This window comes from Curtobacterium sp. Csp1, assembly GCF_013347185.1.
The window spans coordinates 3,579,766-3,636,969 of sequence record NZ_CP054594.1 but is presented as its reverse complement, the minus strand read 5'-3'; the positions used below and the strand labels follow the sequence as shown (position 1 = coordinate 3,636,969).

General features: G+C 72.5%; 60 protein-coding genes, 1 tRNA gene and 1 pseudogene (1 of these 62 only partly in view). 48 read left to right on the top strand and 14 right to left on the bottom strand.

Annotated features, from left to right (window positions below; translation table 11 throughout):
- Positions 1–242 carry the 5' portion of a transcriptional repressor LexA gene (gene lexA, locus HUN58_RS17505; RefSeq protein ID WP_058742957.1) on the bottom strand. The gene continues 403 nt to the left of window position 1, outside the view, so the window shows 242 of its 645 coding nt (coding positions 1–242); the start codon lies at positions 240–242; its stop codon lies beyond the left edge, outside the window.
- A 235-nt stretch (positions 243–477) separates the two neighbouring features.
- Between lexA and HUN58_RS17500 the strand changes: the two genes are divergently transcribed.
- The 9 genes from HUN58_RS17500 to scpB all read left to right on the top strand — a co-directional run bounded on the left by HUN58_RS17500 (position 478) and on the right by scpB (position 7,428).
- Entirely contained in the window at positions 478–855 is a 378-nt protein-coding gene (locus tag HUN58_RS17500; protein WP_114849122.1) for a LysM peptidoglycan-binding domain-containing protein, read from the top strand.
- A gap of 76 nt (positions 856–931) precedes the next feature.
- Positions 932–2,038, top strand: a complete 1,107-nt coding sequence (locus HUN58_RS17495) for a histidinol-phosphate transaminase (protein ID WP_180225477.1) — start codon at positions 932–934, stop codon at positions 2,036–2,038.
- Positions 2,035–2,637, top strand: coding sequence for an imidazoleglycerol-phosphate dehydratase HisB (gene hisB / locus HUN58_RS17490; RefSeq protein ID WP_058742959.1), 603 nt, complete (start codon positions 2,035–2,037; stop codon positions 2,635–2,637). The genes HUN58_RS17495 and hisB overlap by 4 nt, the downstream gene beginning before the upstream one ends.
- Complete coding sequence (hisH, locus tag HUN58_RS17485) at positions 2,634–3,332, top strand: imidazole glycerol phosphate synthase subunit HisH (protein ID WP_180225476.1); 699 nt, start codon at positions 2,634–2,636, stop codon at positions 3,330–3,332. The genes hisB and hisH overlap by 4 nt, the downstream gene beginning before the upstream one ends.
- Before the next feature lie 69 nt (positions 3,333–3,401).
- Complete coding sequence (gene priA, locus HUN58_RS17480; protein WP_208745631.1) at positions 3,402–4,148, top strand: bifunctional 1-(5-phosphoribosyl)-5-((5-phosphoribosylamino)methylideneamino)imidazole-4-carboxamide isomerase/phosphoribosylanthranilate isomerase PriA; 747 nt, start codon at positions 3,402–3,404, stop codon at positions 4,146–4,148.
- 6 nt (positions 4,149–4,154) lie between these two features.
- Positions 4,155–4,976 (top strand): SseB family protein, encoded by an 822-nt coding sequence (locus tag HUN58_RS17475; protein WP_180225475.1) that lies wholly within the window; start codon positions 4,155–4,157, stop codon positions 4,974–4,976.
- Positions 4,977–5,062: 86 nt separating this feature from the next.
- Positions 5,063–5,941, top strand: coding sequence for a ParA family protein (locus HUN58_RS17470; RefSeq protein WP_058742961.1), 879 nt, complete (start codon positions 5,063–5,065; stop codon positions 5,939–5,941).
- Complete coding sequence (locus HUN58_RS17465; RefSeq protein WP_114849126.1) at positions 5,925–6,740, top strand: ScpA family protein; 816 nt, start codon at positions 5,925–5,927, stop codon at positions 6,738–6,740. Before HUN58_RS17470 ends, HUN58_RS17465 begins: the two co-directional genes overlap by 17 nt.
- Positions 6,730–7,428 (top strand): SMC-Scp complex subunit ScpB, encoded by a 699-nt coding sequence (gene scpB / locus HUN58_RS17460; protein ID WP_180225474.1) that lies wholly within the window; start codon positions 6,730–6,732, stop codon positions 7,426–7,428. Before HUN58_RS17465 ends, scpB begins: the two co-directional genes overlap by 11 nt.
- 67 nt (positions 7,429–7,495) lie before the next feature.
- Here scpB and HUN58_RS20660 read toward each other — a convergent pair whose 3' ends face one another.
- Positions 7,496–8,356 (bottom strand): hypothetical protein, encoded by an 861-nt coding sequence (locus HUN58_RS20660; RefSeq protein ID WP_208745630.1) that lies wholly within the window; start codon positions 8,354–8,356, stop codon positions 7,496–7,498.
- 240 nt (positions 8,357–8,596) lie between these two features.
- On the opposite strand from HUN58_RS20660, the gene HUN58_RS20655 reads away from it, so the two are divergent.
- The 14 genes and pseudogenes from HUN58_RS20655 (at position 8,597) to HUN58_RS17385 (ending at position 23,450) form a co-directional block, all read left to right on the top strand.
- Positions 8,597–9,397 (top strand): pseudouridine synthase, encoded by an 801-nt coding sequence (locus tag HUN58_RS20655; RefSeq protein WP_208745629.1) that lies wholly within the window; start codon positions 8,597–8,599, stop codon positions 9,395–9,397.
- Between the two features lie 19 nt (positions 9,398–9,416).
- Positions 9,417–10,541, top strand: coding sequence for a prephenate dehydrogenase (locus tag HUN58_RS17445; RefSeq protein WP_180225472.1), 1,125 nt, complete (start codon positions 9,417–9,419; stop codon positions 10,539–10,541).
- A 209-nt stretch (positions 10,542–10,750) separates the two neighbouring features.
- The gene (gene cmk / locus HUN58_RS17440; RefSeq protein WP_180226031.1) at positions 10,751–11,404 is read left to right on the top strand and encodes a (d)CMP kinase; all 654 of its coding nucleotides are present in this window, start codon (positions 10,751–10,753) and stop codon (positions 11,402–11,404) included.
- Positions 11,405–11,506: 102 nt separating this feature from the next.
- Positions 11,507–13,030: a ribosome biogenesis GTPase Der gene (der, locus tag HUN58_RS17435; protein ID WP_058743357.1), complete on the top strand. Its 1,524-nt coding sequence runs from the start codon at positions 11,507–11,509 to the stop codon at positions 13,028–13,030.
- Between the two features lie 238 nt (positions 13,031–13,268).
- Positions 13,269–13,673: a hypothetical protein gene (locus tag HUN58_RS17430; RefSeq protein WP_180225471.1), complete on the top strand. Its 405-nt coding sequence runs from the start codon at positions 13,269–13,271 to the stop codon at positions 13,671–13,673.
- A gap of 143 nt (positions 13,674–13,816) precedes the next feature.
- Positions 13,817–14,347, top strand: coding sequence for a hypothetical protein (locus HUN58_RS17425; protein ID WP_229666830.1), 531 nt, complete (start codon positions 13,817–13,819; stop codon positions 14,345–14,347).
- A 58-nt stretch (positions 14,348–14,405) separates the two neighbouring features.
- A pseudogene (locus tag HUN58_RS21095) lies at positions 14,406–14,957 on the top strand (FHA domain-containing protein); the annotation flags it as partial.
- 79 nt (positions 14,958–15,036) lie between these two features.
- Positions 15,037–18,876 carry an FtsK/SpoIIIE domain-containing protein gene (locus HUN58_RS17415; RefSeq protein ID WP_180225470.1) on the top strand — a complete coding sequence of 1,280 codons (3,840 nt, stop codon included), beginning with the start codon at positions 15,037–15,039 and terminating at the stop codon, positions 18,874–18,876.
- A 128-nt stretch (positions 18,877–19,004) separates the two neighbouring features.
- Positions 19,005–19,301 carry a WXG100 family type VII secretion target gene (locus HUN58_RS17410; RefSeq protein WP_180225469.1) on the top strand — a complete coding sequence of 99 codons (297 nt, stop codon included), beginning with the start codon at positions 19,005–19,007 and terminating at the stop codon, positions 19,299–19,301.
- An 81-nt stretch (positions 19,302–19,382) separates the two neighbouring features.
- A complete protein-coding gene (locus HUN58_RS17405) occupies positions 19,383–19,934 on the top strand; it encodes a hypothetical protein (protein ID WP_180225468.1) in 552 nt (183 codons plus the stop codon).
- Positions 19,931–20,785: a hypothetical protein gene (locus HUN58_RS17400; protein ID WP_141860859.1), complete on the top strand. Its 855-nt coding sequence runs from the start codon at positions 19,931–19,933 to the stop codon at positions 20,783–20,785. The genes HUN58_RS17405 and HUN58_RS17400 overlap by 4 nt, the downstream gene beginning before the upstream one ends.
- Complete coding sequence (locus HUN58_RS17395) at positions 20,778–22,310, top strand: hypothetical protein (protein WP_141860861.1); 1,533 nt, start codon at positions 20,778–20,780, stop codon at positions 22,308–22,310. Before HUN58_RS17400 ends, HUN58_RS17395 begins: the two co-directional genes overlap by 8 nt.
- Positions 22,311–22,405: 95 nt before the next feature.
- The gene (locus tag HUN58_RS17390; protein WP_141860864.1) at positions 22,406–22,828 is read left to right on the top strand and encodes a hypothetical protein; all 423 of its coding nucleotides are present in this window, start codon (positions 22,406–22,408) and stop codon (positions 22,826–22,828) included.
- A gap of 148 nt (positions 22,829–22,976) precedes the next feature.
- Positions 22,977–23,450, top strand: coding sequence for a hypothetical protein (locus HUN58_RS17385; protein WP_141860866.1), 474 nt, complete (start codon positions 22,977–22,979; stop codon positions 23,448–23,450).
- Between the two features lie 44 nt (positions 23,451–23,494).
- Here HUN58_RS17385 and HUN58_RS17380 read toward each other — a convergent pair whose 3' ends face one another.
- Positions 23,495–24,346 carry a helix-turn-helix domain-containing protein gene (locus tag HUN58_RS17380; protein ID WP_141860868.1) on the bottom strand — a complete coding sequence of 284 codons (852 nt, stop codon included), beginning with the start codon at positions 24,344–24,346 and terminating at the stop codon, positions 23,495–23,497.
- Positions 24,347–24,447: 101 nt separating this feature from the next.
- On the opposite strand from HUN58_RS17380, the gene HUN58_RS17375 reads away from it, so the two are divergent.
- Positions 24,448–25,335 carry an oxidoreductase gene (locus tag HUN58_RS17375; RefSeq protein ID WP_141860870.1) on the top strand — a complete coding sequence of 296 codons (888 nt, stop codon included), beginning with the start codon at positions 24,448–24,450 and terminating at the stop codon, positions 25,333–25,335.
- Between the two features lie 112 nt (positions 25,336–25,447).
- The gene (locus HUN58_RS17370) at positions 25,448–26,317 is read left to right on the top strand and encodes an oxidoreductase (RefSeq protein ID WP_180225466.1); all 870 of its coding nucleotides are present in this window, start codon (positions 25,448–25,450) and stop codon (positions 26,315–26,317) included.
- A gap of 72 nt (positions 26,318–26,389) precedes the next feature.
- On the opposite strand, the gene HUN58_RS17365 is transcribed toward HUN58_RS17370, so the two are convergent.
- The 3 genes from HUN58_RS17365 to HUN58_RS17355 all read right to left on the bottom strand — a co-directional run bounded on the left by HUN58_RS17365 (position 26,390) and on the right by HUN58_RS17355 (position 30,923).
- Entirely contained in the window at positions 26,390–28,522 is a 2,133-nt protein-coding gene (locus HUN58_RS17365) for an ATP-dependent DNA helicase RecQ (RefSeq protein WP_180225465.1), read from the bottom strand.
- 77 nt (positions 28,523–28,599) lie between these two features.
- Entirely contained in the window at positions 28,600–30,126 is a 1,527-nt protein-coding gene (locus HUN58_RS17360; protein ID WP_180225464.1) for a hypothetical protein, read from the bottom strand.
- Between the two features lie 56 nt (positions 30,127–30,182).
- Positions 30,183–30,923 (bottom strand): SGNH/GDSL hydrolase family protein, encoded by a 741-nt coding sequence (locus HUN58_RS17355; RefSeq protein WP_180225463.1) that lies wholly within the window; start codon positions 30,921–30,923, stop codon positions 30,183–30,185.
- A gap of 127 nt (positions 30,924–31,050) precedes the next feature.
- Between HUN58_RS17355 and HUN58_RS17350 the strand changes: the two genes are divergently transcribed.
- The 5 genes from HUN58_RS17350 (at position 31,051) to HUN58_RS17330 (ending at position 33,352) form a co-directional block, all read left to right on the top strand.
- Positions 31,051–31,881, top strand: a complete 831-nt coding sequence (locus tag HUN58_RS17350; RefSeq protein WP_208745628.1) for an endonuclease/exonuclease/phosphatase family protein — start codon at positions 31,051–31,053, stop codon at positions 31,879–31,881.
- A complete protein-coding gene (locus HUN58_RS17345; RefSeq protein ID WP_144801990.1) occupies positions 31,869–32,459 on the top strand; it encodes a hypothetical protein in 591 nt (196 codons plus the stop codon). The genes HUN58_RS17350 and HUN58_RS17345 overlap by 13 nt, the downstream gene beginning before the upstream one ends.
- A 169-nt stretch (positions 32,460–32,628) precedes the next feature.
- Positions 32,629–32,702: transfer RNA gene (locus HUN58_RS17340), tRNA-Pro, on the top strand.
- A 116-nt stretch (positions 32,703–32,818) separates the two neighbouring features.
- Positions 32,819–33,118, top strand: coding sequence for a hypothetical protein (locus HUN58_RS17335; RefSeq protein ID WP_208745627.1), 300 nt, complete (start codon positions 32,819–32,821; stop codon positions 33,116–33,118).
- 9 nt (positions 33,119–33,127) lie between these two features.
- The gene (locus tag HUN58_RS17330) at positions 33,128–33,352 is read left to right on the top strand and encodes a cold-shock protein (RefSeq protein WP_144801984.1); all 225 of its coding nucleotides are present in this window, start codon (positions 33,128–33,130) and stop codon (positions 33,350–33,352) included.
- Between the two features lie 128 nt (positions 33,353–33,480).
- Here the strand turns inward: HUN58_RS17330 and HUN58_RS17325 are convergent, their stop codons facing one another.
- A complete protein-coding gene (locus HUN58_RS17325; protein ID WP_208745626.1) occupies positions 33,481–33,924 on the bottom strand; it encodes a hypothetical protein in 444 nt (147 codons plus the stop codon).
- Between the two features lie 70 nt (positions 33,925–33,994).
- On the opposite strand from HUN58_RS17325, the gene HUN58_RS17320 reads away from it, so the two are divergent.
- From HUN58_RS17320 to HUN58_RS17290, 7 genes are all read left to right on the top strand, one after another.
- Positions 33,995–34,357: a metalloregulator ArsR/SmtB family transcription factor gene (locus tag HUN58_RS17320; protein WP_254631534.1), complete on the top strand. Its 363-nt coding sequence runs from the start codon at positions 33,995–33,997 to the stop codon at positions 34,355–34,357.
- Positions 34,354–35,385, top strand: coding sequence for a cation diffusion facilitator family transporter (locus tag HUN58_RS17315; RefSeq protein WP_208745625.1), 1,032 nt, complete (start codon positions 34,354–34,356; stop codon positions 35,383–35,385). Before HUN58_RS17320 ends, HUN58_RS17315 begins: the two co-directional genes overlap by 4 nt.
- Positions 35,386–35,469: 84 nt before the next feature.
- Positions 35,470–35,925 (top strand): hypothetical protein, encoded by a 456-nt coding sequence (locus HUN58_RS17310; RefSeq protein ID WP_208745624.1) that lies wholly within the window; start codon positions 35,470–35,472, stop codon positions 35,923–35,925.
- Between the two features lie 105 nt (positions 35,926–36,030).
- A complete protein-coding gene (locus HUN58_RS17305; protein ID WP_141860893.1) occupies positions 36,031–36,630 on the top strand; it encodes a DUF305 domain-containing protein in 600 nt (199 codons plus the stop codon).
- A 256-nt stretch (positions 36,631–36,886) separates the two neighbouring features.
- Complete coding sequence (locus HUN58_RS17300; protein WP_208745623.1) at positions 36,887–38,521, top strand: FAD-dependent oxidoreductase; 1,635 nt, start codon at positions 36,887–36,889, stop codon at positions 38,519–38,521.
- Between the two features lie 42 nt (positions 38,522–38,563).
- Complete coding sequence (locus HUN58_RS17295) at positions 38,564–38,863, top strand: rhodanese-like domain-containing protein (RefSeq protein ID WP_141860897.1); 300 nt, start codon at positions 38,564–38,566, stop codon at positions 38,861–38,863.
- Entirely contained in the window at positions 38,860–39,159 is a 300-nt protein-coding gene (locus HUN58_RS17290) for a metal-sensitive transcriptional regulator (protein ID WP_058741446.1), read from the top strand. Before HUN58_RS17295 ends, HUN58_RS17290 begins: the two co-directional genes overlap by 4 nt.
- A 149-nt stretch (positions 39,160–39,308) precedes the next feature.
- Here HUN58_RS17290 and HUN58_RS17285 read toward each other — a convergent pair whose 3' ends face one another.
- On the bottom strand, positions 39,309–39,698 hold the full coding sequence (locus tag HUN58_RS17285) for a MerR family transcriptional regulator (protein WP_058741445.1): 390 nt from the start codon (positions 39,696–39,698) through the stop codon (positions 39,309–39,311).
- A gap of 236 nt (positions 39,699–39,934) precedes the next feature.
- On the opposite strand from HUN58_RS17285, the gene HUN58_RS17280 reads away from it, so the two are divergent.
- From HUN58_RS17280 to HUN58_RS17265, 4 genes are all read left to right on the top strand, one after another.
- Positions 39,935–41,455 (top strand): SulP family inorganic anion transporter, encoded by a 1,521-nt coding sequence (locus tag HUN58_RS17280; protein WP_208745622.1) that lies wholly within the window; start codon positions 39,935–39,937, stop codon positions 41,453–41,455.
- 150 nt (positions 41,456–41,605) lie between these two features.
- Positions 41,606–41,884, top strand: a complete 279-nt coding sequence (locus HUN58_RS21090) for a LacI family DNA-binding transcriptional regulator (RefSeq protein WP_114851506.1) — start codon at positions 41,606–41,608, stop codon at positions 41,882–41,884.
- A 117-nt stretch (positions 41,885–42,001) separates the two neighbouring features.
- Entirely contained in the window at positions 42,002–42,157 is a 156-nt protein-coding gene (locus HUN58_RS17270) for a hypothetical protein (protein WP_058741442.1), read from the top strand.
- An 81-nt stretch (positions 42,158–42,238) separates the two neighbouring features.
- The gene (locus HUN58_RS17265) at positions 42,239–42,541 is read left to right on the top strand and encodes a helix-turn-helix transcriptional regulator (protein ID WP_229666829.1); all 303 of its coding nucleotides are present in this window, start codon (positions 42,239–42,241) and stop codon (positions 42,539–42,541) included.
- A 98-nt stretch (positions 42,542–42,639) separates the two neighbouring features.
- On the opposite strand, the gene HUN58_RS17260 is transcribed toward HUN58_RS17265, so the two are convergent.
- The 6 genes from HUN58_RS17260 to HUN58_RS17235 form a co-directional block, all read right to left on the bottom strand.
- Positions 42,640–44,718 (bottom strand): hypothetical protein, encoded by a 2,079-nt coding sequence (locus HUN58_RS17260; protein ID WP_208745621.1) that lies wholly within the window; start codon positions 44,716–44,718, stop codon positions 42,640–42,642.
- 5 nt (positions 44,719–44,723) lie between these two features.
- Positions 44,724–46,508, bottom strand: a complete 1,785-nt coding sequence (locus HUN58_RS17255; RefSeq protein ID WP_208745620.1) for a S8 family serine peptidase — start codon at positions 46,506–46,508, stop codon at positions 44,724–44,726.
- A gap of 142 nt (positions 46,509–46,650) precedes the next feature.
- Positions 46,651–47,076, bottom strand: coding sequence for a hypothetical protein (locus HUN58_RS17250; protein WP_229666828.1), 426 nt, complete (start codon positions 47,074–47,076; stop codon positions 46,651–46,653).
- Positions 47,077–47,288: 212 nt separating this feature from the next.
- Positions 47,289–48,260 (bottom strand): alpha/beta hydrolase, encoded by a 972-nt coding sequence (locus tag HUN58_RS17245; RefSeq protein ID WP_208745619.1) that lies wholly within the window; start codon positions 48,258–48,260, stop codon positions 47,289–47,291.
- Positions 48,253–49,851 carry an MFS transporter gene (locus HUN58_RS17240; RefSeq protein WP_302694652.1) on the bottom strand — a complete coding sequence of 533 codons (1,599 nt, stop codon included), beginning with the start codon at positions 49,849–49,851 and terminating at the stop codon, positions 48,253–48,255. The genes HUN58_RS17245 and HUN58_RS17240 overlap by 8 nt, the downstream gene beginning before the upstream one ends.
- A gap of 199 nt (positions 49,852–50,050) precedes the next feature.
- Positions 50,051–51,103, bottom strand: a complete 1,053-nt coding sequence (locus HUN58_RS17235; RefSeq protein WP_175325066.1) for a LacI family DNA-binding transcriptional regulator — start codon at positions 51,101–51,103, stop codon at positions 50,051–50,053.
- A gap of 176 nt (positions 51,104–51,279) precedes the next feature.
- On the opposite strand from HUN58_RS17235, the gene HUN58_RS17230 reads away from it, so the two are divergent.
- From HUN58_RS17230 to HUN58_RS17200, 7 genes are all read left to right on the top strand, one after another.
- Positions 51,280–52,182 (top strand): polysaccharide deacetylase, encoded by a 903-nt coding sequence (locus HUN58_RS17230; protein WP_114851511.1) that lies wholly within the window; start codon positions 51,280–51,282, stop codon positions 52,180–52,182.
- A gap of 26 nt (positions 52,183–52,208) precedes the next feature.
- A complete protein-coding gene (locus HUN58_RS17225; protein ID WP_208745618.1) occupies positions 52,209–52,559 on the top strand; it encodes a hypothetical protein in 351 nt (116 codons plus the stop codon).
- A 5-nt stretch (positions 52,560–52,564) separates the two neighbouring features.
- Complete coding sequence (locus tag HUN58_RS17220; RefSeq protein WP_208745617.1) at positions 52,565–53,596, top strand: asparaginase; 1,032 nt, start codon at positions 52,565–52,567, stop codon at positions 53,594–53,596.
- Between the two features lie 148 nt (positions 53,597–53,744).
- On the top strand, positions 53,745–55,094 hold the full coding sequence (locus HUN58_RS17215; protein ID WP_208745616.1) for an MFS transporter: 1,350 nt from the start codon (positions 53,745–53,747) through the stop codon (positions 55,092–55,094).
- The gene (locus HUN58_RS17210) at positions 55,091–55,903 is read left to right on the top strand and encodes an SDR family NAD(P)-dependent oxidoreductase (RefSeq protein WP_208745615.1); all 813 of its coding nucleotides are present in this window, start codon (positions 55,091–55,093) and stop codon (positions 55,901–55,903) included. Before HUN58_RS17215 ends, HUN58_RS17210 begins: the two co-directional genes overlap by 4 nt.
- A complete protein-coding gene (locus HUN58_RS17205) occupies positions 55,903–56,646 on the top strand; it encodes an SDR family NAD(P)-dependent oxidoreductase (RefSeq protein WP_208745614.1) in 744 nt (247 codons plus the stop codon). Before HUN58_RS17210 ends, HUN58_RS17205 begins: the two co-directional genes overlap by 1 nt.
- Positions 56,647–56,726: 80 nt before the next feature.
- The coding region (locus HUN58_RS17200; protein ID WP_368075752.1) for an AmiS/UreI family transporter at positions 56,727–57,204 on the top strand (478 nt) is incomplete at its 3' end.

Sequence of the window (57,204 nt, the reverse complement as noted above, 5' to 3'; positions counted from 1 at the left end):
TTCGGCTCGTCGACCAGGACCTCGAGCGCTCGGGGACGGTTCGGGTCGCGACGGATCCAGCCGCCGAGCTCGAGTTGACCGAGCTGGTGGGAGACGCTCGACAGGGACGACAGGCCGGCGGCGTCGCCGATCTCCCGCATGCTCGGCGGGTAGCCGCGGCTGGCGATGGACGCGCGGATCGCGTCGAGGATCGCCTGCTGCTTCGCCGTCAGCGGCTTCTGGCTCCGCAGTTCGTCCGCCACGTCGGGCCGCCCTTCGTCGGTGTCTGGACGTGATCGCCGCGGATGTCGGTGGTACCCGCTTGACTCGTCCCAGTCGATCGAAACAGTATCCGACCGTCCCACGCCGGACAAACACCTGTTCGAGCGTGTCGGCAAGAAATCCCGCAGAAATCCCTCCCTGGGACTTGTGCGGCCTCCGGTTCGAAAGTATGTTCGGTACACGACTTCGGTTCACCGAACGGGAAGGCAGAACGACATGAGCACCATCGCCATCGCTGACACCCAGCGCACCGCGACGCCCGCCGTCCGGACGCGCCTGCGCCTCACGCGCCGTGGACGGGTCGTCCTCACGACGCTCGCCGCGCTCCCGGTCGCTGTCGGCATCCTCCTCGCTGTGATCAACGGCGGCCAGGCCTCCGCCGGTGACGCCTCGCGCGCCGGGGCTCCCGTCCACTTCGAGACCGTCACGGTGCAGCCGGGCGAGACCCTGTGGTCGCTCGCCGAGCAGACCGCGCCCGACGCCGACCCGCGCGACTTCGTGCAGGACGTCGTCAGCCTCAACGCGCTCGACAGCTCGACGCTCCAGGCGGGCGAGCAGATCGCGATCCCGGCGAAGTACTCCGCGGGCAACTGACCTGCCGATCGTCCACGTGGCCGAGACCGTCCGGACGGCCGGTCGTCCGCACGGCAGCGCGGCCTACGATGGATCGGTGGCAACCACGCTCGACGACCTCCCGATCCGCGACGACCTCCGTGGGCAGAGCCCCTACGGTGCCCCGCAGAAGCACGTGCGGGTGCAGCTCAACGTCAACGAGAACACGCATCCGGTGCCGCAGGACGTCGCCGACGACATCGTGGAGTCGATCCGTCAGGCGCTGAGGACGGTGAACCGCTACCCCGACCGGGAGTTCACCGAGCTGCGCCAGTCGCTCGCCGCGTACCTCGGGCACGGTCTGACCGCCGAGCAGCTCTGGGCGGCGAACGGGTCGAACGAGGTCCTGCAGCAGCTCCTCCAGGCGTTCGGTGGCCCGGGCCGGAGCGTGCTCGGGTTCCCGCCCACCTACTCGATGCACTCGATCCTGGCGTCCGGCACCGGCACGACGTGGATCCCCGCGCAGCGCGACGACGAGTTCCGCATCTCGCCCGAGACCGTCGTGGCCGCCATCCGCGAGCACCAGCCCGACATCGTCTTCCTGTGCGGGCCGAACAACCCGACCGGGACGCCCCTGTCGATCGACACCGTCCGCGCCGCGTACGACGCGACCGACGGCATCGTGATGGTCGACGAGGCCTACGCGGAGTTCATGCCCGCCGACGTGCCGAGCGCCGTCTCGCTGCTCCCGGGGCGTGAGCGGCTCGTGGTGTCGCGCACGATGAGCAAGGCGTTCGCGTTCGCGGGCGCCCGGGTCGGGTACCTCGCGGCCGACCCGGCCGTCATCGATGCGATCCGGCTCGTCCGGCTGCCGTACCACCTGTCCGCGCTGACGCAGGCGGCCGCCGTCGCGGCGCTCCGCCACGCGCCGGAGATGCTGGCGATGGTCGACGACATCAAGGAACAGCGCGACCGCATGGTCACCGAGCTCGGCGCGATGGGGTACCGCACGTACGAGACCTGGTCGAACTTCGTCCTGTTCGGCGGCGTCGCGGACCCGAACGCCGCGTTCGAGGCCCTGCTCGACCAGGACGTGATCGTCCGCGACCTCGGCATCCCGAACCACCTCCGGGTGAGCGCGGGGACCGAGGAGGAGACCACCGCGTTCCTCGACGCGATGCGCCGCGTGGCCGCCGTCCAGCCCCCGGTTAGGCTGGACGCATGACCGCCCGTACCGCCTCCGTCAGCAGGAGCACGAGCGAGTCGAGCATCGAGCTCTCGCTCGACCTGGACGGCACCGGCTCGTCCGACGTCTCGACGAGCGTGCCGTTCTTCGACCACATGCTGACCGCGTTCAGCAAGCACTCGCTCATCGACCTGCGGGTGCGCTCGACGGGCGACACCGAGATCGACGTGCACCACACGGTCGAGGACACCGGCATCGTGCTCGGGCAGGCGCTCAAGCAGGCCCTGGGAGACCGGTCCGGCATCGGCCGGTACGGCGACGCCCTCGTGCCCCTCGACGAGGCGCTGGCACAGGCGGTCGTCGACGTCTCCGGCCGTCCGTTCCTCGTGCACTCGGGGGAGCCCGCCGGCTTCGAGTTCCACCGCATCGGCGGGCACTTCACCGGGTCGATGGTCCGCCACGTGTTCGAGGCCATCACGTTCAACGCCGGCATCACCGTGCACGTCCGTGTGCTCGAGGGCCGGGACCCGCACCACATCGCCGAGGCCGAGTTCAAGGCCTTCGCCCGGGCGATGCGCAAGGCGGTCGAGCTCGACCCGCGCGTCGACGGCATCCCGTCGACCAAGGGCGCCCTGTGACCGGCACCGACCGACCCGGCACCGACCGGCCTGCGTCCGGCAGTCCCGAGACCGAGCCGTCGGGCGCGCGGCCGAACGTCGTCGTCCTCGACTACGGCTCCGGCAACGTGCACTCCGCCGCGAAGGCCCTCGAGCGCGCCGGGGCGGACGTGACGCTGAGCGCCGACAAGCAGACCGCGCTGCGCGCCGACGGGCTGCTCGTCCCGGGCGTGGGTGCGTTCGCTGCAGTCGTCGACCAGCTCGAGGGCGTGCACGGCGGCGAGATCGTCGACCACCGCCTGGCCGGCGGGCGTCCGGTGCTCGGCATCTGCGTCGGCATGCAGGTCATGTTCGCGCGTGGGGCCGAACGCGGCGCCGACGTCGAGGGTCTGGCACAGTGGCCCGGGACGGTCGAGCCGCTCGAGGCCGACGTCCTGCCCCACATGGGCTGGAACACCGTCCAGGCGCCCGAGGACTCGGTCCTGTTCGACGGGCTGCACGACGAGCGCTTCTACTTCGTGCACTCCTACGGCGTCACCGACTTCCCGCTCGACGCATACGGCCCGTTCCGCGCGCCCCGGCTGACCTGGGCCGAGCACGGCCAGCGGTTCGTCGCCGCGGTCGAGAACGGGCCGCTGACCGCCACCCAGTTCCACCCCGAGAAGTCCGGCGAGCCGGGCATCCAGCTCCTCCGGAACTGGGTCCGCTCACTCTGAGTGACCAGCGACCAGCGGCCAGCGACAGCCCCGGCCCACGCCCACGCCCGCACGACCCCCGACAGGACCATGACCGACCTCACCTCCGCCCCGCCCCTCGTCCTGCTCCCCGCCGTCGACGTGGTCGACGGCCAGGCCGTCCGCCTCACCCAGGGCGAGGCCGGCAGCGAGACCTCGTACGGCGACCCCGTCACCGCCGCCCGCACGTGGCGGGAGCAGGGCGCCGAGTGGATCCACCTCGTCGACCTCGACGCGGCGTTCGGTCGCGGCGACAACCGACAGGTGATCGCCCGCGCGATCGACGAGGTCGAGGGGGTCTCCGTCGAGCTCTCCGGCGGCATCCGCGACGACGCCTCGCTCGAGGCCGCCCTCGCGACCGGCGCCGCCCGCGTGAACCTCGGCACCGCCGCGCTCGAGCAGCCCGAGTGGGCCGCCCGGGTGATCCAGCAGTACGGCGAGCAGATCGCCGTCGGGCTCGACGTCCGCGGGACGACCCTCGCGAGCCGCGGGTGGACCGAGGACGCCGGCGACCTGTGGGAGGTCCTCGACCGGCTCGAGGCCGCCGGGTGCGCGCGCTACGTGGTGACCGACGTGACGAAGGACGGCACGCTGCAGGGCCCGAACGTGGAGCTCCTCCGTGCGGTCTGCGACCGGACCGACCAGCCCGTCGTGGCCTCCGGCGGCATCTCGAACCTCGACGACCTGCGGGCCCTCCGCGAGCTCGTCCCGCACGGGCTCGAGGGCGCGATCATCGGCAAGGCGCTCTACTCCGGCGCGTTCACGCTCCCGGCCGCCCTCGACGTCGCCGGGGCGTAGCGCGCGGTGGCGGGCATCTCGAACGGCCGCGGCACGGGACCCGAGCCGACGGACGACGCCGCGCACACCCCCGGTGGTGCCGCCGACTCCGCGGGCAACCCCTGGGCCGGACGGACGTTCGACGCGCACGACACCGCGTACGACGAGGACGACGGCCTCGCCGACCCCGCGGTGGTCGCCGCGATCGCCGGGCTGCAGCAGGGCGGCTCGCAGCGCGCCGTGGTGGACGCGCTCCGGACCGCGCGGCTCCTCATCCCGCTCGTCGCCGAGGCCGGGGACGTCGGCCACACGCCCGAGGGCAAGCTCGTCGACAAGACCCAGGAGCTGTCCATCGTGACGGTCGCCGGGCCGGACGGGCGGAGGGTCATGCCGGCGTTCACGTCGGCCGAGGCGATGCGGTCGTGGGACCCGACGGCGCGGCCCGTGCCGGCGGACACGCGGCGCGTGGCGATGGCTGCGGCGAGCGAGGAGACCCAGCTCGTGGTCCTCGACCCGACGGCGCCGACCGAGTTCGTGCTGCGCCGACCGGCCGTGTGGGCGATCGGCCAGGACGTGCCGTGGACCCCGTGCTTCGAGGACCCGGAGGTCGCCCGGGCGTTCGCGGACTCCGTGGCCGACGAGCCGGCGATCGCGCGGGTCGAGCTGTCGCCGGGGGACCCGCTCGGTCGGTTCGCCGGGGCCGAGTTGACGGTGGGCCTCGCGCTCCACCCCGGTCTCGACCAAGGTGACGTGCAGGCCCTCGTCGGCCGCCTTCAGCAGCGCTGGACGGCGGACACCGTCGTCGCGGAACGCGTGGACAGCATGCGGGTGGCGCTGCGCCGCGCGTGAGTCGCGCCTCCAGGCCGGGAGGCGCGTGGCGCGCCCGCCCCGCCGGTCGCGCCGGGACGTCGGCGGCCCGCCGGTAGCATGACGGGGTGAGCACCAACCCGACGACCAGCCCCGGCACCGGCGAGACCCCGGTCGGCCCCACCGGGCGGCCCGTGCGGCAGTTCCCCGTCCCCGAGGAACTCGACGGCCACGGGCCGGCTCGCATCATCGCGCTCTGCAACCAGAAGGGCGGCGTCGGCAAGACCACGACGTCGATCAACCTCGGCGCCACGTTGGCCGAGTACGGCCGTCGCGTCCTCGCCGTCGACTTCGACCCGCAGGGCGCCCTGTCCGCCGGCCTCGGCGTGCGGACCCACGACATCCCCACGGTCTACGACCTGCTGATGGGTTCGGTGAAGGACCCGAACCAGGTCATCCAGCCGACGAACGTCCCGCTGCTCGACGTCATCCCCGCGAACATCGACCTGTCCGCGGCCGAGGTCCACCTGGTGAACGAGGTCGCGCGGGAGCAGATCCTGGCGAGCGTCCTCCGCAAGGTCGCGAACGACTACGACGTGATCCTCGTCGACTGCCAGCCGTCCCTCGGCCTGCTGACGGTGAACGCGCTGACGGCCGCGCACGGCGTGCTCATCCCGCTCGAGTGCGAGTTCTTCGCGCTCCGCGGCGTCGCGCTGCTCATCGAGACGATCGACAAGGTACGGGACCGGCTGAACCCGGCGCTGCAGCTCGACGGCATCCTCGCGACGATGTACGACTCGCGGACGCTGCACTCGCGCGAGGTCATGGAGCGCGTCGTCGAGACCTTCGACGACCGGGTGCTCGACACGGTGATCGGCCGCACGGTGAAGTTCCCGGACGCCACGGTGTCGGCGCGCCCGATCACGCAGACGGCCCCGGACCACGCCGCCGCCCACGCGTACCGGCAGCTGGCACGGGAGCTCGTCGAGCGTGGCGCCGTCGCCTGACCCGGCGGCCGCCACCGGGTTCCGCGTCCGGCTGTCGAACTTCGACGGCCCGTTCGACCTGCTCCTGTCGCTCATCACGAAGCACGAGCTGGACATCACCGAGGTGTCGCTCGGCGCCGTGACGGGTGAGTTCATCGCGTACGTCCGCCAGGCGGAGTCCGCCGACGAGCTCGACGAGGCGAGCGAGTTCCTCGTCGTCGCGGCGACGCTGCTCGACCTGAAGATCGTCGGGCTCCTGCCCCAGGGCGAGCTCGTCGACGCCGAGGACGTCGCCCTGCTCGAGGCGCGGGACCTGCTGTTCGCCCGGCTGCTGCAGTACCGGGCGTTCAAGCAGGCCGCGGAGTGGTTCGGGGAACGGTGGCAGGAGGAGTCCCGACGGCACGTGCGTCGTGTGCGGCTCGAGGAACGGTTCCGGGCCCGGACGCCGGAGCTCGTGTGGACGCTGTCGGTGCAGGACTTCGCCGCGCTGGCGATGCTGGCGTTCGCGCCGCGGGAGATCCCGACCGTCGGACTCGACCACCTGCACGCGCCGCTCGTGAGCATCCGGGAGCAGGCCGCGATCGTCGTCTCGCTCCTCCGCACACGCGCCGACGAGGACGTCTCGTTCCGCGACCTGGTCGCCGGGGTCACGGAGACGGGTATCGTGGTGGCTCGCTTCCTGGCGATCCTGGAGCTGTACCGGAACGCGTCGATCTCGTTCGAGCAGGCCGAACCGCTCGGGGAGCTCACACTCCGGTGGACCGCCGAGGACTGGTCCGACGAGAGCCTCGCGAACCTGGGAGCCGACTATGACGGATGACGCCGTGCACCGCACCGCCGCCCACGTCGCGCACGACGGCGGGGCCGGAGCCGAGCCCGGGGGAGCGGACGAACTCGACGCCGCGCCGCCCACCGCACCCCACGCCGCGCCGCTCGACGTCGCGGTCGACCGGCAGATCGAGGCGATCCTGATGATCGCGGACGAGCCCCAGTCGCTCGTGTCGCTCGCAGCAGCCGTCGGCGCACCCGTGCCCGTCGTCCGCCAGGCGGTGGAGCGGCTCGTCGCCGACTTCGACGGGCTGGTCGGGACCGTCCGTCGCGGCTTCGAACTCCGCGAGGTCGGCGGTGGCTGGCGCTTCTACGTCCGTGCCGACCTGGACGCCGTGGTCGAGCAGTTCGTCGAGGCCGAGCGTCCGGCGCGCCTGTCGCAGGCCGCGCTCGAGACCCTCGCGGTCGTCGCCTACAAGCAGCCGATCACCCGGTCACAGATCGCGTCGATCCGTGCCGTGAACGTCGACGGGGTGGTGCGCACGCTCGTGGCGCGCGGCCTCATCGAGGAGTCGTTCACTGATGCGGAAACCGGCGCCATCAACTACGTCACGTCCGACCTGCTCCTGCAGCAGCTCGGCATCAACTCGCTCGACGAGCTGCCGCTCATCTCGCCCCTCCTGGAGGACGGCGCCGGCGGCTTCGAGCAGAACGAAGGGACCCCCGATGGCCGCACATGAGGACGAACGACGAGGCGGGTCGCGAGACCGCGCCGGTTCCGGTCGCGACAGCAGGCCTGGAGGCGCGTCACGCGACCGCACCGCCGGCTCCGGTCGCGCGGGTGGCCGGTCCGGCGACGACCGCGGTGGGCACCGCGGCCGTGACGACCGCGGTACCGGTGGGTTCCGTGGGCGTGACGAACGTGGTGGGTCGGACCGTCGGTCGGAGGACCGCGGCGGGTACCGCGGCCGGGACGACCGCGGTACCGGTGGGTACCGGGGCCGCGACGACCGCGGCGGGTCGGACCGTGGCGGGTACCGCGGCCGTGACGACCGTGCCTCCGGTGGGTTCCGTGGGCGTGACGAGCGTGGTGGGTCGGACCGTCGGTCGGAGGACCGGGGCGGGTACCGCGGCCGTGACGAGCGCCCGGCTGGTGGGTACCGCGGCCGTGACGAGCGTCCCGCCGGTGGGTACCGCGGGCGTGACGAGCGTCCTGCCGGTGGGTACCGCGGCCGCGACGAGCGTCCCGCCGGTGGGTACCGCGGCCGTGACGAGCGTCCTGCCGGTGGGTACCGCGGCCGCGATGACCGGCGCGAGGATGACCGGGGCCGCTTCGTCGGACGCGGCGAGGACCGGCGCGCGAGCGAGCGCGGCGGGTTCGTCCGACGTGACGACGACCGTGGCGCACCCCGTGGTCGGGACGACCGGAGCCGCGACGACCGCGGCGGACGCGACGACCGCGCCGGTGGCGGGTACCGCGGGCGCGACGACCGCGCCGGCGGCGGGTACCGCGGACGTGACGACGAACGACGCGGGGGAGACCGCCGCGTCGCCGGACGCCGTGACGACCGCCGCGACGACCGGCGCGACGACCGCCGAGACGACCGCCGTGACCCCGCCCGCGAGGACCGCCGCAGCCCCGACGGTCGCCCGAGCACCGTCTGGCACAACGGCCGCCGCTACGTCGGCGGCACCACGACCGCCCGGAACGCCGACCGCCCGAGTGGCGTCGGGAACCGCGGCGTCGGGAACCGCGGCGCCGGGAACCGTGCCGCCGGCAGCCGCGGCACCGCGCCGCGCGCGGACACGACGCCGCACCCGGAGGGTGCACGCGACCCCCAGGGCGCACCGCTCGAGGGCACGCCCGAGCGCCCCGTGATCCCGGACTGGGACGCGTCGGGGGCGAGCGTGTCCGACGGGGGCGGGGCGAGCCTCCAGGCCGACGGTGAGCGCCTGCAGAAGGTGATCGCCGCTGCGGGCGTGGCGTCCCGACGGGTCGCGGAGAACCTGATCGTCGAGGGCCGCGTGACGGTCAACGGCGAGGTCGTCGACGCGCTCGGTCGCCGGGTCGACCCCGCGGCCGACGAGATCGCGGTCGACGGCGTGCCGGTGCAGGGCGACGCCTCGCGGCGGTACGTCCTGCTCAACAAGCCGGTCGGGATCGTGTCGAGCCTGCAGGACGAGCGGGGGCGGCGTGACCTGTCCGAGTTCGTCGACCGCTACGAGGAGCGCCTGTTCAACGTCGGCCGGCTCGACGCCGAGACCTCGGGGCTGCTCGTGCTGACGAACGACGGCGACCTGGCGCACGTGCTCGCGCACCCGTCGTTCGGCATCACGAAGACGTACATCGCGAAGGTCCGCGGCAACGTGAACCCCGGGACCGTACAGCGCCTGCTCGACGGCGTCGAGCTCGAGGACGGGCCGATCGCGGCGGACAAGGTCCGGCTGCTCGAGTCGGCGAAGGGCGAGTCGCTCGTCGAGATCACGCTGCACTCCGGGCGCAACCGGATCGTCCGTCGCATGCTCGAGGCGGTCGACCACCCGGTCACCGACCTGGTGCGTCGGTCGTTCGGTCCGCTGCACCTCGGGTCGCTGCCCGTCGGCAAGACGCGCGAGCTGTCCACCGTGGAACTCGGCAAGCTCCTCCGCATCGCGCGCGAGGCCCGGGGTTCTGCACAGGCCGGGCCGGACGAGGAGTCCGCCGACTGACCGTCGGTAGGCTTGCCGGGTGACCGACGCCCTCGCACCGCTCGCCGAACCGGACATCGACCGGCGGCTCCGCGGACCCGTGCGCGTCGTCGGCGCCGGGCTCCTCGGGGCCTCGATCGGACTGGCGCTGCGCGAGAAGGGCGTCGACGTCGTCCTCGACGACGTGTCCCCGGCCGCCCTGGCGCTCGCCGTGGACTACGGCGCCGGTCGTCGTCCCGCCGACGGGGACGACCCGGAGCTCGTCGTCGTCGCGGTGCCGCCGGACGTCGTGGCCGCCGTCGTGGAGCGCGAGCTCGCGGCGTACCCGCGTGCGGTCGTCACCGACGTGGCGAGCGTGAAGACCGGGCCGCTCGACCGGCTCGTGGCGGCAGGGGCCGACGTCTCCCGCTACATCGGGTCGCACCCGATGGCGGGGCGGGAACGCTCCGGACCGACCGCTGCGCGCGCGGACCTGTTCGTCGGACGGCCGTGGGTGATCGCCGGCCACGACGCCATCACGTACCAGCGCGCCGCCGTGGTCGAGGACCTGGCGCTCGACGTCGGTGCCACGGTCGTGCCGATGGCGCCGGAGTCGCACGACCAGGCCGTCGCCTACGTCTCGCACGCCCCGCAGCTCGTCTCGACGCTCATGGCCGCGCGGCTGCAGGACGCACCGGAGGGCTCGCTCGACCTCGCCGGCGGCGGTGTCCGGGACGTCACGCGCATCGCGGCGAGCGACCCTGGACTCTGGGTGCAGATCATCGGCGCCAACGCGGCGCGCATCCGCCCGGTGCTCGCGGACCTCCGCGACGACCTGGACCGCGTGCTGCACGCCCTCGACGACCCGGACGGTACGGGGTCGCCGCGGACCATCGCCGAGACCATCGCCGCCGGCAACCGCGGGGTCGAGCGGCTCCCCGGCAAGCACGGCACCACCAGACGCTTCGCCCGGGTGGTCGTCCTGATCGACGACACCCCCGGGCAGCTCGCCGCCCTCCTGACGTTCATCGGGGAGATCGGCATCAACCTCGAGGACATGCGCCTCGAGCACTCACCGGGCGCACCGATCGGCATCGTCGAGGTGTCGGTCGTCCCCGAGCAGGAACAGCGACTCGTCGACGAGCTCGACGGTCGCGGATGGAGGATCGCAGCAGCATGGGCCTGAACGACGAGACGACCCCGACCGTGCACGAGTCCGGTGTCACCGGCGGCCCGGACGGACCGGACACCGGCCTGCCGACGCCCGGCGACCCCAGCGGCCCCCTCGGCGGCGACGTCGCGGGCGGCCTCGACGGCCAGGGCGGCGGCGAGCCCGGTTCGACGAGCGCGCCGGTCCCCGCGGGGCTGCCCGAGGGCGCCTTCGTGGCGAAGACCGTGATCGCGGTGGACGGCCCCGCCGGCAGCGGCAAGTCGAGCGTCTCCCGCGCGGCGGCCCGCGTGCTCGGCTTCGGGTACCAGGACACCGGTGCCGCCTACCGCGCGCTCGCCTGGCACGCCCTGCAGCAGCAGGTCGACCTCGACGACGCCGCGGCGGTGCTCGCGAGCTGGGAGACGTTCGACTACGCGATCGGCACCGACCCCGACGACTACTTCGTGCGCGTCGGCGGCACCGACGTGACGGACGCGATCCGCACCCCGGAGGTCACCGCCGCGGTGGCGCACATCGCGAAGCTCCCGGAGGTCCGCCAGCGGCTCGTGCAGCTCTTCCGCCAGGTGATGCGGAAGGCCGACGGGCAGGGGATCATCACCGAGGGCCGGGACATCACCACGGTCGTCGCGCCCGACGCCGAGGTCCGGATCCTGCTGACGGCGGACGAGTCGGTTAGGATGGCTCGACGCTCGGCTGAGGTCACGACCCAGTCGGCCGCCGAGACCTCCGCCGCACTCGCTCGTCGCGACGCGGCGGACGCGAAGGTCGTCGACTTCATGAACGCCGCGGACGGCGTCACGACGCTCGACTCCACCGACCTCGACTTCGACCAGACCGTGCAGGCGGTCGTCGACCTGGCCTGCGCGGCCACGCACTGACGCACGACCGGACGGCTCCCGTCCGGTCCCCACAGCCGGGTGACCGGCCCGGCCGACACCGGCCACCGAACCCGCGGTTCCGGCCGCACGCGAGGAAACCACATGGCCCAGCAGGACAGCCACGACAACGACGACTTCCCGGAGTACGACGACGCCCTCGGGGAGCGACTCGCCGGACTCGACGACGCCGAGGCGGACCAGCGGGCGAACGCGCTCCGTGCCGGACTCGACGAGTACGAGCTGGACGACGAGGACGTCGCGCTCCTCGACGCCGGCGAACTCGGCGAGGACGGCGTCCACTACCTGCCGGCGTACCCGGTGCTCGCGATCGTCGGCCGTCCGAACGTCGGCAAGTCGGCGCTCGTGAACCGCATCATCGGTCGTCGCGAGGCCGTCGTGCAGGACGTCCCCGGTGTCACCCGCGACCGCGTCTCGTACAAGGCCGAGTGGAACGACAAGCGCTTCACCCTCGTCGACACCGGCGGGTGGGAGCCCGACGCCCGGGGCATCAACGCCTCGGTCGCGGCGCAGGCCGAGGTCGCGGTCGACCTCGCCGACGCCGTGCTGTTCGTCGTGGACGTCACCGTCGGCATCACCGCCACGGACGAGCACGTCGTCAAGATGCTCCGCGGCACCGACCGTCCGGTCATCGTCGTGGCGAACAAGGCCGACGACGACCGCCGCGACCTCGACGCCTTCGAGCTGTGGAACCTGGGCCTCGGCGAGCCGCACCCGGTCTCCGCGCTGCACGGCCGCGGCGTCGCGGACCTGATGGACCTGATCATCAAGACGCTGCCGGACACCTCGGCCGTCGCCAAGCAGGAGGTCGGCGGGCCCCGTCGCGTCGCGATCCTCGGCCGCCCGAACGTCGGCAAGAGCTCGCTGCTCAACAAGGCCGCGGGCGAGGAGCGCGTGGTCGTCAACGACCTCGCCGGGACCACGCGCGACCCGGTGGACGAGCAGATCGAGCTCGGCGGCAAGGTCTGGCGCTTCGTCGACACCGCCGGCATCCGGAAGCGCGTGCACCTGCAGCAGGGCGCCGACTTCTACGCGTCGCTCCGCACGACCGCCGCGCTCGAGAAGGCCGAGGTCGCCGTCGTGGTCCTCGACGTCACCGAGCCGATCTCGACGCAGGACCTGCGCATCATCGACCTGGTGCTCGAGTCCGGCCGCGCGCTCGTGCTCGCCTACAACAAGTGGGACCTGCTCGACGACGACCGTCGCCGCTACCTGGAGCGCGAGATCGAGCAGGACCTGGCGCACGTCGCCTGGGCGCCCCGCGTGAACATCTCGGCCCGCACCGGCCGGCACCTCGAGAAGCTCGTCCCGGCGCTCGAGACCGCGCTCGAGTCCTGGGACACCCGCATCCCGACCGGCAAGGTCAACGCCTTCATCGCCGAGCTCGTGCAGGAGCACCCGCACCCGGTCCGCGGTGGCAAGCAGCCGCGCATCCTGTTCGGGACGCAGGCGTCGAGCCAGCCGCCGACGTTCGTGCTGTTCACCTCGGCGTTCCTCGACCCGCAGTACCGCCGCTTCATCACGCGCCGGCTCCGCGAGGTCTGGGGCTTCGAGGGCACCCCGATCAACGTCAACATGCGCGTCCGCGAGCGGCGGAAGCGCTCCTAGCGGGGCTGCGGGGGCAGGGGGTGCGACGGCGAGCAGGACGGGGACCGGGGACGGTCGCCGTCGTGCTCGCCGTCGTCGTGCTCGCGATCGTCGGGTCGTCGCGAGCGGGGGCGTGTTCCTCGCGACTGGGTCCGAACGGGACGGCGGTCGGGTCAGCAGTGTGCGGCCGTGGTCCGATCCCCAGCCGTCCGCTGCGGCCGCGCAGGACGTGCGCGTCGGCAACGCGCTCGGTGCGCCCGTGCCGCAGCAGTCTGCGGCACCGGTGCCGCGCGCCGTCCGGGACTGGGTGGTGCAGGCGCTGCCGCTCGAAGGTGACCTCGTGGCCGCTGCCGGCGGTGCGTCCGGTCGGGTCCGGGTCGGAGCGACCGCGAGCTCCGAGGTGACGATCGCGCTGCGTGACGTGGTCGTCGCTCCTGGACACCCGTCCGTGGTCGTGCTGCTCTCGCAACAGGTGCACGGCGACGGCCCGTCGCCGGGACACGTCGACATCGCCGACGCGCTGGTCGAGCTCCCCGCCGACGATGCGTCCGCCTCGATCGTGTTGTCGGACCTGTCCCGGATCCCGACGGACGTCCGGTCGGTCGTCGTGGCGGACGCCGCCAGTGGCGTCGTGCTGGGGCGCGCCGTCCTGCTCCCCGCCTGACGACCGCGGTGCTCGTGCCGCCCGGCGTGCTGGCCGTCGCGCGACCGGTCGTGCCGCATGTCGGCACGCCCGTCGTGCGGCCCGTCGGTGCGACCGGGAGGCACGGTGCGGGTCCGCCCCGCTGGATGCGGCACCATGGACTCGTGCGTCTCCCCGTCCTCGCCGACCGTCTGTGGTGTCGGCTGCAGCTGGACCGTCTCGCCGGCGGCCGTCAGGCCGGCTACGTCATCCGCGAGGACATGCTCGCGCACCCCGACACGGTCCGGTCCTTCCGGTGGATCCGCTGGCTGCTCGTCGCCGAGACCGTGGTCGGCCTGGCGGCGATCGTCGTGGCGGTGCTGCTGACCCGTGCGGGAGAGACGGTCCCGTGGGCGGTCTGGTTCCGAGCCACCGTCGTGCTCCTCATCACCCTGACGCTGTACGTGTTCGCCTGGCGGGCGCAGCTCGGCTACTACTGGGCGTACCAGCGGCTGCGGTTGTTCAGCCGGATCTTCCCCGTCGTGACGCTCGTCGTCGCGGCGATCCCGGGGCTGTACCCGTTCTGGATGGTGATCGAGCAGATCGTGTTCTCGCTGCTGATGATCGGCATCGGGGACGTGCTGACGAGCGACCACATGCGGGCGACGTTTCCGAAGCCGGCCGTGGCTGCGCGTCGGGAGCGCTCCACGGAGTGAGCGACGACGATGCCAAGGTCGGACGGCAACCGTACGATGGTCGGCAGGGGGGTGGTGTGTGAAACTCAAGGTGACCATCGCGGGGCCGAGGGCGGACCGCGACGTCGTGGTGACGGCGGACGTGACGGCGACCATCGGCTCACTGGCCGATCGGCTCGCGCGCGGACGGACCGCCGCGGACGGTGTCCCGCTGACGCTGCGCGTGTGGTTCCCCGACCGACCGCAACCCCGCCTGCTCAACCCGTCGGCGACGGTGCACGAGTCGTCGCTCCGGTCCGGCTGCCGGGTCGAGGTCGTCGCGGCGACGGACCGACGTCGCGGCGACGACGTCGAAGATGCTCCCGCGGCGGTCGCCCGGGTGCTCTCCGGGCCGGACGCGGGCAACGAGTTCACCCTGTCCCAGGGGGTCAACCTCGTCGGCCGTGACGCCATGGCGCAGGTCTGGCTCGCGGGCGACGACCTGGTCTCTCGACGCCACGCCACGGTGACGGTCGGTGAGACCGTGGAGGTCGTCGACCTGAACTCCGCGAACGGGGTCGAGGTCGACGGTCGGCTCGTCTCCCGTTCGTTCGTCGATCCCGACACGACGGTCCGGGTCGGTGACACCACGCTGCGCATCCGACCGCTGCCCACCGCGCCGCCCGTGCCGGGGGGGGAGTTCCGGCGCTTCCGCATCCGCGGCGACGGCGGTGGACTTCAGCCGCTCGCCCCGCGTCGAGCCGGCGCACCGCGGCCGCCAGTTCACCCTGCCCGAGATCCCGGTGCCGGGGGAGAAGCCCCGGTTGCCGATGATCGCGATCATCGCGCCGATCATCCTCGGGGCGGTCCTGTTCCTCGTCACGAAACAGCCGTACACACTGATCTTCATCGCGCTCTCGCCGGTCATCATGATCGGTACGTGGATCGACCAGCGCGTCCAGGCCCGGCGGCGTCGACGCGACGAACGCCAGCGCTTCGAGGATTCGCTCGCAGACTCGCGCCAACGACTCGCGGCGGCCCGTGCGGCAGAGATCGAAGCGCGGACGGCCGAGTCTCCGGCCTCGGCCGTCGTGACCGCGGCGATGCGCAACCGCTCGGCCCTGCTCTGGACCCGGAAGCCCGAGCACACCACCTTCCTCGAGGTCCGCTTCGGTTCCGGTACACAACCGTCGCGTTCCACCGTCACCCTGCCGTCGAAGAACTCCGGCAGCGTCGACGACTGGAACCGTGCCGAGGCGCTCGCCGACGAGTACGCCACGATCGGACCGGTACCCGTGGTCGAGACCTTCGAACGCGCCGGCGCGATCGGTGTCGCCGGCAGCGGGCTGGCGGCGGACGACGTCGCACGATCGCTCGTGGTGCAGCTCGCCGGGCTGCACAGCCCGGCAGACCTCGTGCTCACCGCGTTCGCCGGCGGCACCACCACCGACCAGTGGTCGTGGCTCAAGTGGCTGCCGCACGTCGACTCGCCGTACAGCCCGCTGCGCTCCTCGGGACTCGTGCACGACTTCGCCGGCGCATCCACGCTGCTGGCCGAGCTCGAGGGGCTCGTGGCGACCCGCCGTGCGGCCGGCTCGGGCCGCGGCGAGCAGGTCCGGTCGCGCATCGACGAGTCCCGCGCGCTGGACGAGGACCACGGCGAGTCGGTCGACCGGCTGCCCGCGACCCCGGCCGTCGTCGTGCTCGTCAGCGCCGAGGCGCCCGCCGACCGTGCCCGACTCGTCGCCCTGGCCGAGGAGGGACCCGACCTCAGCGTGCACGTCCTCTGGCTCGCCCCCACGCTGCAGGCGCTGCCCGTCGTGTGCCGCACGCACATCGTGCTCGACCGTGCGAGCGGGACCGCCACGGTCGGTTTCGTCCGGTCCGGACAGTCGGTCGTGCTCGACGAGCTCGATCGTGTGGACAGCATCGAGGCAGCGACCGTCGCCCGCGCGATCGCGCCGATCCAGGACTCCGGGGCACGGGTCCTCGACGAGACCGACCTGCCGCACAGCGTGGCGTTCGTCGACCTGTACGAGGGGGACGTCGCCGCTGACCCCGCCGCCATCGTCCAACGGTGGTCGAAGAATGACAGCTTGACCGGGGCATGGGTGCCCGGTTCCGGACGGGAGAGCGGTGGCGTGCGCGCCGTCGTGGGACAGGGTCCGAGCGAGCCGCTCGCCCTCGACCTGCGTGCCCACGGTCCGCACGCACTCGTCGGCGGGACCACGGGCTCCGGCAAGAGCGAGTTCCTGCAGACCTGGATCATGGGCATGGCGACGGAGTACGCGCCCGACCGGCTCACGTTCCTGCTCGTCGACTACAAGGGCGGTGCCGCGTTCGCCGAGTGCGTCGGCCTGCCGCACACCGTCGGCCTCGTCACCGACCTCAACCCGCACCTCGTCCGTCGCGCGCTCACCTCGCTGCGTGCCGAACTCCGGTACCGCGAGCGCCTACTGAACGACCGTGGCGCGAAGGACCTCGTCACACTCGAGCAGCGAGGTGATCCCGCGGCACCGCCCGTGCTCGTCATCGTGATCGACGAGTTCGCCGCGCTCGCCGCCGAGATCCCGGAGTTCATCGACGGCGTCATCGACGTCGCCCAGCGCGGTCGTTCGCTCGGTCTGCACCTCGTGATGGCGACCCAGCGCCCGAGCGGCGTCATCAAGGACTCCCTGCGGGCGAACACGAACCTGCGCATCGCGCTCCGCGTCGCAGACCCGGTCGACAGCGAGGACGTCCTCGGGGTGGCCGACGCTGCCTTCTTCGACCCGGGCACCCCCGGCCGCGCGGCGGCGAAGATCGGTCCGGGTCGGGTGCTGGATTTCCAGACCGCCTACCTCGGCGGCCGCTCCGACGACGTCGTGCACGAGCCGGACGTCGACGTGCAGGACTTCCCGTTCGGACCGGGCAGCACCTGGCCGAGCCCACCACGGGCACCGCGCGACTCGGCCCGGGCCCGGGACATCGAGCGGCTCGCCGCCACGATCGTCCGCGCCGCCGACCAGCAGGCACTCGACGTGCCGCGGAAGCCGTGGCTCGACCAGCTGCCGGACGCGGTCGGCCTGGAGGCCCTGCCCACCTCCGACGGATCGGCCCTCGTCATCGGGACAGTCGACCTGCCCGAGTCGCAGCAGCAGACCCCGTTCCGTCTCGACCTCGACGCAGTCGGCAACGTGGCCGTGCTCGGCGCCGGAGGCGCCGGCAAGTCGGCGGCGCTCCGCGCCGTCGCGGTCGCCGCCTCCGCGGCGGCAGACCGGTTCCCGGTCCGCATCACCGGACTCGACCTGGGCGGCGGCGGCCTCCGCATGCTCGAAGCGCTGCCCACGGTGGGCACCGTCATCAGCGGGCCGGACGACGAACTGATCACGCGCCTCCTGGCCGACCTCGAGTCGACCGTCGCCGACCGCGCCGCACGGTTCGCGGCGGCTCGGGCGTCGACCCTCAGCGAGTACCGCGAGGTGACCGGCACCGCCGAGCCGCGCGTCCTCGTCCTGGTCGACGGCATGGGCGCGTTCCGGAACGAGTACGAGTTCCGGCTCGGGACACAGCCCGTCTTCGACCAGCTCGTCGCGATCGCGGCGACCGGTCGCGCGCTGGGCGTGCACGTGGTGATGAGCGCGGACCGCATCGCGGCGTTCCCGTCGAACCTGCAGGCCGCGATCGGGGAGCGCATCGTGCTCCGACTCGCGACCGAGATGGAGTACCACGCGGCCGACGTACCGGCGGACGTGCTCGAGGACGCTGTGCCCGGCCGAGGACTCGTCGACGAGCACGAGGTGCAGCTCGGGGTGGTCGGAGGCAGCAGCGACCTCGTCGCGCAGGCCGCGGCGGTCGAGGCGCTGGCGGCCGACCTGCTGCGTCGTGGGGTCGCGGAGGCCCCGCCGATCCGCCGTCTGCCCGAGGACGTCGATCGCGCCGCGCTGCCGGTCGCCGTGGCCGGGCGACCGACGATCGGGCTCGCGGACGACACCCTCGGCCCGGTCGGCGTCCCGACGGACGGTCTTTTCGTGGTCACCGGACCCTTCGGCTCCGGGCGGTCCACGACGATGCGGACCGTCCTGCGCTCCGTGCGTGCGGCCTGGCCGGACCGTCCCGCGCACTTGGTGGTCGGACGACGGTCCGCGCTGCGCGACGCCACCGACTGGGCCTCGGCGGCACGGGACGCTACCGACGCCGAGGCCATCGCATCGCAGCTGGCGACCGTGTTGGAGAGCGGCCTGGGTGCCGGACCGGACCCGGTGATCGTGATCGAGAACGTCGGCGACTTCGAGGGGCTCCCGGCCGAGAGCCAGGTGGCGAGGCTGATCAAGGCCGCCCGCCGAGCCGGGGTGTTCGTGCTCGCCGAGGCCGACACGGTGACGGCGCCGAACGCATGGCAGCTCTTCGCCGAGCTCAAGACCGCTCGCGCCGGGATCGCCTTGCAACCGGAGGAGACCGACGGGCTGACGCTCTTCCGGACAGCGTTCCCTCGGGTGACCAGGGCCGACTTCCCCGTGGGCCGCGGGATCATGGTCGATTCCGGGAGGCTCACGCGGGTGCAGGTCGCCCGGGATCCCGAGTCCTCCTGATCGGGGACCCACTCGTCCCCCTCGAACGGGGGCGTGGACATCGCATGGGTGATTGGTCCCGAACCGGTGTTACGGTGGTCGCGATTGCCGGAGGGGCTGGCGGTCAGACCACCGCGAAGGGGTGCTACGTGGCCAACATCAACGTCTCCTACCAGGAGCTCAACAGCAACGCCGACCGTCTGCTCGCAGGGCGTGACGAGATCAACTCGACCCTGTCGAAGCTGCAGGCGCAGATCGCTTCACTGACGCAGGCCGGGTTCCAGACGGACCGTTCCTCCGGTGCGTACAACGAGGCCTACAACCGCTTCACGAGCGGCGCGCAGAACACCATCGGCGGCCTGAATGACCTTGCGCAGTTCCTTCGCACGACCGCCCAGACGCTGGGCGACGTCGACCAGCAGCTCGCGTCGCGACTCGGACGCTGATCGGGTCGACCGGAACAGGGATGGCCGGCGCTGCAGGCGCCGGCCGTCTCCTTCGTGGGGGGGTAGGGCATGTACGGGGAGATGACACAGCTGCGGGCGAAGGCCCGTGCGCTGCGAGACGACGCCGACGGGTTGCGCTCACGGGCGAGCGCGCTGGTGTCGCAGGCCGACGGTCTGTCGTCGGCGGGGAAGGCGGCCGACGCCGTACGCCGTCGGGTCCAGGAGTCCGGCGCTGAGCTCGGCAAGAAGGCGCAGCTGCTCGACGAGGCAGCGAACGCCCTCGATGCGCACGCGAAGGCCGTCGACGCCGTGAAGGCTCAGATCGCCGAGGCCGAGCGCGTCGCACGCGACCTGTGGAACCAGGCGGCGCACCTGGCGGCGAACGTCGTGAACGCCGTCAAGGACGTCGCGTCGAACGCCGTCAACGGGTTGATGCAGGTGATCGGCGCCGCGGGCTCGGGTGAGCCCGACCACGTCCGCGTCTCCGTGCATGAGCTCGGCGGGCAACAGGTGTCTGACGGCCAGGTCGCGAGTGCCAAGTCGTTCATCGCGCAGGTGCCGTCCCCGCCGCCGTCCGGTTCGAAGGACTGGATCGACGTGCGCGCTGCCGCGATCCGGAACGGTGTCGGATGAGCGGGGCACCGGCCATCGACGTCATCGACTGGGACCTGACGGTCGACGAGCTCCGCAGCGTCCGCGAGCACCTGCCCGGGCTCGTCCTGCCGTCCTTCGTGCCCTCGGGTGCGCCGGAGCAGCAGTCCACGGAAGCGCTGGTCGAGCGTGGGGTGCTCACACGCGGGCCCGACGCCGGTGCCGAGACGTGGACGGACGACCTCGATGCGCCGTTCCTGCTGTCACTCGCGCTGCAGAACGCCGGTTCGATCGTCATTCAGGTGACCGCATGGGACGCCGAGGCGACGTTGGCGCATTCGACCGTCCTCGGTGGCGACGCTGCCTCGCACCTCACCGTGCGGAGCCAGCGGACCGGTGACAGCAGTAGTGCGCACCTGCGCGGCTCCGTGCTCAACCAGGCGTGGTCGGCGCTCGTCGGTCTGATCCCCTCCCTCGAGGTGACAGATCCGGTCCGGGGCTCGACCACCGTCAGCACCGTGGCGTCCCAGGCGCTGGTCGACGCCATCCAGCGCGGCGATGCCCGGGTACTCGATGCCGTGGTGGCAGAACTGCACGTCCCTTCCGACGCGGTGGGACTTTTCCGGGGGCTGGCTGAGCCCGTGCAGCACGGCTTCCGTGTGAAGGCCTTCACCGCGGACCGTGGCCCGGTCTTCATCGCCGACTGGTTCGGCACCCGTCGCGGATGGCTCCGGATGAGCATCGGCCTCGGCTCGGATGCGCCCGGCTCGGAGGTCACACCCGATCGCATCATCGATGCCGGCACGGTCACCGTGTCCGCCCAGACGGACGAGGAGATCCGCACGGATCTCCTCGGTCTCGTCGCTGGACTCATCAAGGACCGAGATGTCTGACGGGATCAAGGTCGACTACGCGGAGATCGATCGCCTGACCACCGGGATCACCGCGCTCAACACCTTCGCCGGGCCGCTCGTGCCGAAGGTCGGGGCGCTCTCCATCGACGGGGACCTCCTCGCGTCGGCGATCCTCTCACCCGGCACTGCACTGGCCGCCGAGGGCGCCGTGATCAATGCGTCGGCGCAGCTGAGTGTGACGATCGTCTCCACGAAGGCGCTCGTCATCATCACGGCGTCGATCTCCAAGGTCTACGAGGCGGCCGAAGCAGGTCTCGCCGCAGCGCTCGCAGGCCTGAGCGTCGGAGTTCACGAGGCATTTGCCTTCGGCGTTCAGGTCGCAGTCAATGCAACCCTGGTGACCGAGACCGTCGTCTACACCACCGTCGCGTTGTCGTTCTTGGCCAAGGACGCCGTCGAAAGCGGCGTCGCCGCGGATGTTCTAGGGATCGCTGGACACTCGATCGCGCAAGCGTTCGCGGCGTCTGCGGGCCAGCAGGGGACGTTGACGGATCGTTTGAGCGTCTTCGTGAAGGAGACCGCGCGCAACTTCGGCGAAAACTTCATGGCCGAGCTGCCGAAGATGAGCCCGAAGCTCGTTTCGATGGAAGAGGCTTGGCTGGGGGACCTTCGCGGGAGTGGGACCTATGACGGGCTACTTGCGACTCTCATCGCGGGCGGACAACGACTGGGGAGCTTCCAGGACGGGAAGCACACCTTTCTCGAAGGTCTGATCAGTCCTGAAGAGCGGACCAAGCGGTCCGAAGACGCCGTGTTCGCATCGGAAAGTGCTCTCGACACGACATTGAAGACAGACGCGGACGGCAACATCATTCCGACAGACCTTCAGTCGCTTCTTGCGAGTGCCGGTCAGATCGACGCCGTCGGGCAGCAGGACTTCGGAGACATCAGGATCACGAAGGTTGTTGGCCCGGACGGGATCGAGCGGTACACAGTGCAGATCCCGAGTACTCAGAGTTGGGATCCTGTTGCAGGGAGGGCGCCGAACGATCTGACCTCCGATGTACATGCGATGCGCTACGGCAGCAACACCGCGCTGGCAGAAGCGGTAAAGGATGCGATGCGCCGAGAAGGAATCGTCGATCAGCCAGTGATGCTGGTCGGGTTCAGCCTCGGGGGCATCACCGCCGGGGCGATCGCGGCTGATCCTGATGGCTTCAACGTGCAGCAAGTCGTGACAGCGGGTTCCCCCGTCGGTGCCATGCGGATTCCGGACACCACGCACGTTACTTCGTTCGAGTCCACCAGCGATCCGGTCGCGGCCCTTGACGGTACGCTCAATCCCGCCCGTCCCTCCTGGCAGACGATCCGCGGGGATGCGCCAATCAAAGCAGATGAGGACATACCGATGGCTTCCGTAGTCGACGCGCATGATGCAAACCGGTACGCGGTCATGGCTCAACAGCAGGGACGGGTGAACGCATCGGATGACATTGCCAAGTTCCTCGGAACGGATGGGACGAAGGTGTCGATGAACGACTGGGAAGCGTGGCGCATCCCGTGACGGTGTTGAGCAGGTTGACGATCGTGACGGCCGGGGTCCTGATTCTCGTGGGATGTGCTGGCTGCAGTACGCCCCAGCTCGGAGAGGAACCGAACGTGTCGCAGACTTCAGCTCCGACATCCTCTGGGCAGACGCTCGCGGAAGCTCGTGCGCAGCTGCAGGAGCGCAGCGGGCTAACAGACACGTCGATCACTGTCAACGAGACGATGTCAGGTTTCCAGGAACATCGTCGGCTGTGGCTTGAAGCGTCGACGACGAGCACCTCGGAGGACGAGCAGCGAACCCTCGTGGAGTACATGTTCGCTCTCGGTTGGTCTGTCAATGATGTCGATGCCGATCAAGGCGTCAGCGTCCGTGTTCACACGCAGCCCCAGGTGACGATCGGCGCGCTCTTGAAGGATTGGGAAGGACTGCAGTACCGGTCGACCTCCGATTCCTTCCGGGAGTTGGTGGTTGCTTCTCGAAAGGTCCTCGAGCGTCAACTCGGGCAGTGGCCGGGAGCAGTACCGTCCCGATGACGTCGAGATCCGATGGGGCGTCACTCCGGAAAACGGTGATGCATCCAGCGAGAACGTCTCGACGGCAGACAGGAGTCGAGGCCGACGGTTGAGATCAGAGGGGGCCGCGGTGAAGACGGTCCGGAGGACGGCGTGGACGCTCATCGCAGTGCTGGCACTCATGGCGTCGTCCGGCTGTGGTCGGACAGGAACCGTGCCGTGGGACCGTTCGTCGAGCAGACCGAGCAGCTCCACCGGTCAGTCGCTCGAACAAGCGCAGGAACGATTGGCATCGATCGACGGTCTGACCGACGCGTCGATCACACAGGGGGACACGTTGTCGGGGCTGAACAAGCGCCACGAGGTATCCATCGAAGGATCGGTGCACGACAGCGCAGCCGTTCCCGGGATCATCGAGCGCGTGGCCCGGCTCGGTTGGTCAGTCGGCGACGTCGAGCCTGACACAGGAGTGTTCATCCGTCTCCGGACGAAGCCGCAGCTGGTGATCGGGGAGGTCGCCGAGCAGCAGGGCTGGTCGGGGAGCGCCTACGCCACTTCGACGGAGGAGCTGAAGGAGCTCGTCTTGATCCCGAGCGATGCGCTCGAGGATCACTTCGGGCGGTGGCCAGGAGGATCTCGCTGATGTCGTTCGTCTTCGTGCAGCTTCGTGGGGCTGACGCGGTCCCGCTACTCGACCCCGTCGCCCGGGCCGGTGTGACTGGCAGCCAGACTGCCGAGCAGCGCCAGGGCGTGCGCCGACGCCGACCCCGGTTCGGCGTGGTGCACGACGAGCAGCTGTCCGTCCGTCCCACCGACGCCGAGCTTCTCGCGTCGGAGCTCGAGGTCGCCGACCTCGGGGTGCCACATCCGCACCGCGGCCCCGCTCGGCGCGCGGACGTCGTGTCGCGCCCAGAGCCGCCGGAACGCCTCGCTGCCGAGCGAGAGCTCCCCGACGAGCCGCACCACCGAGGGATCGTCGACGTCCGGGCCGATCGAGGCCCGGAAGGCCGCGACCATCCCGGCCATCTGCCGCTCCCAGTCGGGGTACCGCGCAGTCGCCGCCGGGTCGAGGAACATCGTGCGCAGCCGGTTCTCGCCCGCGCGGATCCCCGGGTCGAGTTCGGTCGCGAGGGCGTTCGCGGCGAGGACGTCGAAGGCGCGGTCCTCGACGAACGCCGGGAGGCCGACGACCTCGAGGAACTGCAGCGTCCCCGTCGGGACCCGGCCCCGGCCCAGGGTCGACCGCTGCGCGCGGGCGGTCGGACGGACGCAGGCGAGGGCGAGCAGGTACGCGGTCGCCGCATCGTCGAGCCCGAACACGCTTGCCACGGCCTCGAGCACCTGGGGCGACGGGTTCCGGTCGCGCCCCTGCTCGAGTCGCAGGTAGTAGTCGGCGCTGATCCCGGCGAGCGTCGCGACCTCCTCCCGGCGGAGCCCCGGTGTCCGACGCGGGCCGGTCACGCGGATGCCGACGTCCTCCGGGCGGACGAGTTCGCGTCGAGCCCGGAGGTACTCGCCGAGGCGCCGGTCGTCGGTCATGCCTCGATCGTACGAGCGTCGCCGGTGGTGATCCTGGTCCCCGTGGTCCCAGGGTCGACGCGGACCTGGGCAGCGCGGTTCGCACCGACGAGGGTGGAGACTTGACGAACGACACGCTCCCCGGTGGCAGCTACCGACTCGCAGACGACCTCGACCTGACCCGCCTCGGCTACGGCGCGATGCAGCTCGCGGGTCCCGGGGTCTTCGGACCGCCCGCCGACCACGACGAGGCGGTCCGGGTCCTCCGCACGGTCGTCGACCTCGGCATCACGCACATCGACACGTCGGACTTCTACGGCCCGCACGTGACCAACGAACTCATCCGCGAGGCGCTGTCGCCCTACCCGGAGGACCTGCGGATCGTGACGAAGGTGGGTGCCCGGCGTGACGAGCAGGGCGGCTGGCCGCACGCCCGGTCCCCGCAGGAACTCGTCGAGCAGGTGCACGACAACCTGCGGCACCTGGGCGTCGACCGGCTCGACGTCGTCAACCTGCGCATGGGCGGATTCGACGCCCCCGAGCCCGGTTCGATCGCACCGCAGGTCGAGGCGCTCGCGGCGCTCCAGCAGCAGGGGCTGATCCGGCACGTCGGGCTGTCGACCGTCGACGCCGACCAACTCGCCGAGGCGCAGGCGATCACGCCGATCGTCTGCGTCCAGAACATGTACAACGTCGCCCGGCGCGAGGACGACGCCCTCGTGGACCTGACGGCGGCGAAGGGCATCGCGTACGTGCCCTACTTCCCGCTCGGCGGGTTCACGCCGTTGCAGTCGGGTGCCCTCGACGCCGTGGCCTCGCGGCTCGGGGTGTCCCGCCTGACCGTCGCCCTGTCGTGGCTGCTGCAGCGCTCGCCGAACATCCTGCTCATCCCGGGGACGTCCTCGGTCGCACACCTGCGGGACAACGTCGCCTCCGCCGGTTTCGTGCTGCCCGAGGACGCCGTGGCCGAGCTCGACGCCATCGGTTCGGCACCGGACCCGACTGCGTGACCGGACGACCGTGCGGGGACGGCTGCCACACTCGGCACCCGTCCGCGCACGGACGGTCGGGGAAGCGGCTGGCGCGCGGGCAGGACCGGGGAGCGAGGAGCATCGTCGAGGCATGACGAACGACACGCTCCCCGGCGGCACGTACGACCTCGGCGACCTCGAGGTCACCCGGTTCGGGTACGGCGCCATGCAGCTCGCCGGACCGCAGGTGTTCGGGCCGCCGGCCGACCGGGACGAGGCCGTGCGCGTGCTCCGCACGGCGGTCGAGCTCGGCATCACCCACATCGACACGGCGGACTTCTACGGCCCGCACGTCACGAACGAGATCATCCGCGAAGCACTGCACCCGTACGCGGACGACCTGCACATCGTGACGAAGGTCGGGTCGCGGCGGAACGCGAAGGGGCAGTGGCCGCCGGCGCGGAAGCCCGAGCAGCTGGTCGAGGACGTGCACGCGAACCTCGAGCGGCTCGGGCTCGAGCAGCTCGACGTCGTGAACCTCCGGGTGGGCGGGTTCGACGCCCCGGAGGCCGGGAGCATCGCTCCGCAGTTCGAAGCGCTCGCAGAACTCCGCCGGCAGGGGCTGATCCGGCACCTCGGCCTGTCGACCATCACCGCCGCGCAGCTCCTCGAGGCGCTCCGGATCGCGCCCGTCGTCTGCGTGCAGAACATGTACAACGTGGCGCAGCGGGCGGACGACGACCTGGTCGACCTGACCGCGGCTGAGGGGATCGCCTTCGTGCCCTACTTCCCGCTCGGCGGCTTCTCGCCGATCCAGTCCGGCGCGCTCGACGCCGTCGCCGAGCGTCTGGGGGAGTCGCAGCTGTCGGTGGCGCTCGCGTGGCTGCTGCAGCGCTCGCCGAACATCCTGCTGATCCCCGGGACGTCGTCGGTGGAGCACCTCCGCGCGAACGTCGCCGGCGCAGGCATCACCCTGCCGTCGGACGCACTCGCCGAACTCGACGCGATCGCCGCCGCCTGACCGCCAGAGCCCGACTGCCAGAGCCCGACCGCCGGAGCCCGACCGCCGGAGCCCGGCCGACCGAGCCCGGTGTCAGGCGACCGTGGCGAGCGCGAACGGCAGCACGGCGTCCGCCCCCGCCCGCCGCAGCTCCCGCCCCGCGACCGTCACCGTCCACCGGCTGTCCACCAGGTCGTCCACGAGAAGCACCGGCCCCTCGTGCGCCTGCAGCGCCGCCGCGAGCTCGGGGTCGACCACGAAGGTGTCCCAGACCCCGGCCAACCGGTACGCGCTGTTCGTCGCACCGTCCCCGCGCGGCTCGCCCCCGCTCCGCCCGAGCGTGCCGAGGAACCGCAGGCGACCGATCGTCGACAGCGCCTGCGCGAGCGACGCCACGAGCTCCGGCCGCGACCGCGACGACATCGCGACCACACCGGTCGGCCGCTCGGCCCACGGCCAGTCCTTGAGCGCCCGGACGCACCCGTCGACGAGCGCCTTCGACACGGGCCCGTCCGGTGTCGACGGCGCGAAGAGCGTGCGCAGGGGGCCGCCCCACCCGAGGTCCGTCAGCCGGGCGATGGCCCGACCCGGCTCCACGAGGTCGCCTGCTGGGATCCGCCCCTTCACCGGGACGCCGAGCGCCGACATGCCCGACGGCCACTGGGCGCGCGGTGTGACCTCGACCCCGACCCGGTCGAGGGCGGCGGCAGCACCGGAGGTGTCGGAGTCCGAGACCGCGGTCGGGTACCAGACGCCGGCGCAGTTGTCGCACCGACCGCACGGCTCGGCCGACGGGTCGTCGAGGTCCTGCTGCAGCAGCTGCATCCGGCACGCCGTGGTCGACTCGTACGCGAGCATCGAGGACGCCTCCGCTGCACGGGCGGCCGCGACGCGCTCGTACCGGGCGGCGTCGTACTGCCACGGCTCGCCGGTGGACACCCAGCCCCCGGCGACGCGGCGGACGGCTCCGTCGACGTCGAGCACCTTGAGCAGGAGTTCGAGCGTGGACCGCTTGACGTCGACCAGCCCCTCGAGCGCGACGGTGGACATCGCGGTGTCGGTGGACAGGGCACCGAGCACCGCGGCGGCGCGGGACTCGGTCGGCATGGACGCGCTGGCGAAGTACTGCCAGATCTCCTGGTCCTCGCGCCCGGGCAGGAGCAGGACGTCGGCGTTGTCGGTCGCACGTCCAGCGCGACCGATCTGCTGGTAGTACGCCACGGGGGAGGACGGCGCCCCGACGTGCACGACGAACCCGAGGTCCGGCTTGTCGAAGCCCATCCCGAGGGCGCTGGTCGCGACGAGGGCCTTGAGCTCGTTGGCCTTGAGCTGCTGCTCGAGCTGCTCGCGCTCCTCGTCGTCGGTGCGCCCCGTGTACGCACGGACGGCGTACCCGTTCTCGCGCAGGAGCCGCGCGATGTCCTCGGCCCCGGAGACCGTGAGCGTGTAGACGATCCCGCTCCCGGGCAGCTCGGCGAGGTGCGCGAGCAACCACCCGAGCCGCTGTCGGGCGTCCGGCAGCGTCAGGACCCCGAGCCGGAGCGACGCACGGGCGAGCGACCCTCGGATGGTGAACACCGGGTCGGCAGGACCCGCGGTGAGCTGCTCGGCGACGTCCTCGACCACGCGCTCGTTCGCGGTGGCGGTCGTGGCGAGGACGGGCACCCCGTGCGGCAGCGACCGGATGAGCTCCGCGAGCCGTCGGTAGTCCGGCCGGAAGTCGTGGCCCCAGTCCGAGATGCAGTGCGCCTCGTCCACCACGAGCATCCCCATCCGCGCCACGAGTGTCGGGAGCTGCTCGTCGCGGAACCGCGGGTTGTTGAGCCGCTCCGGCGACACGAGGAGCACGTCGACCTCGTCCCGGGCGAGGGCGGCCTGCGTGTCCGCCCACTCGTGCGCGTTCGCGGAGTTGATCGACACCGCGCGCACCCCGGCCCGGGCGGCCGCGGCGACCTGGTCGCGCATGAGCGCCAGCAGGGGCGACACGAGCACGGTCGGCCCACCGCCCCGCCGCCGGAGCAGCAGCGTGGCGAGGAAGTACACGGCGGACTTGCCCCACCCGGTGCGCTGTACGACGAGCGCACGCTGCCGGTGCTCGACCAGGGCCGAGATCGCCTCGAGCTGGCCGGGGTGGAAGTCCGCGTCCGGCCGGCCGGTCAGGGCGACGAGGGCCTCCTGTGCCTCGGCGGCGATCGCGGCGGACGGCTGCGCGGTGGTCGTGTCCATGCCCCCATGCTGTCAGCACCGACCGACGGAACCGGCCCCGATCCTCCCGGCTGTGGACAACCCGGCGACGCGACCCGCTACTGGTAGGTGATGAGCGACGGCGTCGGCGTCACGTCCGCCATCGTCTGCTCCGGGGTGAGCATGGGCGTGTCCTCGTCGATGAAGTTCTTCCAGCCCCAGTGCACCCCCGCCGGCGCATCCTGGTGCAGCGCCTTCCACGTCGCCTGCTTGTCCGGCTGCGACCCCTGCCCGTCGACGTGCACGAGCAGGTCGAGCTCGGGGTGCTGCGTCAGCGACGCCCGGTCCTGGATCATCGACAGCCGGAACTGGTGCAGGACCAGGGCCTTCGGTGGCAGGCCGTGCTGACGGACGAGTGCGGCGAGCCACGACGACACCCGGTCGACCTCGTCCGCCGAGACGCTCCCGATCTGCCGGAGCGGCACCTGGTCCGGCCCGAGCCGCCACTCCGGGTCGAGCGCGAGCCACACGTTCGGCTCCCGCAGCAGCGACTCGTACCGCTTCGCCTGCGACAGGAAGTCCGAGCGCCCGGGCTGCAGGTCGAGCACCACGGGCATCCCCGCCCGCCGCGCGGCGTCGACGTACGGCTGCAGCGTCGAGACCGGGAGCTCGCGCGAGTAGTCCCCGTCCGCGCCGGGGTCGCCGGCCGCGACGGTCGCGATGACCTCGAGCGCGGGCGAGACCGGCTCGTCGCCGAGGCCGTCGTACGAGGCCGCGAGCTGCTCCGCCCGCTGCACCGTCGCCGTCGGGTCCTGCTCACCGAGGACCCCGAGCACCGGCGCGCCCGGCGCCCCGTACAGCGCCGTCCAGCGGTGCCCGTCGAACGGCCGCTGCCCGCCGTGCGGCAACTGCCAGCCACCCTGCGCGGCCCGCACCGTCCACCCCGGGTCCGACAGCGCGCGGAACGTCGCGCCCGCGAACACCGTCGGGTGCCCCGCGCGCTCGTGCAGCGTCGACACGACGTCCGGCGCCGCCGCGGGGTCGGTCACGCCCGCGGGCATCACGACCACGTGCGCCCCGGCCGCCTCCGCCGTCGCCACGGCGGGCGCGTCCGACCGGCGGTCCGCCACGACGACGGTCGCCGGACGGGAGGCACGCCCCACCGCCGCAGCGTCGCCCGCCTCCGGTGCGTCCCGCTCCGGCACGTCGGTGTCGACCGACACGTCGCCCTCGGCCTGGTACCAGTCCGCGCCGAGCCGCTCGAGCTCCGCGGCGACGGCCGCGTCGCCCCGCGAGGAACCGTCGTCGCCCGGAGTGCGCTCGCCCGCCGCCGGATGGCCGGCCGACGGCGTCACCAGCAGTGGCACGTGCGCCCGACGGGCGGCGCTCGCCGCCGTGGCGACCGCGCGCTCGTCGCCCGCGGGCGCCACGACCGCGCCCCGTGCGTGCGCGAAGAGGGCGCGGCTCACCTGGACGGACCGGGTCGTGGGGTCGTCGGACGCCGCGACCCGCACGGCGTCGGCGGCGGGACGGGTCAGCTCGGTGGCCGTCCGGTCTGCTGCGTCCGCCGTGCACCCGGCGGCACCGAGCAGGAGCCCGGAGACGACGAGTGCGAGCAGGGGGCGGAGGGGACGACCGGAACGCATCGGGCCACCCTAACGGGGGCCACGGGCGCGACCTGGACGCTCCGTCAACGCTCGGTTCAGAGGTGGAAGCCGGCGCGCTCCAGGTCGGCGAGGAACGCCGCCGCGAGCTGCTGCTGCCCGGCGACCGTCGGGTGCTCGCTGTCGTCCTGCAGCCAGTCGGCGTGCCCGGCGATCGGCTGGCCGACGTCGATGTACGTCCCACCGACCGTCGCGAGCGCCTGCTGCAGGTCGGTGCTGCTCTGCGCCACCTCGTCCGGGACGTCGCCCGGCTGGTCCCACAGCGTGCTGAACCCGACGATCTTCGCGTCGGGCAGCGCCTGGTGCAGCTGCGTCACGGTCTGCATCGTGGCCGTCGCGAGGGCGGTCGGGTCCTCGCCGAGGTCGTTGTCCGACGACTGGATCACCACCAGCTCGGGCTTCGCGGACACGGCGCCCTGGATCAGCCCCGCGTAGTCCGTCCCGCAGTCGCCGACGGAGATGAACCCGGCGCCGCTGCACGAGTCGTTCGCCACGACCGCGCCGGTCTGCTCGCCGACCAGGGACGGCCACGCGTCCGCGGAGTCGTCGAGCCCGTAGCCGGCCATGATCGAGTCGCCGATCGTCACGACGTCGCTGTCCACCGTGAAGGACGGCGGGGTCGGCGTGGGCGACGCGCTCGGGGTCGGGCTGGCGGAGGCGGTGGCGCGGGCGGCGGAGGCGACGGACTCGTGTCCGACGGCGGCGTGCCAACCGAGGACGCCGACGCCGGCGACGACCGCGACGAGCGCAGCGGCGAGGAGCGGACGGGTCGAGGGCATGGGTTCGACTGTAGGTCGCCGGAGCGGTCGCTGTCCGGTCTCTGTGCCGACTGCTGGACGCTTCATGGCTGGGTCATGGGGAGCGCGACCTGGGAAGCCGACAGGTGTCGTCTCGTAGACAGGGTGCATGCAGGCCCCGCCGGACGACCAGCCCACCATCGGACCGGTCCCGGCTCCCGCCGTGCACTGCATGACGCTCAACCTGCGGCGGCGCGTCCCGCGACCGCTGACCCACCCGGACGCGTGGGAACGGCGCCGGGAGGCCGTGGTCGCGCTCGTCACCTCCGAAGCGCCCACCGTCCTGGCCGTCCAGGAGGCACTGCCCGCGCAGACCGCGGACCTCACCTCGCGACTCGGGTCGCGTTGGGAACCCGTCGTCGTCGGCCGCGGCGTGCGCGGGGGCGGCGAGGCCGTCGGCCTGCTGCTCGACCGGGAGCGGGTCCGGGTCGTCGAGCGGCGCACCTGGGCGCTCTCCCGCACGCCGTCGCGACCCGGGTCGCGTTCGTGGGCGACCGCGTTCCCGCGGCACGCCGTCGGTGCGGTCCTCGAGGACCGCACGACCGGCACCGTGTTCCTCGCCGTCGCGACGCACCTCGACGTCGCGTCCCCGTGGGCGCGCCTGCGGCAGGCGGAGCTCCTCGGCCGGATCGTCCGCCAGCGTGGCCTGCCGGCCGTCGTGATGGCGGACTGGAACTGCCCTGCGGGCTCCGGGCCGTGGCGAGCCCTGGCGGAGGCGGGGGTCGTCGACAGCGTGCCCCGTGCCTCCCGGCTGGTCGGCGAGGAGTGGGGGACGTACCCGCACTACCGGAGTCCGCGTGTCGGGGGCCGGCGCATCGACGGGGTGCTCGTGACCGAGGACGCCGTCGTCGAGCGGGCAGCCGTGTCCGTGCGCAGGCCCGACGGGGTCTGGCCGTCCGACCACGCGGCCGTGCACGCCGTCGTGCGGTGGGCGTCGTGATCGCGGCGCTCGGGCCGACGTTCCTGCGGAGGCGCTTCACACCGTCCGACGTGGTGCGGCTCGCGACGCTCGTCAGCGTGCCGGTCGCCGCCGTCGGGTGGGGGAGCACCTCGTTCGCGGTGATGGCCCTCGCGCTGTTCGGCGTCGTCGTGCCGCGCGCACTCGGGCTGCGGCCCGCGTTCGACCTGGCCGTCTGCCTGCTCGTACTGCTCGCGGGGTGGTCGAGCGCGCTCGAGTGGTACACGTCGGTGTTCCTGTGGGACAAGGTCGTGCACGTCGTGCTGACCGGGCTCCTGGCGGCGCTGCTCGCGGTGATCGCCGCCGACCTGCGGCTCGTGCCGCACGCCCCGGATGCGGGCCGGGTGGCCGTGGCGCTCCTGGTGTTCTGCGCGGGGCTCGCGATCGGGGCCGTGTGGGAGATGTGCGAGTGGCTCGGGCACGAGTTCGTCGACTCGGCGATCTTCGTCGGCTACGACGACACGATCGGGGACCTGGCGGCGGACGGGCTCGGCGGGCTGCTCGTCGGGTTCGCGCTGCCGTGGCTGGCGGCGTCGCGGGAGGTCGTCCGGCGGCGGTGACGGTCGGGTGCCGTGGGTGGTGGGTCGTGGCGGGACGCGTGGTGGGCCTCGGTGCGACGCGCCGTGGCGCGGAGGGGGTCCGGCGTCCGCTATGCTTGACGGGCTGCTCGCGCTCCGGTCGGACGCGGCGGTGGGTCCCACTCGTGGGGTCCGGGTCCGTCAGGACTCACGGGCTGTGGCGCAGCTTGGTAGCGCACTTGACTGGGGGTCAAGGGGTCGCAGGTTCAAATCCTGTCAGCCCGACCGAGAAGCCCCGACGGAACGCAGGTTCCGTCGGGGCTTTCGTCGTGTGCGCTGCGGCCGCGGCCCCCGAGTCCTTCGTTGTTCGCAGGAAGATGTGGTTCGGTTCCGTCTCCTCCGTGGAGCCGACCACGCGACCGCGGTGGCTCGCTCGTTCGGCTGCGCCGTCAGCGCTTCGTGAGGTTCGCGACCAGGCGGTCGATCGAGTCCCGCCACTCGGTCGTCCCGGTCTCGGCCCACAGCTCGGCGAGTTCGCCGTCGCGACCGAACTGGTCTTCGTCTCCGACGTCGTCGGCTCCGGGACCGACTGGGAGACGACCACGGGGATCCGCGACGCCGACGCGTTGCGTCTCCTCCGCAGCCTGCAGCGCAAGATCGTCAGTGTACCGCGCGTGTTGCCCGGTGAGCAGACGCAGTAACGTGCAGCCGTGCGGATCGTCGACGGTGTGTGTGTCTGGTGGAGCGACGACGACGGCTGGGGTGCCCTCCGCTCGGGTGAGCTGGACTCGGACGTCTTCGCGCACTTCTCCGTGCTGAGCGGCGACGGCTTCCTCGCGCTCCGACCGGGCCAGCCCGTCAGGTTCGAGGTCGAGTCCTACCCGCCAGGCCAGGACGGGTACTTCTTCCGTGCCCTGCGCGTCACGGCGGTCTGACCGCCGGGCGAGCGGCAGGCCCGGTGGCGTTCCGAGCGGCCGACCACAGGGCGGACGGGAGGCGCGGTGCCAGCTGGCACCGCGCCTCCCGTCCGCCTGTCCCGCCGCTGGCCGAGGCCGATGCGGTGTCACCCCGCCGTGAGCGCCCCGCCGTCGAACACGCAGATCACCACGCCGAAGATGGTCGCGAGGAGCGCCGGGAGCAGGCCGAGCGCGCCGATGCACAGGGCGACCCATCCGACGCGGTGCCCCGCGACCCAGCCCCGGACGACGCCTCGGTACCCGAGACCGATGACGACGAGCGAGCTCGGCAGCGCCGTGATGCCGATGAGCCCGGCGAGGAACTCTGCTCGCGCGACCGGTACGGGAGGGTCGTCCAGCGGATGCGGCGGTACTGCGGTGCTCGCGAGGTCCGCCGCAGACACACTGTTCGCGACCGACAGCGCGAGTGCCATCGCTGCTGACCAGACCAGCACGAGGGCCAGCGCCAACCAGCCGGCGGACGTCCGTCCCGCCCCGGCCGGACCGCGCGCCTGCATCGGGTCGCGCTGGTGCCACAGGTGATCGGTCACGCCGCGAGGATACGGGCTCGCCTCCGGGGCCTCCGGCTCCAGAGCGGTCACCATCGTGTACTATCTGCGTGTGCACGTAGACAAGCAACCCTGCGGATTGAGCCCGGAGTCCGAGTACGTCGAGCTCGCCGTCGAGGTGTTCGCGATGCTCGCCGACGCCACCCGCGTGAAGATCATCCTCGCGCTGCGCGGCGCCGGGGAGCTGTCCGTCACCCGGTTGGCCGAGGTCGTCGACAAGAGCGCAGCCGGGGTGTCGCAGCACCTGGCCAAGCTCCGTCTCGCGCGCATGGTGTCCACCCGTCGTGACGGGACCACCGTCTACTACCGGTTGACCGACGAACACGCATCGGAGCTGGTGGTCGACGCCGTGAAGCAGGCGGAGCACGTCGTCGGGTCTGCGCACCACCACCGTGGAGAGCGGGGGAGCGCATGAGCCGGCACGACCACACGGTGGCCCACGCCGGACACCAGCACGACCACGACCACGACCACGGTACGGACGGCCACTCGCATCCGCACGGCGGGGTGAAGGGGTTCCTCCACGACCTGTTCGTGCCGCACACGCACGACTCCGCGGACTCGATCGACGACGCGATGGAGGCCAGCACCGCCGGCGTCCGTGCCCTGAAGACCAGCCTGTTCGTCCTCCTCGCCACCACGGTGCTGCAGGCGGTGATCGTCGCGTTCACCGGATCGATCGCGCTGCTCGCGGACACGATCCACAACTTCGCCGACGCCCTGACCGCGGTGCCGCTGTGGATCGCGTTCGTCGTCGGCCGGCGGGCCGCGAACCGCCGCTACACCTACGGCTACGGTCGCGCGGAAGACCTCGCGGGCATGTTCATCGTGTTCGTCGTCGCGCTCTCCGCCGTCGTCGCCGGGTGGCAGGCCATCGACCGGTTCATCACCCCGCGACCGATCGAGAACCCGTGGCTGCTCGTCGCCGCCGGTCTCATCGGCTTCGCCGGCAACGAAGCGGTCGCGATCTACCGCATCCGCGTCGGCCGGAAGATCGGCTCAGCCGCTCTGGTCGCCGACGGGGTGCACGCTCGTCTCGACGGGTTCACGTCACTGTCGGTCGTCCTCGGCGCGATCGGTGTGCTCCTCGGGTTCCCGATCGCTGACCCGATCATCGGCCTGCTCATCGCCGTCTCGATCATGGTGCTCCTCTGGGGGACCGTGAAGTCGATCGGTGCCCGGCTCATGGATGCCATCGATCCCGCGCTCCTCGGCAGGGCAGAGCACGCGCTGGAGCACACTCCCGGTGTCGAAGCCGTCCGGGACATCAGGCTGCGCTGGGTCGGGCACCGGCTCACCGGGTCCGCCACCGTCGAGGTCACGGCGTCCTCCCTGCACGACGCCGAGCACATCGCGGAGCACGCTGCCGAACACGTGCATGAGGTGATGGGCAACGTCGACGAGTTCACCGTCACGCCCGCCGTCCACGTGCAGCACCGGTGACCATGATCTGACGGTGGGTTGCCGCAGCCCGCGGTCGTGCCGCACCATGGGAGCGCGCGCCCGATCCGTCCGCTCGGAAGACTGATGCTCACCACCACCGCCTCCCCGCGTCGCCGGCTGCTGCTGCAGACCACGGCGATGCTCGCACTCCTGCTGCTGGTCGGGTTCACGGTCCTGATGCACTCGATGGCCGGGCACACCGCCGCCCACGAGCACTCGACGGCTGCTCCGATGGCCACCGCCGAGCACGGCCACGTCGCGACCGCCGAGCACGGCGAGCACGCGGCGCCCCAGACCGCGATGATGACCGTCCTCGCCGACGCCGGCTGCGACGGTGGCCTGTGCGCACTGATGTGCTCCCTGATGGGGATGGCCTGCGCGCTGACGATCACGCTGTTCACGTGGGTGCTGCTGCGCGCACGGACCGGCGGCGTCCTCGCACTGCTGTCGCGGCTGCTCGCGCTGGCCGGCCGGCAGCCACGCCGCATGGCGGCACCGAGACCACCGTCACCCACGGCGTTGCAGGTCATCCGGATCTGATCCGCCCTGCGGGACCCCACCCGCGGAGGGTGGCTCCCGCGTGCCCGGATCCGGGAGGCGTCCGCCTGCCCGGAACACCTGACGCATCCACGGGAACGGAAGACCATGCACACCACCACGACCACACGCACCTTCGCGATCGCCGCCGCGCTGACCCTGGGCCTCACCCTCGCCGGGTGCTCCACCAGCAACACCCGCTCCGAGGCCGGTTCGTCCTCGTCGTCGACGCCGGCCGCGTCGGCGCACGACGACCATGACGTGACGTTCGCGCAGATGATGCTGCCGCACCACGAGCAGGCCGTCGAGATGAGCGACATGCTCCTCGCGAAGGGTGACGGCGTCGATCCGGACGTCGCTGCCCTCGCGGAGCAGATCAAGACCGAACAGTCGCCGGAGATCGAGCAGCTCACCAGCTGGCTCCGGGCATGGGGTGCGCCCACCGCGTCGAAGCACTCCGGGACGGGGTACGCCATGTCCGGGACGATGTCCGATTCCGACATGACCGACCTCGACCAGGCGTCTGCGCAGGACGCCGGGAAGCTGTTCCTCGAGCAGATGATCCAGCACCACGAGGGCGCCGTCGAGATGGCGAAGGCCGAGGTCGACGAGGGCCGGAACGCCGAGGCGGTCGCGATGGCGAGGTCGATCGTGTCGAGTCAGACCGAGCAGATCACCCGGATGCAGGACATGCTCGCGGCGATGTGATCCACGCCGTCCCGTCATCGCCCGAAGAGCCGAGCGAAGATCCCGCCGCCGGACTGCTGCCGTTCGTGGCCCGCGCAACGGTCCTGTCGTGGCACCCCGCGCATCACCTGGTCGACGTGCTGCCCGCACCCCGCCCACGTCGTCTTCCCGCACGTCCTGCAGGTCACCTGTCGGCACATCGTCACTCCATCCGTCTCGACGTGGTCGCGAGCGCGACCACTTGCAGGAATATACCCCCGGGGGTATCTTTCTCGACATGAGGACGATCATCATCGGTGGTGTGGCGGCGGGCATGAGCACCGCGACGAGGCTCCGACGCCTCGACGAGGCCCGGCAGATCACGGTGTTCGAGCGGGGCACGCACGTGTCGTTCGCCAACTGCGGCCTGCCGTACCACGTGGGTGGGGTGATCCCGGAGCGGTCGTCGCTGCTGCTCCAGTCGCCGGAGTCGCTGGCCAGCAGGTTCGCCCTCGACGTCTGCGTGCGCCACGAGGTGGTCTCGATCGACCCGACGGCACGGACCGTCACGGTCCGTGACCTCACGACGGGCGCCGAGCGGATCGAGGCGTACGACGAGCTGGTGCTCGCGACCGGCGCCACGGCCTCGCCGGGTCCGTCTGCGGAGCACGTCCCCACGCACACGCTCCGGAGCGTCGAGGACGTCGACCGTATCCTCGCGGTCCTCGAGCAGGCGGGGCCCGAACCCCGAGTGGTCGTCGTCGGCGCCGGGTTCGTCGGGCTCGAGGCCGTCGAGAACCTCCGTGCGCGCGGTGCGCAGGTGACCCTGGTCTCCCGCGGCCGACAGGTGCTGTCGCCGCTCGACCCCGAGATGGCCGCGCCGGTCCTGCGCACCCTCCGGCGTGCCGGCGTCGACGTCAGGTTCGGGGCGACGGTCACCGGGGCAGAGCCGGGGCGCGTCCACCTCAGCGACGGCAGGAGCATCGACACGGTGCTCGTCGTCGAGGCCAGTGGTGTCCGGCCGGACCGCTCGCTCGCCGACGCCGCGGGCATCGCCGTCGGTCCGACCGGCGGGATCGCGGTCGACGGACGCCACCGTACCTCGCAGCCGCACGTCTGGGCGGTCGGCGACGGCGTCGAGAAACTGGATCAGCTCGACGGTGCTCCCACCCTGGTGACGATGGCCGGACTCGCGAACCGGCACGGCCGCGCCGCCGCGGACGACATCGCCGGTACCGAACCCGAGGACGCCGTCCCCGCCCTCGGCACCGCGATCCTGGGCCTGCTCGGGACGACGCTCGCGCTCGTGGGCTGGAGTGAACGCCGACTCGTCGCGGCGGGACGGCCCCACCGCGTCGTGCACACACACCCGGCACCGCACGCCGCCTACTACCCGGGCGCGGAGTCCATGGCGATGAAGCTCCTCGTCGACCCGGCGACCGATCGGATCCTCGGTGCGCAGATCGTCGGTGGCGAAGGGGTCGACAAGCGGATCGACGTGATCGCCGTGGCGATGGCCGCAGGACTGACCGCGACGGCGCTGTCCCAGCTCGAGCTGGCGTACGCACCCCAGTACGGATCCGCGAAGGACCCGGTCAACATGCTCGGCTACGTCGCGGAGAACACCGCCACCGGTGCCACCCGCACCGTGCAGTGGCACGAACTCGCCGCCGCGCGGGACGACGGTGTGGTGCTGGTCGACGTCCGCAGCCCCGCCGAGCACGCCGCCGGCGCGATCCCAGGCTCGGTGAACCTCCCGCTCGACGAGCTCCGCCTCCGTCTCGGAGAACTCCCCGACGGGCCCGTCGTCGTGCACTGCCAGGTCGGCCAGCGCGGCCACACCGCCGCCCGACTCCTCACGCAGCTCGGGTACGACGTCCGCAACCTCGACGGTGGCTACGCGACCTGGACCGCGGGAACCGCCGCCGCCTGACCCGACGTGCTCCCGACCGCCACGCACCAGACTGGAGAGACCATGCAGCAGATCACCGTCGACCAACTCGCCGCGACACCCGGCGCGCACGTCATCGATGTCCGGGAACCGGACGAGTACCGCGCCGGCCACGTGCCCGGCGCCGCGAACATCCCCCTCGCGCAGCTCGGCGACCGCCTCGGTGAGATCCCGACCGGTGCGCCGGTCCACGTCGTCTGCCAGTCCGGTGGCCGCAGTGCCCGGGCCACCGAGGTGCTGACCGCAGCCGGGTTCGCCGCGGTCGACGTCGCCGGCGGCACCGCTTCCTGGCGGGCAGCAGGACACCCGGTGGACGTGGCATGAGCGGCGCGGACCGTTCCCTGCACGACGGGGCCGCCGTCCGGAAGGTCGCGAACCGGCTCAAGCGCGCCCAGGGCCAGCTCGCGGCGGTCATCGCCGCGGTGGAGGGCGGCGGCGACTGCCGCGACGTCGTGACCCAGCTCGCCGCGGTCAGCAGCGCCATCGACCGCGCCGGCTTCGCGATCATCTCCACCGCCATGCGTGAGTGCATCACGGATGCGCCGGAGGCAGGCGGGCAGGAAACCCCCGAGCGGCTGACCGTCGACGAACTCGAGAAGCTCTTCCTCACCCTCGCCTGACGGGCGTCCGCCCCGACGTGGCCACGGACGGACGGGAGGCACGGTGTCAGCCGGCACCGTGCCTCTCGTCCGGTGGTGGTGGGATCACCACCAACGCGAGCCAGCAGGCGGCCGCTCGACGGCGCGGCGCGCGGCGCCGCTCGGGACCGCTACCGACTGCGGAGGATGCCGAGGAACTCGTCGGCCATGGCCAGGTGCTGTTCCAGCCGAGCGCGCCGCTCCTCGGTGTCGCGGACGTACTCGTCGAGCTGTGTCCGGAGACGAGCCCGCTCGGTGGCGTCCGCGGTGACCGCGAGCGCGTCGACGACCGCGAGGAGATCGGCCATCTGGTCGAGCGTGAATCCGAGGGGCTTCATGCGTCGGATGATGAGCAGGCGCGCGAGGTCGGTCTCCGTGTAGAGGCGGAAGCCTCCCTCGGTGCGGCCGGACGGGCGCAGGAGCCCGACCTCGTCGTAGTGGCGGATCGTGCGGTTCGACAGGCCGGTGCGGTCGGCGAGCTCGCCGATGTGCATCGTCGTCGGTGCCGCGTCATCCGTCATCGTGCGTGCCTTCCCCTGGCCGTGGTGCGTCCTGGAGAGCGTAGTGCCCGGCGGCGCGCAGCACCCCCTTGCGCAGCAACCCTTCCGTCGCGGTAAGGTTGGGACGTTCCAACCTTTCCGCAACGGAAGAGTCGGGACCGGTCGGACGCTCCGACGCCGCCGGCCCTGCGCGATGACGCGCCCCACGAACAGCTCTCGCGGGCGCAGCGCCCGCACCCCTCATCCGAAGGAGAACCGTGACGACCGTCACGCAGTCCGTGCCCGTCCAGGCACATCCGAGTCCCACCGTCCTGTCCGCACTGCGGAACCCGAAGATCCTGCTCCGCGAGGTCCTCGCCGGCCTCGTCGTCGCCCTCGCCCTGATCCCTGAGGCGATCTCGTTCTCGATCATCGCCGGCGTCGACCCCCGCGTCGGGCTGTTCTCGGCGTTCGTGATGGCTGTCGTCATCTCGTTCGTCGGCGGCCGCGCAGCAATGATCACCGGTGCCACCGGAGCCATCGCCCTCGTCGTCGCCCCCGTGATGAAGGAGCACGGCCTCGACCACCTGATAGCGACCGTCCTCCTCGGCGGGATCTTCCAGCTCGTCCTCGGCGGGCTCGGTGCGGCGAAGCTGATGCGGTTCGTGCCCCGGTCCGTGATGGTCGGGTTCGTCAACGCGCTCGCGATCCTGATCTTCACCGCGCAGCTGCCGAACATCATCGGCGTCTCCTGGCTGGTCTGGCCGATCGCCGCCGCCGGCATCGCGATCATCGTCCTGCTGCCGCGACTCACGAAGGCCATCCCCGCACCCCTGGTCGCGATCGTCGTCCTGACCCTGGTCACCGTGTTCGCGTCGATCGCCGTCCCGACCGTCGGCGACGAGGGCAAGCTGCCCGACAGCCTCCCGACGCTCTTCATCCCGAACGTCCCGGTGAACCTCGAGACGCTCACGATCATCGCCCCCTACGCACTCGCCATGGCCCTCGTCGGGCTGCTCGAGTCGCTGATGACCGCGAAGCTCGTCGACGAGGTCACCGACACCAGCTCCCGCAAGACCCGTGAGGCCCTCGGGCAGGGTGTCGCGAACATCGCCTCCGGCCTGTTCGGCGGGATGGGCGGCTGCGCGATGATCGGCCAGACGATGATCAACGTCAAGGCCTCCGGCGCCCGCACCCGCATCTCGACGTTCCTGTCCGGCGTGTTCCTGCTCGTCCTCGTGGTCGGGCTCGGTGACGTCGTCGCGATCATCCCGATGGCAGCCCTCGTCGCCGTCATGGTGATGGTCTCCGTCGGCACCTTCGACTGGCACAGCATCACGCCCTCCACCCTCAAGCGGATGCCCGTCGGCGAGACGATCGTGATGGTCCTCACCGTCGTGATCGTCGTCGCCACCGACAACCTCGCCATCGGCGTCATCATCGGTGTCATCGCCGCGATGATCGTCTTCGCCCGCCGCGTCTCCCACTTCACCAACGTCTCGCGGAGCATCGAGACGCTCCCGAACGGTGAACAGCACGCGCTCTACGCGGTCGAGGGTGAGCTGTTCTTCGCCTCCTCCAACGACCTCACCACCCAGTTCGACTACTCCGGCGACCCCGAGCTCGTGATCATCGACATGACGAAGTCGCACGTGTGGGACGCCTCCACCGTCGCCGCGCTCGACTCGATCGAGACGAAGTACCACCAGCACGGCAAGCGGGTCGAGATCCGCGGCATGAACGACGCCAGCCAGGCCTTCCACGGTCGCCTCGCCGGGAACCTCGGCTCGGGTCACTGAACTCACAGACCTCCGCCCGGCCCCACCTCTAGGGCACCGACTGAACGGGCGGAGCAGCGAGGCCGGTTCCTGATCCGCCGGCCTCGCGGCGGGCGCCGTCGCGTCGTCGACCGGCGGTGCTCGCACACGATCCCTCGCGAGGAGCCAGCAGTGACGAGACCACCGACCATCCACGACGTCGCCGCCGCGGCGCACGTGTCCCACCAGACCGTGTCCCGCGTCCTCAACGGCGCGACCAACGTCCGACCCACCACGAGGGCTCGCGTCCAGCAGGCGGTCCACGCGCTCGGGTACGTGCGCGACGACCATGCTGCGGCACTCGCACGCCGACGGCGGATCCACGCGGCCGACGACGCGCTCGCGTGGGTGTGCGACGGGCTCGACGCCCCGCAGCAGCACGACGACGCCTCCGCTGAGCAGCGCCGTTGATCGAGGCGCGCGGGTCCCTGTGTCACGAGCTTGTCGAGCTCTCACATGAAAGCATTGCAATCGATGCATGTGTCGAGTTCAATGGCACCATGCCGTCGTCACACACAGGAGGACCCCATGGCAGGCACCGAGACCCACGCCGAGCACACCATCGCCGAACACCAGCACGCGGCTGACTGCGGCCACGAAGCCGTCCAGCACGACGACCATGTCGACTACCTGCACGACGGTCACAAGCACGCCGAGCACGACGGACACTACGACGAGCACTGAGCCGGTTCCAGCACGGGCGCTCTCCCGGCCGGGAGGGCGCCCGTGCTGTGGCGACGCATGTCCGCGGACTACTGTTTCCGTGTGACACCCCGAGCGAACCTCGAACCTGCGGCCGAGCTCTTCAAGGTCCTGTCGTCAGCGTCGCGACTGCACCTGCTGTGCCTGCTCCGGGACCACCCGACGACGGTCGGGGGCCTCGCGGAGGCCGCTGGGCTCTCGCAGCCCCTCGTGTCCCAGCACCTCCGGACGCTCCGGGCTGCCGGGCTGGTCGCGGTGGTCCGACACGGTCGCGAGGCGGAGTACTCCCTGGCCGACGCGCACGTCGCACACATCGTGGCGGATGCCGTGACGCACACCCTCGAGGAGCACGTCCCGCTCTCGTGACCGGGGTCGGGGAGCAGCCAGCGACAGGACCCACGAGCGGTTCTCCCGGTCACCGCGCACCGGCGCGTCCGGTCCGCACGGGGGTCGGTGCGGACCGCTCATCGAGCGCGCCGCCGCCGGTGTCGCACGGTGAGAACGAGGCCACCGGCGCCGAGGAGCACTGCGGCGGCGATCGTGCCCGCACCGACGGAGGCGCCGGTGAAGGCGAGTCCGCGGGCGCGGGACCCGCTGGTCCCGGTGGGACTCGATCCGTCGCCGCTCAGCGCGCCGGGTGACCGGTCGGCTCCGCCCGCCGGACCACCGCCGCTCGACCCGCCGCTCGACCCGCCGCTCCCCGGCGTACCGCCTGGGTCGGCGCGGACGTGCTCGGTGGTCACGACCGCGGCCGTGACGTCCGCTCCGAGCCCGGCCACGTCGGTGAACCGCAGTGCGCGGACCGACAGGGACCGGGGGCCGGTCTGCTGGTCGTTCAGGACGAAGGTCCCGGTGCCGCCCGGGACCGTGATCCTCGTCCCGGCCGCCACGGCGCCGGCGGCGACACGGGTCCCGGCCACCGACCCGCCGGCGGTGGTGACGACGGTGGCGGACGGCGTGACGACGACGTGGACGTCGCGGAGGTCGACGGCTGCCCGTGTCCCGGGGTAGAGGACCAGGTGTGCCAGGCGGGCCTCGCCGCGGTCCCGCGTCGAGTGCACCTCGGCGTCGCTGGCGCTGACCTGCCCGAGGGTGCCGTCGCCGACGACCGCGGTCGTGGAGTCGGTGGCCGCTGTCCCGGCCGCGGGGCCCACGAGGGGCCGCGGAGAGACGTCGCTCGGGCCGGTCGTCCGGACACCGTACGCCGACCACGTTCCGACTCCGCCCTCACCAGGAGTGGCGGTCGGAGTCGACGTGGGGGTCGGGGTGGGCGTCGGGATGGTCCCACCGCTGTGCTGCGCCGGGATCGACACGACGCCGAGGCGGACGTCGGGGTACTCGCCGGTGAGGTCGCGGTAGTGCAGCGCGGTGAGGGTCACGCTGCCGTCGTCGTGTCGGACGCGCTCCCCGAAGTCGATGCGCACGCGCGGGGTGCCGCCCGGGGCGAGACCCGTGTAGACGTCGGTGGAGGTGTTGACCCAGATGCCGTTCGCGAACACCGCGTCGGCGGTGTCGTCGAAAGTCACGGTCATCGCGCCCGACGTGTCGACGTGTGCGTGCAGCCCGGCGATCCGCAGCGCTGTCCACCGGTACTCCGCGAGCGGGTCGGTAGGTGCTCCCGGGAGCTGCTGGAAGGACGACACCGCGACGTCCGAGCCGCCCGCGTCGTCGGACGAGACGGTGACCCCCGTCGCGACGGAGGGTGAGCCGTCCGATGCCCGTGCCGTGGCGACGGTCCGTGTTCCGGTGCCGCGGACGGCGGGCTGCCCGTCGATCAGGACCGTGCCGTCCGGCGCGGTGACCGTCACGCCGCTGACGGACCGGCCGGCCGCTGTTCCGGATCCGCCGGGCGCTCCGGACCCACCGCCCGGTGTCGGTGTCGGTGTCGGTGTCGGCCAGGCTGCGGCACCGGCGCAGGTCACCGACCCGGCCCTGATCCGCCAGATCTCCGACGCGCCGGCCTCGGCCTCGATGCGGAGCCCGACCGTGGTGCTGGACCCGTCACCGTCCGTCGTGGTGCTGCCGACGAGGACCTTCGTCGCGCCGTACACCGACGGCGGCAGATCGGTGCTCCATCCGAGGTGACCGCTGGCGGCGGCGGTGACGTCGGTCCCGCCGATCGCGAGGTGGCCGAACGTCACGGTCTGTTCGCCGTCGGGGCTGCAGGTGGCGCGCAGGTCGGTGAAGGTGACCGCGGGCCGGTCCCGGAGTGTGAAGGTCCCCGAAGCGATGGTCGCTTCCGCGCCGTCTGGCCCAGCGCTGACGTGCAGGCCGGACGTCCGGGTGGTGTTCAGCTTGAGGACGTCACCGGTGCCGGCTGCGTCCGCCGTCGCCGCGGGTCCGTCGTGCCAGGCGGCGGTCGGGGTCGGGTCGATCAAGGAGCCGCCGTCGATGTCGACCACCTCGACGCCGGCTGCCCGGGCGAGCGGCGCGCTGTCCGCGGCGATCGCGGGGACGGTCACGCCGATGCCGAGGAGCCCGGCGACGACGATGCCGACGACGACGGCGATGCGGTCGCTGCGGTTCGCGCGACGATGCGTCATCCGGCTCACCGTCCGGCCTCCGTCGCACCGAACCGCTCGATGAATGCGCGTCCGTCCGGGACGCCGAGGCCGGTGACGTCGTCCCAGCCAGGACCCGACTGCAGACTCTGCGGTCGTGTGTCCCACATCGCGATCGTCTCCGGCCAGAGTGCGCCGGCGTCGGGGCCGCGCGGCGACCACGTCGCGGCGGAGGTCGGGCGGACGTCGCGGAGTGCCGCGGTGCCGCGGAGCGCGAAGAGCGCGGGGCTCGCGAGGCCGATGCGACGTCCGGTGACGGCCTTCGACATGGCGACCATCGACGCGACCATCGGCGTCGCGAGGCTCGTGCCCCCGTGCGCCGCGTACTCCGTCCGCCCGTGGTGCGGTCCGTAGGTCACGAACCCGGTGTCGGGATCGGCGATCGAGGCGACGTCCGGGACGAGGCGCCCGGTGCCGCCGCGACGGATGTCGTCCCGCTGCCAGGTGGGTCGGGCGGAGGTGCCGGACTCGCCACCGCCGGCGCCGTAGGCGAACCCGGGCGGGATCACGGCGCCGTTCCGGGCGAAGCGGGTCTGCGTCTCCCATCCGGCCTCGACCGCGACGGAGCCGTCCGCAGCGAGGCCGGTGCTCGTGCCCCCGACGGCGGTCACGTACGGGCTGGAGGCCGGCGAGGCGACGGAGGCCCCTGCACCGTGGTCACCCGCGTCGCTGTAGTCGCCGTCGTTGCCGGAGGACGCGAACACCGAGATGCCCAGGCTCGCGGCCTCCACCAGCACCCTGTTCAGGAGGGCGCGGTCGTCCGCGGTGTCCAGCTGTTCGGTCGACCCGAAGGACAGGCTGATGACGTCGGCGTGCCCGTCCTCGACGACGTCGAGGATGCGCGAGTACATGGCGGTCGTCCCGCAGTCGGCCGCGCCCCAGTAGTCGACGGTGGCGTCCGGCGCCATGGCGTGCACCGCCTGGACGTCCAGGTGCTGCTCCTCGGTCCAGGCCTCCGGGCCGCCGCAGCGGTCCACGTCGGGGGCGTCCGGGGCGTGGTTCCGGTACTGCCCCGCGGTGAAGGGCTGCGTTCCGGTCGCCCGGGCGTAGGTGTCGGTGTCCTGCTCCACGTCGGGGTCGTCGAACGCCGCCACGATCGCGATGCGCGCACCGCGACCGGTGACGTCCGCGGGCAGGTGGTGGACCTCGCGCAGCTGCGCCGGCCCGTAGCCGCACAGTGCGTTCGACCGGTGATCGACGACGACCGAGGCGGGCCAGTCGGTCGTGACCTTCTCGCCCCAGTAGGCCGCGCAGGTCCCGTCGTCCGCGAGGACGTGGCCCCGCACGGTCGGGGAGGTGCCCCTCGCGACCTCGGTCGGGCGGATGGTGTCCGCGACCACGACCCCGGCGATGCCCGTCACTGCTGCGAGCTCGCGAGGGACCGACAGCGGGCGCTCCGGTGCGGTCACGACGGTGCCCTGTGCGGTGCGGTACCGGGCGAAGGTGGTGTGGAACGCGTCGGCGACCTGGTCGACCGGACCCTCGACCGGGATCGACGCCGCGGCGGGGCGCACGGGTGCCGCGTGCAGTCCGTGGTCCTGCAGCCACCCGCGGATCGACGGGGCTCCGGCGAGCCGATCGGGAGCCAGGAGGACCGAGAACGAGACGGAGCCGGTGCGGGCCGTGCCGGTGCGTTGCACGCCCGCGGGCCAGTGGGGAACGGACCCGGCGAGCGGCCGGAGGGGAGCGTCCGGCGGGACGGGGTGGAGCGCGAGGGCTCCGGTGAGCACGGCGGTGACGGCCAGTGCTCCGAGGACGAGGGGTGGGCGCATGGGGTCCACTTCTGGGGAGACGGAGGAGAACGGGGAACGCGGCTGGCTGCCGCGTACCGAACTGTAGCGCCTGTTGAGAATCATTATCAACAAGCGCTCGGGCGGTCTGCCCGCACCCTGCCGGGGGCCCGGTGCCCGACGGCTACCGCGCGGCAGCGCCCGCCAGGCCTCGAGCGCGGTCGAAGGCCGCCGCGTGCTCCGTGCGGAGGATCGACCAGCCTCGGGTGGTGTCGATCGACCGCGGTCCGTCGACCGGTGCCGCGAACCCGTGCTGCACCCGGGGGACCGGCTCCCCGGGCAGGTGGAGCTCCTGCGTGAAGCCCCCGGTGTCCGGCGCGAACCCGAGGACGTGCGTCGCGACGTCGTCGCTCCAGTCGGTCGACGGCAACGACGTGAACTGCACCCGCCTCGGCGGGTCCAGGGGGAGCGTCGCGGACACGTAGCAGCCGTGGTGGTCCTCGCCCGGCGACAGGATCGTGTAGGTCCCGCCCTCGCGGTAGACCAGCAGGGCCTCGGCGAACGGCTTGGCGTGGAACATCGCCGTGTAGCGGAGGGCTTGTGCGTACACGGGGGCGCCGAGGCGCAGGGAGATGGTCGGTCCGGACAGGGTCCGCTCCTTTCCTGGTGCGCGTCGCGGGTCCGCGACGTCGCCTCCAGTCTGCCCCGCCAGACGATCGTCTGGTGCGGTCGTCCGCACCAGTCACGACCGTCACCACCCGTCGGACGGGAGGCACGGTGCCAGCCGGCACCGTGCCTCCCGTCCGTCGGTGGGAACCCGGGTCAGCGCGCCAGCAGGCGGGCGGTCCACCCTGCCAGCGCGGCGACCGCCGCGCGTGACAGGACGGCGTCCGGGACCATGCTCGTGGAGCCGTGGAAGGCACCCGGCCAGACGTGCAGCTCTGCGTCGACCCCGGCGGCCCAGAGGGCGCTCGCGTACGCGACGGTCTCGTCGCGGAACACCTCCGCGCTCCCGCAGTCCAGGTACGTCGGCGGCAGCCCGGACAGGTCCGTCGCACGTGCCGGCGCGGCCGACGGATCGACGGCGTCGGTCCCGCGGCGCTCGCCGAGGTACGCGTCCCACGCGACGTGCATCATCTGTCGGTCGGCGACGCCGACCCCGTCGAACTGGCGGCCGGACACCGTGTCGTCGCGGTCGTCGAGCATGGGGGAGACGAGGACCTGCGCCGCCACCGCCGGACCCTGCCGGTCGCGGGCGAGCAGGGTGACGCCCGCGGCCAGCCCGCCACCGGCGCTCTGCCCGGCGACGACGATCCGCGTCGGGTCGACGCCGAGCTCGACGGCGTGCTCCGCGAGCCAGACGAGGCCGGCGTAGGCGTCCTCGACCGGGTAGGGGTCCGGGTGCTCGGGGGCCAGCCGGTAGTCGACGCTCACCAGGACGACGTCGTGGTCGCGGAGGAGCCAGTCGTCGAACGAGTCCAGGTTCCCGAGGTGGTGGCCGAACATCATGCCGCCGCCGTGGATCGAGTAGACGGCGGGGACGGGGCCGGTCGAGTCGGTGCGCCGGATGACGGCGAGGTCGATCGGGTCGCCGAGGTGGCCCGGCACGGTGACGCTCCGCCGGTGGTAGCCGAGTTCGTGCAGGTGGGCGTCGAGCACGGCCTCTGGGACCTCGAGGGCACGCATGCGGGGGAGCGCCTCGGGCGTGAGGGGCATCGGACCCCGGGCCTGCACGGCGGTGAGGAACACGGCGAGCTCCGGGTCGAACGGCGGGCGGACGGTGGACTCAGACATCGGCGGACTCCTGGTCGGTGTGATGGGACGGGGTGACGGGCGGGTGGGCGGCCGGATCGGCTGCGGGTCGGCCCGTGGCCGGCCTGGCGGCTGGTTGGTCGTCGGCCTGCTCGGTGGCCGGCCCGGCGCCGGATGCGTGCTGGCGGGCGCGGAGCATCCCGGCCGCCACGAGTGCGGCGGCGACCACGGTGAGGGCGACGCCGGCGACGGACAGTGCACCGCCGACCGCCGCACGGTGGGCCGCGTCGAGGTGCGCGGCGGCGACGGCCCCGGGGACGAGCGCCGCCAGGACGGTCCCCGCGACGGCGACCCCCGCGGCGGTCGCGACCTCGCTCGCGGTGTCGACGAGCGCGGCACCGACCGAGGTGCGGTCCGCGGGGAGCCCGGCGAGGACCTCGGCCCCGGCGACCGCGCCGACGACCCGCATGCCCGCTGCGACGAGCACGAGCGCCACGACGACCACGGGGTAGCCGAGCGGTGTCGCGGCGAGGGAGACGGCGAGCCCGAGCACCACCGCGGCCGAGCTCGTCCAGGCTGCCGTGCGCAGGCCGACCCGACGGACGAACGGCCCGACGAACCGTCCGCTCACGAGCAGGACGACCACCTGCGGCAGGGTCCCGACCGCGGCGAGGGCGGGCGGCCACCCCCACACGACCTGCAGCTGGAGGGTCACGGTCCAGGAGAGGCCGGCGGTCGCGAGCCCAGCGGCGGCCTTGTAGAGCAGTCCGCTCGCGACGAGCGGACGCGCGACGAGCCGGAGGTCGAGCAGCGGCGCGGCGGCGGTCCGCTGCCGCGCGACGAACGCGGTCGCGGCGGCGAGCGTCGCGGCGACCATGCACCACAGGAGCGGGCTGCCGGCTGGCCCGCCGGCTGCTCCGTCGGCCTGCCCGCCGGCCGCGACCGCGACGGTCGGCGTGACGAGGACCCCGGCCACGGTGGCTGTGCCGAGGACCGCCCCGAGGACGTCGACCGGGTCCCGCCGCAGGTCCGTCACGTGGTCGGCGGTGATGCCGGCGCGGATCCCGACGAACGCGACCACGGCGACGGGCGCGTTCGCGACGAGCAGGACCTGCCACGGGGCGACGGCGAGGACGAGCCCGCCCACCGTCGGTCCGACCGCGAGCCCGACCAGGCCCGCGGTGGAGATCACGGTGAGGGCCCGGACGCGCAGGTCCTCGGCGTCGAACAGGCGGAACGCGAGGGCCATCGCACCCGGGGTGGTCATCGCCGCCGCGACGCCCGTGAGCGCGCGGACCACGACCAGCCCCTCGACCGAGGTGACGGCGAGGGTCGCGACGCTCACCCCGGCGAGCAGGACGAGTCCGACGAGCATGACCCGGCGGCGACCGAACCGGTCGGCGACGGCGCCGAACAGGAGCATCAGGCCGCCGAACGCCAGCGAGTACGCGCCCGAGACCCACTGCAGCGCGGACGTCGACGCGCCGAGGTCGCGGCCGATGGTCGGCAGGGCCACGGTGAGGACCGAGTTGTCGAGCATCTCGAACAGGAACACGGCGGACAGCCCCGCCAGGGCGATCCAGGCGTCACGCAGGCGCTGCGGTGACCCCGGACGGGTGATCGGTACGGACACGGGCGCACTCCTTCGACGAAGAAGTGGCGACTCCCACGAGTCACGTACGCGCTGCCGCCGATCGGGACCGGAGGCGTTTTCCCTCTGGCGCCGACGGTAGCGCAGACCGCGCCGTGACGCCAGCGGCAGGTGCGGGGCCGGGCGGGGACGGCGGGGCTGGACCGGGCCGGCGGGGCTGGTCGGGGCCGGGTCGGTCGGGTCAGGACCGGACGGGGCCCGTCGAGGACCGCACCACCAGCGAGACGGGCAGCACCGCACCGTCCGGCGTCCCGGACGCCCGTGCAGCGAGCAGGCGTTCGACCGCGACGGCACCCATGCGGCCCGTCGGCGAGTGCACCGTGGTGAGCGGCGTCGGCAGCTGCGCGACGATCGAGATGTCGTTGTAGCCGACGATCGACAGGTCGTCCGGGACCCGCAGACCCCGCTGCCGGGCAGCACCCATGACCCCGATCGCCGCGGTGTCGTTCACCGCGAAGATCGCGGTCGGCGGGTCCACCGACGACAGCAGGGCGTGCGCGCCGACGACGCCGCCCTCGACCTCGAAGTCGCTGTGCACCACCAGGGCGTCGTCGACCGGGATGCCGCGCTGCTCGTGTGCGAGCCGGAAGCCGGCCACCCGCTCGACCGCCGTGCTGGCGTGCCGCGGCCCCGCGACGACCCCGATGCGTCGGTGGCCGAGCGCGAGCAGGTGCTCCGCGGCGATCCGGCCACCCTCGACGTCGTCACCGACGACCGCGGGCATCCAGTCGCCGGGGTGCCGGTTCGTCGCGATGATCGGGACGGGCAGTTCGGCCAGACGCGGTGTCCGCGCGGACAGGTGCAGGGAGCTGACGATCAGCCCGTCGACCTGACGAGAGAGCAGGAAGTCCACGGCCTCGAGCTGCGCGCCCATGTCGTCCGGCGGCGTGGTGAGCAGGACCTGGTACCCGGCGGACCGCGCGGCCGACTCGATCGCCTGGCAGATGGTGGCGATCACCGTGTCCGCGAGTCGGGGCATCACGACGCCGATGGTGTCCGACCGCCGGGTCCGCAGCGACGAGGCGAGCCGGTTCGGTCGGTACCCGAGCTCGAGTGCCGCCGCGATCACCCGCTGCGCCGAGGCGCTCCACCCACGCGTCGGTTCGGTCTGGCGCAGGACCCGCGACGCCGTCGAGACGTGCACCCCTGCCCGCTCGGCGATCGCCTGCAGCGTCGCCTCGCCGCGACGACCCGGGTGGTCGCGCCCGACCGGTCCGTCCTCCGTGGTGCCCATGTCCCGATCCTAGGTGACGGATCGTCGCGCCCCGCTGTCACGCAATCGATTGCGGTCAACAGAAGTGAAACACGTTGGTTACACGCGAGCAGGCGGGACGAAACAGGCCGCTGGAACCATCGACGGTGTTGCAAACGATTGCATGTATTGCAATCACGAACGAAAGACGATGACCCATGGTGAAAGAGATCCTCGTTTCCTTCGGTGTCGACATCGACGCGGTCGCCGGGTGGCTCGGCTCGTACGGCGGCGCCGACTCGCCCTCCGACATCCAGCGCGGCATCTTCGCCGGGCGCACGGGTGTGCCCCGTCTGCAGAAGGTGTTCGACCGAGCGGACATCGCGGCGACCTGGTTCATCCCCGGCCACTCGCTCGAGACCTTCCCCGACGAGTGCCGCGCGCTGTTCGACGCCGGGCACGAGATCGGGGCCCACGGATACAGCCACGAGAACCCCGTCGCGATGACCGAGGCGCAGGAGGACGCGGTCATGGAGCGCTCGGTGGAGCTGATCACCCGGCTCACCGGGCAGCAGCCGACCGGGTACGTCGCCCCCTGGTGGGAACTGAGCAGCTACACGCCGACCCTGCTGAAGAAGTTCGGGTTCAGCTACGACCACAGCCAGCAGCACAAGGACTTCGTCCCGTACTACTCGATCGTCGGCGACTCGTGGACGCCGATCGACTACGCGCAGGACCCGGCGACCTGGATGACGCCGCTCGTGCACGGCTCCGAGATCGACCTCGTCGAGATCGCGGCGAACTGGTACGTCGACGACCTGCCGCCGATGATGTTCATCAAGTCGAGCCCGAACAGCCACGGCTTCGTCAACCCCCGCGACGTCGAGCAGATGTGGAAGGACCAGTTCGACTGGGTGTACCGCGAGCTCGACTACGCGGTGTTCCCGATCACGATCCACCCCGACGTCTCCGGTCGACCCCAGGTGCTGCTCATGATCGAGCGCCTCATCGAGTACCTCCGCGGACACGAGGGGGTGCGGTTCGTGACGATGAACGAGATCGCGGACGACTTCCGCGTCCGCTTCCCGTTCGCCGGGGCCGAGCGCCCCCGCGAGTACTGATGTGCGGCGCGTGCGGCGGCGGCGCGGTGCGTGACCGGTCGGCCGCCGACGTCGAGGACACCCCGGCGGGACGGACCCGGGCGCAGGCCGCCCTGGCCGCCCTGACCACGCGGCTCTTCGCCGCGGAACGGATCCGCGTGCGCCCGGCCCCGGGCACCGTCCGCGTCGTCGTGCAGGGGCCGACGGGCGGCCAGGTGGTGGCCCAGGGGATCGACGGGGTGCTCGACGCCGTGGAGCGGCTCCGCCCCGGGCGCGTCGACTGGACGTCGGTCGCCGCCCGGGCCCGCGCGCTCGGCGACGACGACCGCGATGTCCTCGACCGGGACCTCCGCGCCCTGACCGGTGCGCTCGACCGGCGGACGGGGGCGCTCCGGTGACCGTCGTGACGCTGCCCCGCCTGGCGTACCTCGCACTCGGCGGCACCATCGCCAGCGTCGACGAGGGGACCGCCGGCTCCGCCACGGGCCGCCCGGGCGCCGTCCCGCGGATCACCGCGGCGGACCTGGTCGGCGGTGTCCCGGCGATCGCCGACATCGCGCACGTCGAGGCCCACCAGCTCGGGCTGCTCCCGTCGCCCTCGCTCGGGTTCGACGACGTCCAGCGCACGCTCGACGCCGCTCGCGAGGCCGTCGCCACCGGGTCGTCCGGCGTGGTCGTCTCGCAGGGCACCGACACCATCGAGGAGACCGCGTACCTGCTCGACCTCGGCTGGGACCGCCCCGAGCCGCTCGTCGTCACCGGCGCGATGCGCCACGCGTCCGCGCCGGGAGCGGACGGCCCCGCGAACCTGCTGGCCGCCGTCGCCGTGGCCGCCGACCCGGCCGCCGTCGGCCGCGGCGTGCTCGTCGTGCTCAACGACGAGGTCCACACTGCGGCGTCGGTCCGCAAGACGCACACCTCCTCGACGGACGCCTTCACCTCGCCGGGCACCGGGCCGGTGGGCCTGCTCACCGAGGGGACGCCCCGCTTCCGGACCCCCGCGGGCCGGTTCCCGGCGCTCACCCGACGGGTCGCGCCCCTCCCGCCGGTCGCCCTGCACCGCGTCACCCTCGCCGACGACGGCCGCGTCCTGTCCGCGCTGGACGGGCTCGGGTACCGGGGCGCGGTCATCGAGGGCTTCGGCGGCGGCCACGTCGCCGGACACACCGTCGACGCGGTCCGCGCGCTCGCCGCCCGGATGCCCGTCGTCCTGGCCTCGCGGACCGGCGCGGGCGAGACGCTCACGTCCACCTACGGGTTCCCCGGCGGCGAGATCGACCTGTTGCGGTCGGGCCTGGTGCCGGCCGGACGCCTCGACGGCCTGAAGGCACGGCTGCTGCTCGCGACGCTCCTCGCGCAGGACGCCCCTCGGGACCGCATCCACCGGGAGTTCGCGGCGCGCGGCCGCGGCACCCCGCGGGCGCACCACACCTGACCGGCACCACACCCGACCCGCACCGCCCCTGACCCGCACCGACTCTGCTCCCACCTCACCCCGGCCCGTCCCACCGTGGCCGCTCACGACCCGCACGACCCCACCCCTCCACCCGTCAGCCCGCACCGCCGAACCGAGAGGACCACCCATGACCACCACGACCACCCGCGAGCCCGAGGGGCTCCAGCTGTCCTCCGGGACGTTCCCCGCGATCGGGGCGAAGGAGACCAAGCGCGGCGCGACCCTCGCGTTCTTCGCCTGGACCCTGGCGGTCTACGACTTCATCATGTTCGGCACGCTCCTGCCGCGCATCGCCCAGGACTTCGGCTGGAAGGAGCAGACGGCCCTCCTCGCGAACACGCTCGTGAGCGTCGGCGTGTTCGTCGTCGTGATCCTCGTCGGGCTGTTCGTCGACCGCCTCGGCCGCCGCCGCGGGATGATGGTCACCATCGGTGGCGCCGCGCTCTCCTCGCTCCTGACCGCCGCGTCGACCGGGGTCGCCTCGCTCGTCGGCTTCCGCGCCCTCAGCGGCTTCGGCATGGCGGAGCAGTCGGTCAACTCCACGTACCTCAACGAGGTCTTCGCGCTCACCGAGCTCGAGGGGGTGAAGAAGCGCCGCGGGTTCTTCTACAGCCTGGTCCAGACCGGGTGGCCGATCGGTGCGCTCCTCGCCGCCGCGTTCATCGCCGGCGTCGCCGGGGTGTTCGGGCAGGACTCGTGGCGGCTCGCCTTCCTCATCGCCACCGTTCCCGCGATCTTCGTGCTGTTCCTCCGCAAGGGCATCAAGGAGACGCCGCAGCACCGCCTGAACACGTACCTGCGCCAGCTGCGGAAGTCGGGACGGACCGAGGAGGCCGCGGAGATCGCCGCCCGCTTCGGCATCGTCGACGAGGGGCCGAACCCGCTCCGCGCGATCTTCGGTCGTCGGTACGCGCGCAACACGGTCGTGCTCTCGATCGCCTGGATCGTGAACTACTTCGGCATCACCACGACGAGCGTGCTCGGCACGACCATGCTCGAGGGGGTCAAGGGCATCGACCCGAGCATGTCCCTGCTCATCATCGTGCTGTCGAACGTCGTCGGCGCCGCGGGCTACCTGTTCCACGGCTGGCTCGGCGACGTGATCGGCCGCAAGACCACCATCGTCGCGGGCTGGGTGCTCGCGGGCGTCTGCTGGACCCTGTTCGTGACCGGTCCGAGCGACTTCGGCTACGTGCTCGTCACCTACATGGCGACGCTGTTCTTCCTGCTCGGGCCGTACGCGTCCCTGCTCTTCCTGCAGGCCGAGTGCTTCGACTCGAGCTGCCGTGCGACCGGATCGGCCTTCGTCACCGCGATGGGGCAGCCCGGGTCGATCATCGGCTCCGCGGTCCTCACCGTCCTCGTCGCCGGCAGCATCGGCCTCGGCCCGGCGGCGCTCATCGTGGGCGCCGGCGGCATGGTGCTCTCCGGCGTGATCATGCTCGCCACGAAGCGCGTGGCGGTGATCGAGCATTGAGTGATCGAGCATCGAGGACGACGACACCGACCGGCGTCTACTCCGAGTTCGCGGGGAGCGTCGCGGTCGTCACGGGCGCCGCGAGCGGGATCGGCGCCGCCCTCGCGGTGCAGCTCGCCGAGCACGGGGCGAACATCGTCATCCCGGTGTTCGCCGGTGACCCGCACGACCCCGCCGCCGTGGTGGCCGCGGTCGAGCAGGCCGGCGGCAGCGCGGTGACCGTCACCGCCGACGTCCGCAGCACCGAGGACGTCGACGCCGTCTTCCGGACCGCGATCGACCGGTGGGGCCGGGTCGACCACGTCGTCGCGGGCGCCGGGGTGCTCCGGCGGCAGCCGCTCGACACGATGACCGACGCCGCGTGGGACGACCTGCTCCAGGTCGACCTGCACGGGGCGATGCGCACGCTCCGCGCCGGAGCCCGGCACCTCGGCCCCGGCGGCTCGATGGTGGCGGTCTCGTCGATCGCCGGCGGCGTGTACGGCTGGGTCGCGCACAGCCACTACGCCGCGGCGAAGGCGGCGGTGATCGGCCTCGTCCGGAGTGCCGCGGCCGAGCTCGCCCCACGCGGCATCCGGGTGAACACGATCATCCCGGGGCTCATCGAGACGCCGCAGTCCTCGGACGCCGTCAACTCCCTCGGCCCGGACGGGCTCGCCGCGGCGGGGGAGCGGATCCCGTGGGGCCGGGTCGGTCAGGCGGACGAGGCGGCGGCTGCGATCCGCTTCCTGCTCAGCCGCGAGGCGCGCTACGTCACCGAGCAGGAACTCGTCGTCGACGGTGGGCTGACGATCCTGATGGCCGACTGATGGCGGCCACCGGGGTCCTGTCCGGCACCACCGCACTCGTCACGGGGGCGGCGAGCGGCATCGGGCTCGCCGTCGTCGACACGTTCGTCGCCGCCGGAGCGCACGTCGTCGCGGCCGACCGCGACGCGGACGCCCTCGCAGCCCTCGCCGGTCGCCCCGGCGTGCAGCCCGTCGTGCTCGACGTGACCGACGAGGACGCGGTCGAGGCCCTCGTCGACGCGGTCGACCAGGAGCGCGGCGGGATCGGCGTCCTCGTGCACGCGGCCGGCGTGCTCTCCCAGTCGCCGCTCGAGGACCTGTCCGCCGCGGAGTGGTCGAGGGTGCTGTCGATCGACCTGACCGGCGTCTTCCTGGTCATGCGGGCCGTGGGACGTCGCATGCTCCGGGACGGCCGCGGACGGATCATCACCGTCGCGTCCCAGCTCGCGATCAAGGGCGGAGCCGAGGTCGCGCACTACGCCGCGGCGAAGGCCGGCGTCATCGCGTTGACGAAGAGCGCCGCGATCGAGTGGAGCGGCCGCGGCGTCCTGGTCAACGCGATCGCCCCGGGCCCGGTCGTCTCACCGATGACGGACGGCATGACCGAGGCGTGGCGGGCCGCGAAGGCCGCAGAACTCCCGCTCGGCCGGTTCGGGGTCCCCGCCGAGGTGGCCCCGACCGCGCTCCTGCTGGCCAGCTCGCCCGGCGGGGACCTGTACACGGGGCAGACCCTCGGTCCGAACTCGGGCGACGTGATGCCGTAGGGCGCGTCACACGGCGTCACCGTCGGACACACATCGACACGTCCCTTCCGCGGGGCGACCGACGCTGCCACGGTTCCGGCATGGCGTACATCTGCTTGCTCCTCTCGGGAGCTGCCCTCCTGGTCAACGGCCTCACCCTGCTCGGACGGGTGCCCGGTCGTGACAGCGGCGTGTTCAACGTCCTCGTCGGCGGCCTTCAACTCGTCCTGTGCACGGCCGTCGCCGTCACGGCGGACGGCTCGCTGCCGGCCCTGCTCGCGATCGCGGGCACCTTCCTGTTCGGCCTGACCTACCTGTACGTCGGACTCGACGCCCTGACCGGGCTCGGGTCGGCCGGACTCGGTTGGTTCTGCGGGCTCGTGGCTGGCGTCGCCGGTCCTCGCCAGCCAGACGACCACCACCGTCCCGGCGCTGCTCGGGCTGTCCGGGAACTGGCCGACCGGGCCCGTCTGGACCGCTGCGGCAGCCCTCGTCGCCGTCGCCGTCTTCGGCGGGGCCGCCGTCCTGGCGCGCCGCCCCCACCGGTCGGGGTCCGCGTCAGACCAAGCGCAGACCGCG

Coding starts and splice junctions, on each gene's coding strand:
- HUN58_RS17500 (WP_114849122.1), top strand. CDS start 478: ATGAGCACCATCGCCATCGCTGACACCCAGCGCACCGCGACGCCCGCC.
- hisB (WP_058742959.1), top strand. CDS start 2,035: ATGACCGCCCGTACCGCCTCCGTCAGCAGGAGCACGAGCGAGTCGAGC.
- priA (WP_208745631.1), top strand. CDS start 3,402: ATGACCGACCTCACCTCCGCCCCGCCCCTCGTCCTGCTCCCCGCCGTC.
- scpB (WP_180225474.1), top strand. CDS start 6,730: ATGACGGATGACGCCGTGCACCGCACCGCCGCCCACGTCGCGCACGAC.
- der (WP_058743357.1), top strand. CDS start 11,507: ATGGCCCAGCAGGACAGCCACGACAACGACGACTTCCCGGAGTACGAC.
- HUN58_RS17405 (WP_180225468.1), top strand. CDS start 19,383: ATGACACAGCTGCGGGCGAAGGCCCGTGCGCTGCGAGACGACGCCGAC.
- HUN58_RS17400 (WP_141860859.1), top strand. CDS start 19,931: ATGAGCGGGGCACCGGCCATCGACGTCATCGACTGGGACCTGACGGTC.
- HUN58_RS17395 (WP_141860861.1), top strand. CDS start 20,778: ATGTCTGACGGGATCAAGGTCGACTACGCGGAGATCGATCGCCTGACC.
- HUN58_RS17380 (WP_141860868.1), bottom strand. CDS start 24,346: ATGACCGACGACCGGCGCCTCGGCGAGTACCTCCGGGCTCGACGCGAA.
- HUN58_RS17370 (WP_180225466.1), top strand. CDS start 25,448: ATGACGAACGACACGCTCCCCGGCGGCACGTACGACCTCGGCGACCTC.
- HUN58_RS17365 (WP_180225465.1), bottom strand. CDS start 28,522: ATGGACACGACCACCGCGCAGCCGTCCGCCGCGATCGCCGCCGAGGCA.
- HUN58_RS17360 (WP_180225464.1), bottom strand. CDS start 30,126: ATGCGTTCCGGTCGTCCCCTCCGCCCCCTGCTCGCACTCGTCGTCTCC.
- HUN58_RS17355 (WP_180225463.1), bottom strand. CDS start 30,923: ATGCCCTCGACCCGTCCGCTCCTCGCCGCTGCGCTCGTCGCGGTCGTC.
- HUN58_RS17350 (WP_208745628.1), top strand. CDS start 31,051: ATGCAGGCCCCGCCGGACGACCAGCCCACCATCGGACCGGTCCCGGCT.
- HUN58_RS17315 (WP_208745625.1), top strand. CDS start 34,354: ATGAGCCGGCACGACCACACGGTGGCCCACGCCGGACACCAGCACGAC.
- HUN58_RS17310 (WP_208745624.1), top strand. CDS start 35,470: ATGCTCACCACCACCGCCTCCCCGCGTCGCCGGCTGCTGCTGCAGACC.
- HUN58_RS17305 (WP_141860893.1), top strand. CDS start 36,031: ATGCACACCACCACGACCACACGCACCTTCGCGATCGCCGCCGCGCTG.
- HUN58_RS17300 (WP_208745623.1), top strand. CDS start 36,887: ATGAGGACGATCATCATCGGTGGTGTGGCGGCGGGCATGAGCACCGCG.
- HUN58_RS17295 (WP_141860897.1), top strand. CDS start 38,564: ATGCAGCAGATCACCGTCGACCAACTCGCCGCGACACCCGGCGCGCAC.
- HUN58_RS17290 (WP_058741446.1), top strand. CDS start 38,860: ATGAGCGGCGCGGACCGTTCCCTGCACGACGGGGCCGCCGTCCGGAAG.
- HUN58_RS17285 (WP_058741445.1), bottom strand. CDS start 39,698: ATGACGGATGACGCGGCACCGACGACGATGCACATCGGCGAGCTCGCC.
- HUN58_RS17270 (WP_058741442.1), top strand. CDS start 42,002: ATGGCAGGCACCGAGACCCACGCCGAGCACACCATCGCCGAACACCAG.
- HUN58_RS17260 (WP_208745621.1), bottom strand. CDS start 44,718: ATGACGCATCGTCGCGCGAACCGCAGCGACCGCATCGCCGTCGTCGTC.
- HUN58_RS17255 (WP_208745620.1), bottom strand. CDS start 46,508: ATGCGCCCACCCCTCGTCCTCGGAGCACTGGCCGTCACCGCCGTGCTC.
- HUN58_RS17245 (WP_208745619.1), bottom strand. CDS start 48,260: ATGTCTGAGTCCACCGTCCGCCCGCCGTTCGACCCGGAGCTCGCCGTG.
- HUN58_RS17235 (WP_175325066.1), bottom strand. CDS start 51,103: ATGGGCACCACGGAGGACGGACCGGTCGGGCGCGACCACCCGGGTCGT.
- HUN58_RS17230 (WP_114851511.1), top strand. CDS start 51,280: ATGGTGAAAGAGATCCTCGTTTCCTTCGGTGTCGACATCGACGCGGTC.
- HUN58_RS17215 (WP_208745616.1), top strand. CDS start 53,745: ATGACCACCACGACCACCCGCGAGCCCGAGGGGCTCCAGCTGTCCTCC.
- HUN58_RS17205 (WP_208745614.1), top strand. CDS start 55,903: ATGGCGGCCACCGGGGTCCTGTCCGGCACCACCGCACTCGTCACGGGG.